Genomic DNA, 57,671 nt, shown 5'->3' with positions numbered 1-57,671 from the left:
TCTTCGCGGGCCTGCGCCAGGCCCTGTCCATCGGCATCATCCTCATGGTGATCAGTGAGATGTTCGCCGCCAGCAACGGGCTCGGCTTCACCATCGTCCAGTTCCAGCGCGGTTTCGCGATCCCGGACATGTGGACCGGCATCCTCGTGCTCGGCCTGCTCGGCTTTGTGCTGTCGGTCCTCTTCCAGCTGGTCGAGCGGCGGGTGCTCGGCTGGTACCACGGTCTGCGCGCCTCGGCCCGGCGGTCGCCGTGAACCTCGTGAAAGGGCGGTCCATGCACGCGCTTCTTGCCGTATCCGGCCTGCGGAAGGTCTACGAGGGGTCGGGGCGGCGGGTGGAGGCGGTCCGCGACCTCACCTTCACCGTCGACGCCGGCGAACTGGTGTGTCTGGTCGGCCCGTCGGGCTGCGGCAAGACGACGCTGCTGAAGTGCATCGGCGGACTGCTCACGCCGACGGGCGGTGAGGTGCGCCTGGAACAGCGGAGGGTGACCGGGCCGCCGCCCGGGATGGCGTTCGTGTTCCAGGAGTACGGGCGCAGCCTCTTCCCTTGGATGCGGGTCGGCGAGAACGTCGAACTTGCGCTCAAACAGAAGGACTTGAGCAGGACACGGCGGCGCGAGCTGGTGCGGGACGCGCTGGAGTCGGTCGGGCTGGCGGATGCCGTCCAGGCCTATCCGTGGCAGCTGTCCGGCGGTATGCAGCAGCGGGTCGCCATCGCCCGGGCGCTGGCCTACGAGCCCCGTGTGCTGCTGATGGACGAGCCGTTCGCGGCGGTGGACGCGCAGACGCGGGCCGATCTGGAGGATCTGGTCTTGGGGCTGTGGCGGGAGCGCGGCATCACGATCCTGTTCGTCACCCATGACATCGACGAGGCCGTGTACCTGGGCGAGCGGGTCCTCGTCCTGTCCGCGTCGCCCACCGTCGTCCAGGAGCAGCTGAAGGTCGATCTGCCCGCCGAGCGCGACCAGTTGCACACCCGGGTGGATCCGCGCTTCGCCGAGCTGCGTACGCATGTGTACGAGCAGATCCAGGCGGCGAAGCGCGGAACGCCTCAGGACGCGGTGCCGGAGACGGTCAGGACAGATACGCCTCCACCTCGCTGAACTGGGCTGCGGGCCATCCCGTGTTGGCGGTGACGTGCAGCCGCAGGTGGCGCAGGTTCGTGCCGCTCGGCAGGGAGACGGTGACGGTGTTGCCGGTGGCCGGGTCGAAGCGGTAGTCCTTCGCCGCGACCACGGTCGAGTACGTCGAGCCGTCCGTGCTGCCCTGCACCGACAGTGTCTGGGTGCGGGCCTGCCAGGCCGGCTGCGGCGGCAGCTTCAGCACCAGCCGGCGGACGGCCTCCGCGGTGCCGAGGTCGACCGTCCAGGACTGCGGGAAGGCGTTGTTGGCGGACTCCCAGTAGCTGTTCGCGTCACCGTCGGCCGCCCTGCCGGGCGTGTGGACGTCCTGCGAGCCGGTGGCCGAGGCCGGGCGGCCCTTGGCGAGGTTGCGGGCCGGGTCGGGGTCGGGGTTGCCCTGGCCGGGCTGCGGCCAGGTCGAGCAGTCGGACCAGGCGCTGCTCCAGCCGGAGTTGCCGCCGCCGTCGGTGAGGGTGAAGGTGCCGGAGCCGGACGGGTAGGGGCAGTTGTAGATGCCCGCGGCGCCTACGCCGGAGGCCGTGACGTTGCGGAAGGTGGCGGCACCCGGGGTCTCGGCCTGGACGACGACCGTGCCCGTGTTGCGCACGGTCGCGCCCTCGACGGTGATGTTCTTGGCCGCGAAGCCACGCCCGCTGCCCGAGACGAACTCGAAGGCGCTGTACGGGCTGTCCGTGATGGTGGTGTCGGTGATCCGGACGTTCGCCTCGATGGCGCTGTCGTAGGAGTCGACGCGCAGGGCGCCCATCGGATGGTTCCAGTTGGGGTTCATCGCGCCCGTGCGGACCAGCATGTTGCCGTCGACGGTGATCGTGCCGGCCAGCGGGTGGAAAGGGTCCAGGAACTTCTGGTTGGAGATCGCGATGCCGCTGCCCAGGGCGTTGGTGTCCGAGATCAGGTTGTCCTTGACGGTGATGTCGGTGCCGCCGTAGATCGCGATGCCGTTGGCGAGGTTCGGCTGCGTGATCGTGTTGCTCTCGAAACTGCTGTCGGTGTCCGGCGCGTACAGCGACCACATGGCGAGCGCGTCGTCGCCCTGGTTGCGCAGGAAGTTGTGCCGGACGCGGACACCGCGGGCGTTGCCGTTGAGGTTGAGTCCGTCGGCGGTCATGTCGAGGAAGCGGTTGTTCTCGACGACGAGGTTGTCGTTGTTGCCCATCAGCCAGAGGCCGACCTTGAGGTGCTGGAGCCACATGCCGGAGACGGAACTCCCCGGCCCCAGCGAGCCGTTGACGAAGTTGTCGGGGTTGGAGTCGACCCGCTCGGTGACCTCGCCGATCACCGCGAAGTCCTTGATGTGGACCTTCCCGGAGGAGCTGGACTGGTCGATGAAGCGGGAGCTGCGCACGATCGAGTGCCAGTGCCCGGCGCCCTGGAGGGTCACGTTCTGCACACCGTTCAGGGACAAGGTCAGCCGGTACTCGCCCGGCGGGATCCACACCACCCCGCCCTGCGCGGCGGCGATGGCCTCGCGGAAGGCCTGGGTCGAGTCGCCCTGGCCGCTGGGGTCGGCGCCCTTGGAGGTGACGGACACCGATCCGGCGGGCTGCCCCGTCGGAGCCGCGGCCTGCTCGAAGTCGGCTACGTCGACGGTCACCTGGGTGCCCGTCGCCTGGAAGGCCACCTTGTCGCCCCCCTGCACGTTCCGGCCGAGCAGCAACCGGGCGTTGTCGTAGAAGTGGTGCGTCTTGGCGCCCGGGATCCAGCCGGTGTCGACGTAGGAGTACTTGGCGGTGACCGCGAGGGTCTTCGCGATCTTCTGGCCGTTGACGTACACGTCCAGGGTGCCGGACTGGCCGTCGGGGACGCTGTAGGCGACGTTCACGGCGTTGGCGGCCCGCGGGACCGTGAACTCGACGCGCTGACCGGCGGTGAGGCGTACGGCCTGGCGTCCGGAGGCCTCGGAGGCGAGGGTGCCCTGGGTGTGGTCGGGGCCGATCCTGGCGCCGGTCGTGGTGGCGGACTCGGCCTCGACCGAGGTGAAGGGCAGGGTGGCGCCGGCGGCCGCGTGGGCGGCGGGAGCCATCGCGGTGAGCAGACCACCGGCGAGGGCGACGACCATGGCGGCCGATGCCGCTACTGTCATGGGCCTGACAGATCTGTGCGTGTACTGCTGCATGTGCTGATCCCTTCGTGGTGGGGGTACGGGGATGAGCGGGCCGCGGTGTCAGGCGCGCAGCCAGACCGCGGTGTCCTTGGGCAGCCGCCCCTCGATGTCCAAAGGGCCGCTGCCGAGCAGGAGTTCGGTGTGGGCGGGCAGGTCGGCGGGCGCGTCGGCGAGGTTCACCACGCAGGTCGCGCCCCGCGCTCGGGTGAAGGCGAGCACGCCGTCCGGTGCGGGCAACCAGGTCAGCGGGCCGTCGCCGAACGCCGGCCGGAGCTCGATCGCACGGCGGTGGAGAGCGAGCATCGAACCGGGATCCGCCGCCTGTCGGTCGGCGGCGTACGCGGCCCAGTCGGCGGGCTGCGGCAGCCACGGCTCCTCGCGTGAGCCGAAGCCCGCGTACGGCGCCTCGGCCGCCCACGGCAACGGCACCCGGCAGCCGTCCCGGCCCGGATCGATGCCACCGGAGCGGGTGTGCATGGGGTCCTGGATGCGGTCGCGGGGGATGTCGGCCTCGGGCAGGCCGAGCTCCTCGCCCTGGTAGACGTAGACGGCTCCGGGCAGGGCGAGCGACAGCAGTGCGGCCGCCCTGGCCCGGAGGGTGCCGAGGGTGAGGTCCGTCGGGGTCCCGAAGGCCTTGGTGGCGAAGTCGAAGCCGGTGTCGGCACGGCCGTATCGGGTGACCGTGCGGGTCACGTCGTGGTTGCACAGCACCCAGGTCGCGGGGGCGCCGACGGGGGCGTGCTCGGCGAGCGTCTCGTCGATGGCTGCGCGCAGCCGCCCGGCGTCCCAGGGGCAGGTCATGAACGAGAAGTTGAAGGCGGTGTGGAGTTCGTCGGGGCGCAGGTAGCGGGCGAAGCGTTCGGTGTCGGGGAGCCAGACCTCGCCGACGAAGATGCCGCCGTACTCGTCCGCGATGGCGCGCCAGGAGCGGTAGACGTCGTGGAGTTCGTCGCGGTCGACGTACGGGTGCGGCACCTCGCCCTCGACGAAGTCCGGCAGGTCCGGGTCCTTGACCAGGAGGGCGGCCGAGTCGATGCGGACGCCGGCGACACCGCGCTCGAACCAGAAGCGCAGGATGTCCTCGTGTTCCTGGCGCACGGCCGGGTGGGACCAGTCGAGGTCGGGCTGCTCGGGGGCGAAGAGATGGAGGTACCAGTCGCCGTCGGGCAACCGGCTCCAGGCGGGGCCGCCGAACTCGGACCGCCAGTCGTTGGGCGGGAGTTCGCCGTGCGGGCCGCGTCCCGGGCGGAAGTGGAACAGCGCGCGCTCCGGGCCGCCGGCGAGGGCCGCACGGAACCACGGGTGCTGGTCGGAGACATGGTTGGGCACGATGTCGACGATGGTGCGGATGCCCAGTTCACGGGCCTCGGCAATGAGCTTCTCCGCCTCGGCGAGGGTGCCGAACGCCGGGTCGACGGCGCGGTAGTCGGCGACGTCGTAGCCGCCGTCCTTCATCGGGGAGACGTACCAGGGCGTGAACCACAGTGCGTCCACGCCGAGTTCGGCGAGGTACGGCAGCCGGGCGCGGACGCCCGTGAGGTCGCCGGTGCCGTCGCCGTCGCCGTCCGCGAAGCTGCGGACGTACACCTGGTAGATGACGGCGGAGCGCCACCACTGTGGGGAGGCGTGACGGGGCTGTGCCACGGTGCGGCCCTTTCTGTCGGAAGGAGGAGGACGTCCTGGGGACCTCAGCCCTTGCTGCTGCCCGCGCCGATCCCGGCGATGATGTGCCGCTGGAAGACCAGGAACATGGCGACCATGGGGATGCTGGCGATCACCATGGAGGCGATGAGCACGGTCAGCGTGATGTTCTGCGACAGCTGGACGAGTGCGACGCTGATCGGCTGCTTGTCGGTGTCGGAGAAGACCATCAGCGGCCAGAGGAAGTCCTGCCAGACGGCCACCAGAGCGAAGATCGAGACGACCCCCAGGACCGGCCGGGACATCGGCAGCACGATCGACCACAGGGTGCGCAGCTTCCCGGCGCCGTCGATCTCGGCGGCCTCCAGGACATCGCGCGGGAGCTGGTCGAAGAACCGCTTCAGCAGATAGAGGTTGAAGGCGTTGGCGACGGCCGGCAGCCAGATGGCCAGGGGGTCGTTGAGCAGGCCGAGGTCCGCCACCGTCAGGTATTTCGGCACGACCAGGGCCTGGGCCGGCACCATCAGCGTGGCGAGGATGCCGCCGAGGACCACCTTGCCGAATACCGGCCGCAGCTTGGACAGCGCATAGGCCGCGGCCGTGCAGAACACCAGCTGGAACACCCAGGCACCGGCGGCCTGGACCACCGTGTTCCACAGATGGGTCGGGAGCCGCATGAGGTCCCAGGCGTCCGTGTATCCGCTGAGGTGCCACTGCTCGGGGACGACGGTGGGCGGCGTGCGCGCCACCTCGTCCGGTGACTTCATCGCGCCCGTCGCCATCCAGTAGACGGGGAAGAGGAAGGCCAGCGCGAACAGCAGCACGGTGCCGGTGAAGACGGACCAGTAGACGGCCTTGCCGCGGGGGCGGGCCAGGGTCGCCGGGGAGACGAGGGTCCGGGTGGTCATGCGCCCTCCCCTTCGGTGCGCGTCAGACGCAGGTATATGGCGGAGAAGGCGCCGAGGAGCACGAGGAGCATGACGCTCAGCGCGCAGGCGCCGCCGAAGTCGTTGTAGAGGAAGGCGTACTTGTAGATCAGGTAGAGGACGGTCACCGTGGCGTTCTCGGGACCGCCGCCCGTGATCACGAACGGTTCGGTGAAGACCTGCATCGTGGCGATGATCTGAAGGAGCATCAGCATCAGGATGACGAAGCGGGTCTGCGGGATCGTGACGTGGCGGATGCGTTGCAGCAGGCTCGCGCCGTCGAGCTCGGCCGCCTCGTACAGCTCCCCCGGGATGGACTGGAGCGCCGCGAGGTAGATCAGGACGGTGCCGCCCATGTTGGCCCAGGTGGCCACGATCACCAGCGAGACGAGCGCGGTGTCGGCGCCGTTGGACCAGTTCGAGGTGGGCAGATGCAGGAAGCGCAGCGCCTCGTTGGCGAGGCCGGTGCCGGGGTCGTAGAACCACTTCCACAGCAGGGCGCTGACCACCGGCGGGATCATCACCGGCAGATAGACGACGACCCGGAAGAACGCCTTGGCGTGCCGCAACTCGTTGAGGACCAGGGCGAGTACGAAGGGGATCGCGAAGCCGATCAGCAGCGCGAGCAGCGTGAAGGTGAGGGTGTTGCGCCAGGCCGCGGCGAACTCCGGGTCGGCGAAGACGCGGGTGAAGTTGGCGGTGCCGACCCATTCGGGGTCGCTGCCGGGCGTGTATTTCTGGAAGGCGATCACGACGGCGCGGATCGCCGGGTACCAGGAGAAGAGGGCGAAGCAGACCAGGCCGCCGAGGAGGAAGCCGTAGGCACGCACCTGGTCGGTGCGGCGGCGCCGCCTCCGGTCCCTTGCCGGGGGCGGCGCCTGCATCGGGCGGACCGCCGCCTTCTCGACGGTCCGGCGCTGAGCCGTCCTGGTCATGGCCCGTCAGCCTCGCGCCAGGATGCCGTCGATCTTCCCTGAGGCGTCCTTCAGGAGCTGGTCGATGTCGGCGTCCTTCTTGGTGAGGACGGCGGAGACGACCCCGTCGAGGACGGAGTAGATCTGCTGGGCGCCGGGCGGCTCGATCTTCATGTCGAGGCTCTGGTTGCCGTCGAGGAACGCCTGGTAGTTCTCCACCGGTACGTTCGCGTTGGCTCCCTTGACCTGCTGGTCCTTGGCGTCGGCGGCACCGGAGAACAGGCGCGGTTCGGGCAGTCCGACGGGGGCGTCGTTCTTCTTGGCGCGGGCGTAGTCGCCGAGGAAGCCGTCTCCGGGGGTGAGGAACATGTGGTCCAGCCACTTCAGTCCGGCGCGGATCTGCTCGGGGCTCGCCTTCTTGTTGAACATGTAGCCGTCGCCGCCGATGAGCGTGCCCTTGCCGCCGGGCATGGGGGCGAGGGCGAGGTCCTTGTAGTCGCCGCCCTTCTCCTTGACCAGGATCGGGATGTTGTCGGGTGCCGAGAGGTACATGCCGAGCTTGCCGGAGCCCATCATCTGCTGGACGTCGTTGATGACGAGGAGCTGCTTGCTGCCCATCGAGTTGTCGGTCCAGCGCATGTCGTGCAGGTTCTGCAGCACGGCGCGGCCCTCGGGGGTGTCGATCGTGGCCTTCCTGCCGTCGGCGCTCACCACGTCCCCGCCGTGGGAGTAGAGCTCGGCGGTGAAGTGCCAGCCCCCTTGGTTCTGGGCGCTGTAGTCGGCGTATCCGACGGTGCCGTTGCCGAGGGCGGCTATCTTCTTGGCCGCGGCGCGCAGCTCCTCCCAGGTCGTGGGGGGCTTCTCGGCGTCGAGACCGGCCTCGGTGAAGAGCTTCTTGTTGTAGATCAGGCCCATCGAGTAGCCGGTGCGCGGGATGCCGTAGACCTTGCCGTCGACGGTGTAGATGTCGCGCAGCTGCTGCTGGATGGTCTCGTAGCTCTTCAACTCCTTGAGGTACGGCGTGAGATCGGCCGCCTGGTTGATGTCGACGACGTGCCTGGCATCCGTGAAGTACGTGTAGAAGACGTCCTCCATCTGCCCGCCGGCGAGCTTGGCGTCGAAGGTCTTCGGGTCCTGGCAGGGGAACGCGTCATGGGCCACGACGTCGATGTCCGGGTTCTGCTTCTCGAAGGACGCGATGTCCTGCTCGAAGAACCGGCGGTCGACCTTGGCGCTCTTGGGCGGCATGCAGTTGACCGTGATGCGGGTCTTTCCGCTCGCCGAGTCGTCGCTCGACCCGCAGGCGGAGACGGCCAGGGCGAGGGAGCAGACGCTCAGCGCGGCAAAGGTACGGCGGAACCCGGTGCTTCTCATCGGTGGACCCCTCTGGGCAGGAGCGGTGGGCGCCGCACACTCAAGCACCGCCGACATCGGTCCGCAAGATGTCGCGTGAGATTTGAAATTTTTTAACAGCTCAATGAATGCCCAGAACTGCGGAGCGGATGTCAGGCGCGAGGCGCCTGCGCCGTCGATCCCCGGACCACCAGTTCCGGCTCGAAGAGCAGCTCCTCCGCCGGTACGGCGCTCCCCGCGATCTGCGCGTTCAGCAGTTCCACGGCCGCCCGCCCCATGGCCTCGATGGGCTGGCGGACGGTGGTGAGGGGAGGCTCCGTGCAGTTCATGAACGCCGAGTCGTCGTAACCGACCACGGAAATCTGTGACGGTACGTCAAGTCCCTTGCGGCGAGCGGCCCTGACCGCACCGAGCGCGAGCGGGTCGCTGGCGCAGATGATGCCGGTGACACCTCGGTCGATCAGCCGGGAGGCGGCGGCGTGACCGCCCTCGATCGAGAAGATGGCCCGGGCCACGTGCTCCTCGGGCAGCTCCCCGGCGACACCCCGCGCGGCGGCCAGTTTGCGCGCCGACGGCACGTGGTCGCCCGGCCCGAGCACCAGCCCGATGCGCTCGTGGCCCAGCGAGGCCAGATGCCGCCAGGCCTGCTCGACGGCCACGGCGTCGTCGCAGGACACGGCCGGGAAGCCCAGGTGCTCGATGGCCGCGTTGACCAGCACGACGGGGATGTTGCGGTCGGCGAGCTCCTTGTAGTGGTCGTGCGGCGCGTCGGCCTGGGCGTACAGCCCGCCGGCGAAGACGACGCCGGAGACTTGCTGTTGCAGCAGCAGCGCGACATAGTCGGCCTCGGAGACCCCGCCCTTGGTCTGCGTGCACAGCACCGGCGTCAGTCCGAGCTGGGCGAGCGCCCCGCCGATCACTTCGGCGAACGCCGGGAAGATCGGGTTCTGCAGCTCGGGGAGGACCAGGCCGACGAGCCGGGCGCGTTCCCCGCGCAGTTGCGTGGGCCGCTCGTAGCCGAGGACGTCCAGAGCCGAGAGCACCGCCTGCCGGGTGGCCTCGGAGACGCCGGGCTTGTCGTTGAGCACCCGGCTGACCGTGGCCTCGCTGACCCCGACCTTCTTCGCCACTTCCGCAAGTCGTCGCGTCATGCACGCAAGAATAGCGCAAATGATGCAAGCTGCTTGCGTTGTGGTGGCTGCTATTTCTTCGCGGCCCACAGTCCGCGAACGTGGCCCAGGTGGCGGGTCATCACCTCGCGCACGGCCTTCTCGTCGCGGGCGATCAGCGCGTCGAGGAGTTCGAGGTGTTCCTCGGCGGAGGCCAGCAGTCGGCCGACCTGGACGAGCGCGGTCAGGCCGTACAGACGGGAGCGCTTGCGGAGGTCGCCGACGACCTCGACAAGGTGGGCGTTGCCGGCGAGGGCGAGCAGGCCGAGGTGGAAGCGGGTGTCGGCCTCGACGTAGGCGATGAGATCACCGGAGACCGCGGCCTGGACGATCTCTTCGGCCGCCGGGCGCAGCGCCTCCAGGGAGACCTTGTCGGCGGTCCTGGCCAGTTCGACCACCGTGGGGATCTCGATGAGCGCCCGGATGTGGGTGTATTCGTCGAGCTGCTTCTCGGAGACCGCGGTGACCCGGAAGCCCTTGTTGGGGACGGTGTCGACCAGGCCCTCCTTGGCCAGGTCCAGCATGGCCTCGCGCACCGGGGTCGCCGAGACGCCGAAGCGGGCGGCGAGCGTGGGCGCCGAGTACACCTCGCCCGGGCGCAGTTCTCCGGCGATCAGCGCGGCCCGCAGGGCGTCGGCGACGCGCTCCCGGTAGCTGCTCTTCTTGCCGCCCAGGGAGGGCAGCGCCGGGCCGGCTCCGGCGGGCGGGGCGCTGGTGCGCTGGGCGGCCATGACTCTCCTAGCTGTGCAATGTCACGCGTTACACGGCACATTATCGTCGACGTTCAGAGCACGAACCCGGCCGGGAACGGGTCCGACGGATCGAGCAGATACTGCGCCGTGCCCGTGATCCACGCCCGGCCGGTGAAGCTCGGCAGGACGGCCGGGCGGCCCGCGACCTCGGTGGTGCCGAGGAGGCGGCCCGTGAAGTGGGTGCCGATGAACGACTCGTTCACGAACTCGGTGTGCAGCGGGAGTTCACCGCGCGCGTGCAGCTGCGCCATGCGCGCGCTGGTGCCCGTGCCGCAGGGTGAGCGGTCGAACCAGCCCGGGTGGATGGCCATCGCGTGCCGGGAGTGGCGGGCGGTCGCGCCGGGAGCGATCAGGTGGACGTGGTGGCAGCCGCGGATGGAGGGGTTCTCGGGGTGGACGGGCTCCTCCTCGGCGTTGATCGCCGCCATGAGGGAGAGACCGGCCTGCAGGATGTCGTCCTTGCGGGAGCGGTCGAAGGGCAGCCCGAACTGCTCCAGCGGCAGGATGGCGTAGAAGTTGCCGCCGTATGCCATGTCGTATGTCACCGTGCGCCCGTCGGCCAGGGTGATCTTGCGGTCGAGGGCGACGGAGAAGGACGGCACGTTCTGGAGGGTGACCGCCTTCGCGGCGCCGTCCTCCACGGCCACCTCGGCGACGACCGGGCCCGCCGGGGTGTCCAGCCGGATCGTGGTGACCGGCTCGACGACCTCGACCATGCCGGTCTCGACGAGCACGGTCGCCACACCGATCGTGCCGTGCCCGCACATCGGCAGATAGCCGGAGACCTCGATATAGATGACGCCCCAGTCGCAGTCGGGGCGGGTGGGCGGCTGGAGGATCGCGCCGCTCATCGCCGAGTGGCCGCGCGGCTCGTTCATCAGGAACTGCTTGACAGCGTCGCGGTGCTCACGGAAGTACAGGCGCCGCTCGTTCATGGTCGCGCCCGGGATCGTGCCGATGCCGCCGGTGATCACTCGGGTGGGCATGCCCTCCGTGTGCGAGTCGACGGCGTGCAGGACGAGTTTGCTGCGCATGATCGGGTCTCCTCCGGCGTGTTACGCGAGCCCTGCCGCGACGGCCTTCTCGGTTGCGGCGCGGATCGCAGCCTCCTGCTCCGGCAGTAGCGGCACCCGCGGTGGACGGCAGCGTCCCCCGTGGCGGCCCACGACGTCCATGGACAGCTTGATCGCCTGCACGAACTCGACCTTGGAGTCCCAGCGCAGCAGCTCGTGCAGCTGCGTGTAGAGCTGCTTGGCGGTGGCGAGGTCGCCGCCGGCGGCCGCGCGGTACAGCTCCACCGTGGACCTCGGCAGCGCGTTCGGGTAGCCGGCGACCCAGCCCTTGGCGCCGGCGATCGCCAGCTCCAGCAGGACGTCGTCGGCGCCGATCAGCAGGTCGAGTTCCGGGGCGAGTTCGGCGAGCCGGTAAGCGCGGCGGACGTCGCCGGAGAACTCCTTGACCGCCTGGATGTAGCCCTCACCGTGCAGCTTCGCGAGCAGTTCGGGTACGAGGTCGACCTTGGTGTCGATGGGGTTGTTGTACGCCACGACCGGGATGCCGGCCTTGGCGACCTCCGCGTAGTGCAACAGCACCGACCGCTCGTCGGCACGGTAGGCGTTGGGCGGCAGCAGCATCACGGACTCGCAGCCCGCGTCACGGGCCTGTTCGGCCCAGCGGCGGGACTCGGCCGAGCCGTAGGCGGCCACACCCGGCATCACCCGCGAGCCGCCGATCGCGGCGACGGCTGTCTCCACGACCTTCGCCCGCTCCTCGGGCGTGAGGACCTGGTACTCCCCGAGGGAGCCGTTCGGTACGACGCCGTCACAGCCGTTCTCGACCAGCCAGGCGCAGTGCTCGGCGTACGTGCCGTGGTCGACACGGAGGTCGTCGTCGAGCGGGAGCGCGGTGGCGACGAGGACTCCGCGCCAGGGACGGTGGTCGGTCATGAGGTTCCTCTCCGAGTGGCGTTGTCGTGTTGCCGGGCGAGTACGCCGAGCGGCACGGGACGGGCGAACGGCCGCCGGGACGGGGTGAGTTCGCATCCGGTGAGCCCGGCGACCGCAGGACCGCACACGCGTCCCTGGCACCAGCCCATTCCGGCCCGGGTCAGCAGTTTCACGGTGCGGACGTCGCCCGCCCCGAGTTCTTCCACGGCCTCGCGCACGGCACCGGCGGTGACCTCCTCGCAGCGGCAGACGAGGGTGTCGTCGGTGACCTGGTCGCTCCAGTGCGCGGGCGGCGGGTAGGCGGCGTCGAGGGCGGCGGCGAGCTTGCGAAGTCCGGTACGGGACTTGGCGGCCGCCGCCCACCGCGCGGGGTCGGGTTCGGTGCCCTTGAGGTGTGCGGCGGCGGAGAGTCCGGCGATGTGGCCCTCGGCGAGGGCGAGGGCAGAGCCGCCGACGCCGGTGGACTCCCCCGCCGCCCACACCCCGGGCACGTCCGTGCGCTGCTCGTCGTCCACGGCGACCGCCGGCCCCTCCAGGCGGCAGCCGAGGGTCTCGGCGAGGTCGGTGTGCGGGAGCATGCCGTGTCCGACGGCGAGGGTGTCGCAGGGCAGGTGCCGCTCGGTTCCGGGCCGGACGCGCCCGTCGGCGTCGAGGGCGGCGACGGTGACCCCGGTGAGCCGGTCGTCGCCGTGGGCGCGGACGACCGTGTGCCGGGCGAGGAGTCGGACGCGGTGGCGCAGGAGGCGGGCCGCGTATCCGGCGCCCTCGGGCAGCTTGGCGGCCAGCGCCCGACCGTGCCGTACGAGGGACTTGGGGTCGGCGGCCTCGACGAGCGCCGCGATCTCGACGCCCGCCGCGGCGAGCCCGGTCGCCACGGGCAGCAGCAGCGGCCCGGTCCCGGCGACGACCGCCGTGCGCCCCGGCGCCACGAGCCCGCCCTTGAGCATCGCCTGCGCGCCGCCGGCGGTGACGACGCCGGGCAGGGTCCAGCCGGGGAAGGGAAGCACCCGCTCGTAGCCGCCGGTGGCGAGGAGTACGGCGCGGGCGTGCACTGCGGCCGGCTCCCGTTGCTCGGGGCCGAGCAGGGCGTGCACGGTGAAGCCCTCGGAGTCCCGTTCCACGCCCCAGACATGATGATCCGTCAGGAATCGCACGTCACTGCGGGCCAGACCGTCCCGCAGCCGCTCCCAGGTGCGCCACTGATGGTGCAGGGCCTGCGCGCGGCGGGCGCGGAGTGCGGGCGCGGGCTGCCGGTAGAACTGCCCGCCCGCCTCCGCCGCCGAGTCGACGAGCGCGACCCGTACGCCCTGCGCGGCGGCCGCCAGCGCCGCGGCGAGGCCTGCCGGGCCCGCGCCGATCACCGCGAGTTCAGTCATCGTGGCCCGTCCCCTCCTGCGTCCGGATCGTGTCGCCCGGGTGCAGCGGCACCAGGCAGGCCCGTTGGTTCGGGCGGTCGTTGACGGTGACCAGGCAGTCGAAGCAGACGCCGATGCCACAGAAGACGCCGCGTGGGCGGCCCTCGCCCCGGGTGGTCCGCCAGGAGGTGATCCCGGCCGCCCAGAGTGCGGCCGCGACCGTCTGCCCGGGCAGTGCCTCGATCTCGCGGCCGTCCAGGCTGACCGTGAAGGCCGGGCCCGGCTGTGCGTCGGCGAGCTCCAGAGGGGTTCTCATGCGGCCTCCTCGGCGAAGCGGTCGGGACGGAACGGCGTCAGGTCCAGGTCGGGGGTCTTCGCGGTCAGGGCCTGTGCGATCAAGTGGCCGGTGCCGGTGGCCAGTCCGATGCCTGCGCCCTCGTGGCCGCAGGCGTGGTGCAGTCCGGGGACCCGCGGGTCGGGGCCGACAGCCGGCAGGTGGTCGGGCATGTACGGGCGGAAACCCAGGTAGGCGCGCATGGCATGGACATCGGCGAGGAACGGGAACAGCCGTGTCGCGCCCGCCGCCAGCGCCCGTACGACGGGCAGCGAGAAGGTCCGGTCGAAGCCGACGCGTTCCCGGCTCGCGCCGATCAGGATCGGGCCCGCCGCCGTGCCCTCGACGACCGGTGAGGTCTGCAGCGCGGCCGAGTCGCTGGCGACGTCGGCCACGTAGTCGGCGGCGTACACCTTGTGGCGGACCAGGCGCGGCAGCGGTTCGGTGACGAGGACGAAGCCGCGTCTCGGGAGGACGGGGAGGTGGGCGCCCGCCAGGGCGGCGAGTTCGCCGCCCCAGGTACCGGCCGCGTTGACGACGGCCGGGGCGTGGATGTCGCCCTTGTCCGTGCGGACTCCCCGTACGGCGCCGTCCGGCGTGCGCAGGACGTCCGTCACGGTCCGGTCTGTGAGCAGACGGGCGCCCGAGGCGCGGACCAGGTGGGCGGCGGCCAGGGCGGGCATGACCTGGCAGTCCTGGGGATAGTGGACGGCGCCCGGCAGGCCGGGGGCCAGGTGGGGTTCGAGGTCGTACAGGCGGTCGCCCGCGACCGGCTCGGCGAGGACTCCGGCGGCCCGCTGCCCGTCGGCGAACCGCTCCAGCGCCGTGAGCCCGGCCGGGGACGAGGCCACGACGACGCCGCCCTTCGCCTCGTACTCGACGGCCGGCCCGAACTCCTGCGCCAGCTCGCCCCACAGACGGCCGGACAGCAGCGCGAGATCGAGCTCGGGGCCCGGCTCCTTGTCGGAGACCAGGAGGTTGCCCTCGCCGGCGCCGGTGGTGCCGCCGGCCACCGGGCCGCGGTCGACGAGGATCACGGCGAGGCCCGCCCGGTCCGCGAACAGTGCGCAGGCCGCGCCCACCATCCCGGCTCCGACGACCACGACGTCGCAGGTCAGTCGCTCGCTCACGTCAGTACTATGTCACACACCACCCTGCGACGGAACAGGGCCGACGACGTCTCCCTGCCGGAATTCGGCTGACGGGGCGCCGCCGGCGACCTGAACGCCGACGGTGCCCCGTTCAGTCCTCGGGGGCGGGCACCACGCGCAGGTGGGCCGCGGCGGCTCGGGCCCCACGAACCCTCGGCCGGTCGCGGCGCACCTCGCGCAGGACCAGCGTCAGCCGGGTGTAGCCCAGCTCCTGAAGGGTCCGAGGCGTCTCGTCGACGACCCGGCAGTCGGTGGCTCCCCAGCGCGGGTCGGGGTGCAGCAGCGGCCTTACGGCTCCGTCCAGTTCGGCCGCCCGCTCGCCGACCGCGCGGATCCAGTGCGGCAGGCCCTGCCGGTAGGCGGCCTCCATGATCGGGTCCTGGGCGATCTCCCGGCGGATGGCCTGCACGCCGTGGTCATGGCCGTGCCGCTCCACGGCGGCCGCGAAGCGGGCCAGCATCGGCAGGCACCAGCTGGACTCGTGTTCACCGAGGACGGTGCTCGCGTCCGGGTGAAAGAGGACGAACCTGAGGAAGTTCTCGTCGGGCATGGCCGTCGGATGCGGGCCCACGCCGCGGAAAAGTGACGCGAAAGCGGTGTTCGCCAGAACGACGTCCCAGCGGTGGTCGACGATGACGGACGGGAAGGGCACGGCTTCGACGAGGGTGGCGTAGTCCCGCAGATACGCCTCGGCCTCGGGCCTCTCGAGGACGGGCCGCGGTACGGACCGCTGCCCACCTGCCTGATATGCCATCGGGAGGTCACCCCTCTTGCCTATGCGGCCTTCACGCGGCGCCTTGATCCTGCTGCCCGGGCCGGAGCGGTGTCAACTATCGTGGCATTCCGTGCCTGTTGACGGCTGAAATTGGCCACAGTTGTGGCGAGACCTGGATGTGAGTTCGAACTACCCGGTAATCTCCGTCCAGTTCACCGCGACCGCTTGTGAGAAGCCTGTGAGAGCTTTAGGAGATCTGTCGGTGACGGATGGCATCGAGGGTCCGGGCGTCATACCGACGGCTGAGCTGCCGGCCGTCGTCGCTCGCGTCACCGCGCTCGCCGACCGGCTCGGCGTACCGCACGCGGAGGTCTTCGACACCGGCCGTCTGTGTGTGGCCTGCGGTGTCCCGGAGCCCGTGGTCAAGGCGCTGCTGAGCGGCCGCCCGGCGGGAGAGCCCGACGTACAGGCACGGTTCCTGCAGCGACTCGACCTTCTGCGCCGCACCCGCGTCAAGCCGAACGGCCGCAGGTACACCCAGCAGGAGATCGCCGACGGCGCGGGCATGTCACGGCAGCAGGCCGGCGCCCTCATCAACGGCGACCGGCGCCCCACCATGGAGCACTGCGACGCGATCCAGCGCTTCTTCCGCGTCCACGCCGGATTCCTCACGGCCGAGGACCCCGAGGCGCTCGCGGGCGCTCTCCAGCGCACCGAGCAGGACCTGCTGCACAAGCTCGCGCAGCGCGAGGCGGCGCAGGCCGCCGAGGACCCGCTGGAGAGACTGCTCCAGGACCACGGGGTGCGCGGCATCGCCTGGCGGGCCGCCCAACTGCCCACCGACCAGCATCGCGACAAGGTCGCGGAGTGGCTGGACATGCTCTTGGAAAGCGTCAAGCGGCCCGAGTCGTGATCCGGAGGGGAAAACCGGGGGGAGAACGGGAGAACTGTGGGCATCGGTAGGGAAATGCGCCGCCTGTGCGGAGAGTTGGTCGCGGAGCTGACGCTCCCCGCACCCTCGCCGCCCGAGAAGCTGTACAGCGCCCTGTGCGGCGCGATGAGCAGACGCCGCGGCCGGCCCGTCCACTTCCGTACGGCCGCCTTCCCGCCCGGCACCGCCAGCGGACTGTGGCTCGACATGGCCGACCAGGACCTCGTCGTGATCGAGGAACGCACCGCGCCCGACCATCAGCTGGTCATCCTCGGCCACGAGCTGTGGCACATGAAGGCCGGGCACTGCAGCCACAGCGTCGAGGGCGCCAGTGTGGCCGCCCGCCTCCTCGACGACAACGCCGATCTGCACTCGACGATCCTGAAGGTCGCCGCCCGCAGCCACTTCGACCAGGCGGAGGAGAAGGAGGCCGAGACCTTCGGACTGCTGCTGGCCAGCAAGTGCCGTACGTGGCTGGCCGTTTCCTCGGTGCGCGGGCAGCGGGACCATCTGGCGGGGCGGATCGAGGCGTCACTGGGCTATCTCGGCCCGCAGGGCTGATCGAGGGAACGTCGGGCCCACGTCCGGGCGGTGGACAAGCCCGATTGTCAGTGGTGGACGGCAAGCTGGTGGTGCGCCCTCATGTGCGGGCGTGACGCGATGACGCCGATCCGGGGAGAGCCGACCGATGCACACCGCCGTACTGACCGACCGCGAGCGCACCGCCGTACAGGCCTACCTGCGGCTGTTGCACACCGTACGAGCCGCGTTCGACGGTCCTCCCGGCTCCCGCCGACCACCCGTCGTCCCGCCCGCCGTCCTCGCCGAGGCGGAACAGGCGCTGGCGGACGCCGGCCTGACGGGCAACGAGGAGGAGTTCTTCCGGCTGCTGCAGAGCTGGTGCCCGGCGGAGCCGTAGCTGATCCCGCGAGCGAGGCCGCGGGGGCTCAGGTGTGCGGCACGCTCACCGCTGTCGCCACCAGCCCCCGCCGGACCGTCCACCGGCCCTCGAACCGGTCGACGGTCCGGTCGCCCACGAGCGGGCCCGGCACGAGGAGCCGGGCGCGGAACCCTCCGCTGTGCTGCTCACCGGCGTCGGCGAAGAAGTCGAGGTCGGCCTCGGTGAAGTCCAGCCACTTCGCGGTGAGCGGGAACCACGCCTTGTAGACGGACTCCTTGGCGCTGAAGAGCAGCCGGTCCCAGTGGATGCCGGGACGGTCGTCGGCCAGGCGGCGCAGCCGGTCCACCTCTGCGGGCAGGGCGACGGCTGGCAGGACGCCCTCCGGGAGCGGCTGGTGAGGTTCGGCGTCGATGCCGAGGGAGGCCAGTTCGGTGGCGCGGGCCAGCGCGGCGGCGCCGTAGCCCTCGCAGTGGGTCATGCTGCCGATCAGTCCGGCCGGCCAGCCCGGGGCGCCGCGCTCGCCGGGCAGGATCGGCTGGGCGGGCACGCCGAGCTTCTCCATGGCGCTGCGCGCGCAGGAGCGTACGACGGCGAACTCCCGGCGGCGCTTGAAGACCGCCTTCGCCACGACCGCCTCCTCCTCGGGGTACAGAACCGTGTGCGCGGGCTCCTCGTCGCCGTACGCCTCGACGGTGGCCACCGAGGCCGGCAGCAGTTCCTCGATCAACGGGCCCGGTCCTCCTTGGGCAGAATCGTGCGCAGCCGTCCCGGCGGGTCCGGTCGCTTGCGCCACTCGCGGGGGTATCCCACCGACACCTCCTCGAAGCGGACGCCCTCGTGCCAGGTGGTCCGCGGGATGTGGAGGTGCCCGTAGACCATCGTCTCGACCCGGAACCTGCGGTGCCAGTCCGCGGTCCGCCGGGTGCCGCACCACATGGCGAACTCGGGGTACCACAGCACGTCCGTGGGATGCCGGTCCAGCGGGTAGTGGTTGACGAGGACGGTGGGCAGGTCCTCGGGCAGTGCGGCGAGCCTGCGCTCGGTCTCGGCGACCCTGGCCTCGCACCAGGCCTCGCGCGACGGGTAGGGGTCGGGGTGCAGCAGGTACTCGTCGTTGCACACGACCCCGGTCCCGTGCGCGTACGCCAGCCCCTCCTCCTTGGTCGTGCAGCCGGAGGGCAGGAAGGAGTAGTCGTACAGCAGGAACAGCGGCGCGACGGCGACCGGGCCGCCGGGGCCGTCCCAGATGGGGTACGGGTCCTCGGGGGTCGTCACGCCGAGCTCGCGGCACAGGTCGACCAGGCGCTCGTAGCGGGCGACGCCGCGCAGGGTGACGGAGTCCTTGGGGTGGGTCCACAGTTCGTGGTTGCCGGGGGCCCAGACGACCTTGCGGAAGCGGCCGGCGAGGGTCTTGAGCGCCCAGCCGATGTCGGCCACGGTCTCGGCCACGTCGCCGGCGACGAGCAGCCAGTCGTCGTCGCTGCCGGGGCGCATCCGCTCGACGAGCGCGCGGTTCTCCTCGTACCCGATGTGCAGGTCACTGATGGCCAGCAGCTGTCCGGCACCGCCGGCCGTCGACGTCACCCCTCGCCCCTTTCGATCACACGAATGACCTTACGAGAACACAGGCCGCGTTCGGGGCACAAGGCCGGATCACGTCGTCGCGTCGCAGGGCGCCGGGCGGGCGGCCGGGGCGGGGTGACCGGGACGGTCAGGAACCGTCCGCAATTCCGTAACACGTACGTTGCACGCGGCACCCCTTGAAAGCCGTATGATCGCCGCAACACCACCGCCATGAACGTCCCTTCGCACGGGGCGGTTTGGTGTCCCTCCAACCACCCTGCCCGGGCACGGGCCTGCTTCGCCCTGCCCGCGAACCCGAAAGGACGGCCCTGCATGGTCTCTCGCGTACGCGTCTGGCTCAACCGCACGTACGCGGAGAACGTGTTCTTCATGGATCAGCTGCGACGAAATCCCAGCGATCGGGCCGTTGAGATCCATGCGACGCACGGGGACGCCGACTCCCCCGTGCTGGCCGCCGCCGACACCGCCGAGCTGGAGCCCGAGGGCCTGTCCCCGGCCGGGTACGTCGAGTACGCCCTCGCCCAGTGCCGGCGCCGCGGCATCGACGTGTTCGTGCCCCGGCTGCACCAGTCGGCGATCGTGGCCCACCGGGCGGACTTCGAGGCGGTCGGTACGGCGCTGCTGGCGCCACCGCCCGAGGCCGTCGCGGTGTTCCACGACAAGGTGATCGCGTACGAGGCCGTGCAGACGGTCGGGGTGCCGGTGCCGCCGTGGTGGCGGGTACGCAACGCCGACGAACTGCTCGCCGCTGTCGAGGAGTTGGAGGCTGCCGGGCACAAGGCCTGCTTCAAGCCGGCGTCCGGTGCGGGCGGCGTGGGCTTCCGCGTCATCACCCGCGCCCCCTTCTCGCTCATGCACCTCAACGGGTTCCCGACGCCGTATGTGCAACTGGATCTGGTGCTGGACGCGTTGCGGCGCAGCGACGAGCCGGTGGACTGGCTGGTGATGCCGCGCCTCGAGCAGCCGGAGGTGTCGGTGGACTGCCTCACCGGTCCGGACAACCGGGTGCGGCTGGCGATCGGCCGGATCAAGAACGGCCGCCGTCGCGGGTTCACCGTGCAGGAGCCGTGGCTGGAGCCGGCGCGGCTGATCGCGGAGGGGTTCGGGCTGCACTATCTGTCCAACATCCAGTTCCGGATGTTCGGGGACACGCCGGTGCTGATGGACGTCAACACGCGGCCGGCCGGCGGACTGCACCAACTGTCGCTGTGCGGCGTCAACGTGCCGTGGCTGGCCGTTCAGCTGGCGCTGGGCGACGACCCGGGCGAGGTGGTTCCGCCGTTCCTCGGGCAGGACTACACGGTGGTGTCCGGGCCGCGGCCGCTGCGCCCGGTGTCCATTCCGCAGCAGCGCTCGGAGATCGAGGAGCCGCTGCTGCCGGCGGTGCCCGCGCCGGCGTCGGTCGACTCCGTCGGTAGCGGTGCGGCTCAGGTTCTGCCGCTCTAGGTCGCCCGCCTCAAGTTGCCCGCCGAACGAACCCGATGACGGAGTTCGAAAAAGTTTTCCCGGCAGGGTGTATCACGGCGCCGACCGCGCGCTCATAAGAGTGAAAGGCAACGGGGGAACCGGGGAACACGGGGGATCCACGGGGGGACGCACCACCACGGGGGAAGTACGGGGGCTTCGGGCCGGCCGGCGCTGTCACGGGGGCAGCGGCCGGGCGGCCCGAAGGCGTTTCTCGGCTCAGAAGCGGCCCGAGCCCCGGTACAGCTCCAACTCCCCGTCCAGCTCCACGGCGAGCACCGTGGCATACGGGTCGAGGTCGGCCGCGGTGGGCGGCTCGATCCACAGCACGCCCGGCGTCTCATGGAGGCCGCCGGTGATGCGGTGGGCCAGTTCCGTGCCGCTGCCGACGACCGTGACCCGGCGTACCGAACCGAGCAGCCCGCGTACGTTGATCTCGGCGCGCGGGGCGTCGAAGAGGATCAGGTACAGGGTGCGGCGGTCCTCGGACAGGGTGCTCGGGCCGTAGTGGTGACCGGCCGGGAGGCCGCGCCCGGTGCCGTGCACCGCCTCCGCGTGCCCCGCGATCCAGTCGCCGAGCCCCTCCAGCCGCTCGGCCTGTTCCGCCGGGATCGTGCCGTCCTCGCGGGGTCCGACGCTCAGGAGCAGGTTGCCGCCCGCGCCGATCGTCTCGGCGAAGTAGCGGATCAGCTGGTCGACCGACTTGTGGTTGTGGTCGTGGTGCTGGTGGCCCCAGGAGTCGTTGATCGTCAGGCACAGCTCCCACGGGCCCTCCGGCGGTACGACCGGGGCCCCCTGTTCCGGGGTCGCGTAGTCGCCCTCGCCGAGCATGCGGGCGTTGAACACGACGTCCGGCACCTCGGAGCGGATCAGCGCGGCGAGCTCGGGGATGCGCCACTGCTCCTCGCTGCGGTCCCACTCTCCGTCGAACCACATCAGGTCCGGCTTGTAGCGGGAGGTCAGCTCGCGGATCTGGCCGTCCCGGTAGGCCAGGAAGCGTTCCCAGGCGTCCAGGTCCTCATGTTCGGCGGCGACTTCGGAGTACCGGTTGTCCTCCAGCTCCGGTGGGCGGCCGGGCTTGCGCGTGGAGGCGTAGTCGGGGTGGCTCCAGTCCGAGTGCGAGTAGTAGAGCCCGACCTTGAGGCCCTGTTCGCGCAGGGCGTCCGCGTAGCCGCCGATCAGGTCGCGGCCCACGTTCAGGTCGCCGTGGGCCGTGTCCCACAGGGCCACGCCGTCGTGGTGGCGGCTGGTCAGGACGGCGTACTTGGCGCCCGCCCGCGCGAAGAGCTTCGCCCAGTCACGCGGGTCGTACCGGGAGGCGGTGAAGCGGTCGAACTGGGACATGTACCGGTCGTACGGGACGATGTCGTCGTAGAACGACCAGGACTCCTGCACGCCGTCGACGGCGTAGATGCCCCAGTGGACGAAGATCCCCAACTTGGCGTCGGTGAACCAGGGTTGCACGGGCACCCCGCTCAGCTCCCTTCCGCGCGCTGCAGGCGGAGCGTGAGGACCTGGAAGGGACGCAGGGCGACGGCGACCCCGCCGTCGCCGGTGACGTCCGCGTCCTGAAGCGGGCGCTCCAGCAGGTCGGTCACCTGGGCGCCCGCGAGCGGGAAACCGGGGCGCAGGACGCCGCTCGCGCGGCCGCCACGGGACTCGTAGAGGCGTACGACGACATCGCCGGACCGGTCGTCGGCCAGCTTGACCGCCTCGACGGTCACGCCGTCCCCGGCCACCGAGACGACGGGCTCGGGCGCGCCGGCCGCATCCGCCACCCGCAGGGGGAGGTTGAGGGCGTAGCCCTCGGCGACGGCGTCCTCGATGCTCGCGCCGGGGAGCAGGGCGTAGGTGAAGCGGTGCAGGCCCTGGTCGGCCTCGGGGTCCGGCACGCGCGGGGCGCGGACCAGGCTGAGGCTGACCCTGGTCGTCGTACCGCCGTCCTCGCGGACCGTGCGGGAGACGTCGTGGCCGTACGTCGAGTCGTTGATGACCGCGACGCCGTAGCCGGGCTCGGCGATGTGCACCCAGCGGTGGCCGGAAACCTCGAAGCGGGCCGCCTCCCAGCTGGTGTTGGTGTGGGTGGGCCGCTGGATGTGGCCGAACTGGATCTCGGCGGAGGAGTGCGGGGCCCGGATGTCCACCGGGAAGCCCGCCTTGAGGATCTTCTCGGCCTCGTGCCAGTCGATCTCGGTCTCGAAGTCGATACGGGGGCTGCCGGCCCGCAGGGTGATCGTCTGGGTGACCTTCGAGCCCTTGCCGAACGACCGCGTGACCCGGATCGCCCCGATCAGGGCGTCCTCCTCGACGACGGTGACCGCGTCCGCGTCCAGCAGATCCGTGTAGCGGTTCCTGTAGTGCTTGTCGATGTCCCAGGCGTCCCAGTAGTTCGGGAGGTCGGTGTGCAGACGCAGCAGGTTGCCCTTGTCGGCGAGGACTTCACGGCCGGCCCGCAGATCCCGCACGGAGGCGAGCGTGCCGTCCTGCGCCACCTCGACACGCACCAGGCCGTTGTCGAGGATCCGGCCCTCGACCTTCACCGGCTGTGCGGGCCCGGCGTCGGCGAGCGGTGCGCTGCCGCTCGCGGGCACCTCGGCGTACGCCGGTGCGCCCTCGGGTGTGCGGACGACCTCGGCCCGGTCGAAGGGGCTGGTGTTGAACACCCGCGTGCCGTCGGCACCGAGCGCCGCCACCGCCTCGGCGGTCAGCGCCTCCAGCTCCTCGGCCACCCGGGCGTATTCGGCCTCCGCCTCGCGGTGCACCCAGGCGATCGACGACCCCGGCAGGATGTCGTGGAACTGGTGCAGCAGCACCGTCTTCCACAGCCGGTCCAGCTTCTCGTACGGGTAGGAGTATCCCGGCGCGTGCAGCGCGGCCGTCGTCGCCCACAACTCGGCCTCACGCAGCCGGTGTTCACTGCGCCGGTTGCCCTGCTTGGTACGGGCCTGGGAGGTGTACGTCGCCCTGTGCAGCTCCAGGTAGAGCTCGCCGACCCACACCGGGGCGTCCGGGTACTCCTCGCGGGCCTTGGCGAAGAACTCGTCGGGGTGTTCCACGACGACCTTCGGGGAGCCCTCCAGGTCCGCCAGCCTGCGCGCCCGCTCCATGATCTCGCGGGTGGGGCCGCCACCGCCGTCGCCCCAGCCGAAGGGCGCGAGCGAGCGCGTGCCGCCGCCCTTCTCCGAGTAGTTGCGGACGGCGCGGTCCATCTCCTCGCCGCTGAAGCGGGCGTTGTAGGTGTCGACGGGCGGGAAGTGCGTGAAGATGCGGGTGCCGTCGATGCCCTCCCACCAGAAGGTGTGGTGGGGGAACTTGTTGGTCTGGTTCCAGGAGATCTTCTGGGTCAGGAACCAGTCGTTGCCGGCGAGCTTGGCGAGCTGCGGGTAGGCGGCGGTGTAGCCGAAGGAGTCCGGCAGCCAGACGCCCTTGGTCTCTACGCCGAAGTGCTCGATGAAGAACCGCTTGCCGTGGATGAGCTGGCGGGCGATGGCCTCGCCGCCGGGCAGGTTGCCGTCGGCCTCGACCCACATGCCGCCGACCGGCGCCCACTGGCCCTTCTTGACGGACTCCTGGATGCGGGCCCAGACGTGCGGATAGTTGTCGCGCACCCACTCGTACTGCTGGGCCTGCGAGCAGGCGAAGATGAAGTCGTCGTACTCGTCGGCCAGGGACGTGACGTTCGAGAAGGTGCGGGACGTCTTGCGCTTGGTCTCGCGGATGGGCCACAGCCACGCGGAGTCGATGTGTGCGTGACCGACGCCGGAGACGGTGTGCGCGCTGGCGTGCGCGGGGCGGGCCAGGACGGGCGCGAGTACCTCGCGCACTGCCGTGGCGCTCCCGGAGATGTCGTCCAGGTCGAGGACGTCCATGGCCCGGTCGAGGGCGTGCATGATCTCGTGGCGGCGCGGCTCGTGCTCGCCGAGGTGGACCATGAGCTCGCGCAGCACCTGGAGGTCGAGGTCCAGGTGCCAGACCTCCTCGTCCAGGACGGCGATGTCGGCGCGCTGGAAGGTGTAAAGGGGCTTGTTGCCGGCCGTGAGGACGTCACCGAGCGGGGTGGGGGCGGCGAAGTCGTTGGCGAGGATGTCCGGGTTGGAGGCGGCCTCGACCAGGTAGTCGATCTCCTCGCCGCCCGAGACGGGGTTGCCGATGGGCACGTACTGGTTGAGCGGGTTGACCGCCTTCAGGGGCCTGCCGTCGGGCAGGTGGACCAGGGCCTCGGCCTGGTTGCCGGGCCAGTCCCCCACGAAGCCGAGGTCGATGACCGCCTCGACGCGCCGCCCGGCCCACTCGGCGGGCACCCGGCCGCGCATCCGGAACCAGGTCGTGCCCCAGGGCGGGCCCCACGGGGTGTCCATCGCGAAGGGCGTGTACCGGGCGGCCGCGGCCTCCTCGAAGGAGACCGGCTCCCCCGGCACGTGCCAGGCCTCGACCTCGAAGGGGACGGTGGCCGAGTAGACCGCGGGCTTGATGCGCTGGTTGTGGACGCGCTCGACGCGTTCCTCGATCCGGCGGCGTTCGTCGTGCATCAGGGTCTCCAGGGAGGGAGAGAACGGAGGTGGGAAGCGAGGGGACCGGGTGGAGGCCGGTGGGGCGAGGGGAGGAAGCGCTTTCTGGGGCGGGCGCTACTTAAGGTACGCGAGGCCGGGATGCACCCCGGCGTAGCCCTCGACCAGTCTGCGGGCGACGCCCACGGAGTCGACCAGCGGGTGCAGCGCGAAGGCCTTCACCGCCGTCGTACGGGAGCCGGACTCGGCGGCGGCGAGCACCTCCCGCTCGACCGCCTTGACCGAGCAGACGAGGCCGGTGGCGTGGTCGGGCAGCGGGGCGACGGCGACCGGGTGGGCGCCGTTGGCGTCGACGAGGCAGGGCACCTCGATGACGGCGTCGGAGTCGAGCACCGACAGGGTGTTCTGGTTGCGGACGTTGAGGATCAGGGTCGTGCGCTCGTCGCGGGCGATGGCCCGCATCAGCGCGAGCGCCACCTTCTCGTACCCGCCGGAGAGGTCGTCGGCGTCGCGCTCGCCGGCGCCGGCCGTCTCCCGGTTCTCGGACATGTAGGTGGCCTCGCGCTCGGCGCGGGTGCGGTCCCAGGCCTGAAGCGCGGAGACGTCCGGGTCGCGCATCTGCTCGTAGAAACCGGCCTGCTGGTCGCGCAGGAAGGCGCCGCGGGTCTTGTCGGCCTGCTGGTAGGCACGGACGGCCTCGCGGTTGAAGTAGTAGTAGTGCAGGTATTCGTTCGGGACGGCGCCCAGCGACCGGAGCCAGTCGACACCGAAGAGCTTGCCCTCCTCGAAGGAGCCGAGCAGGTCGGGGTCGGCGAGCAGGCGCGGCAGTTCGTCGCGGCCGGCGACGCGCAGGCCGCGCACCCAGCCGAGGTGGTTGAGGCCGACGTAGTCGATCCACGCCTCGCCGGGGTTCTTCACGCCGAGCACCCGGGCGATACGGCGGCCGAGGCCGACCGGCGAGTCGCAGATGCCGATGACGCGGTCGCCGAGGTGGCGGGACATGGCCTCGGTGACCAGTCCGGCGGGGTTGGTGAAGTTGATGACCCAGGCGTCCGGCGCCAGGCGGGCCACCCGCCGGGCGATGTCCACGGCGACCGGGACGGTCCGCAGGCCGTAGGCGATGCCGCCCGCGCCGACCGTCTCCTGGCCGAGGACGCCCTCGGCCAGGGCGACCCGCTCGTCGTTCGCCCGGCCTTCGAGGCCGCCGACGCGGATCGCCGAGAAGACGAAGTCGGCGCCACGCAAGGCCTCGTCGAGGTCGGTGGTGGCGCTCACCTCGGGCGCGTCGGGCACCCCGGCGGCCTGCTCGGCGAGCACGCGGGTCACGGCGTCCAGACGGCCGGCGTCCAGGTCGTGCAGCACGACCCGGGTGACCCGGCCCTCCGCGCGGTCCGTCAGGAGCGCCCCGTACACGAGCGGCACGCGGAATCCGCCGCCGCCCAGAATCGTCAGCTTCACGCCTGCACCTTTCCTGCCACGAGCACCTTGACGCCGGCCTCCTCCAGGGCGGAGCGGGTCGCCGTGTTCACGGGAGCGTTCGTCACCACCATGTCCAGGTCCTCGGGACCGCATACCTTCGCCATGCCCGTCCCCGGGAACTTCGCCGCGTCGGCGAGCAGGACGACCTTGTCGCCGGCCCTGATCATGGCTCGCTTGACCGGCACCTCGACGACCGTGGTGTCCATGACCTGCCCGCCGGGCCGCACCCCGCTGGTGCCGAGGAACAGCCAGTCGGCGTGCAGCTGGCGCAGGTTGTCCTCGGTGAGGAAACCGACCAGGGAGCGGTACTCGCGGCGGACCATGCCGCCGAGCAGCACCAGCTCGATGCCCTCGTCGTCGGCGAGCTCCTCGTAGACCACCAGGTTGCTGGTGATCACGGTGAGGCGGCGGCCGTGCAGCTGGCGGGCCAGCCGGAAGGCGGTGGTGCCGATGTCGAGCAGCACCGACTGACCATCTTCGATCATCGCGGCTGCGTGCGCGGCTATGGCGTCCTTCTCGGGCACGCGCATCTCGGCGACCTCGGCGAAGGGCTGGTCGCCCTCCTCCACGACCGCGCCGCCGTGCACCCGCGTGAGCAGGCCGTCCTCCTCGAGTTTGACCAGGTCACGCCGGATCGTGGCGGGGCTCACACCCAGCCGCTCGGAGAGATCGGTCACGGCCGCGGGGCCGCCGGAGCGCAGGGCCCGCAGGATGAGTTGGTGTCGTCGTTCTGCCAGCACGACGTGAACACTACTCGTCATCTTCAATCATCGCCATGCTCATTTCTGCTCGGGTATTGACCAATCCCGCGGAGCGGCGCACGATTCCGCTCACCGAAATGAAGAGTTTTGACGAGCTCTCCCCCACGGGAGTCCCCGGACGAGAGCCCGAGCGAGAGGACTTTTCCGTGGACGACGACCGGCCCGATGTGCTGCTGACCGGGCTGCTCTTCTACGACCTCGTCCTCACGGGGCTCGCAAAGCCGCCGACACCGGGCGAGGAGATCTGGACCGGCGGCATGGGCTGCGGCCCCGGCGGCATCGCCAACCTGGCGGTGGCCGCCGCCCGCTTCGGCCTGCGCACCTCGCTGGCCACGGTGTTCGGCGACGACCTCTACGGCGAGTACTGCCGGGACGTCCTGTGCGACCAGGAGGACATCGACCTCTCGCTCTCCCGCACGGCGGACGGCTGGCCCACCCCCGTCACCGTCTCCCTGGCCTACGGCCACGACCGTGCCCTGGTCACCCACGGCCAGGAACCCCCGTACTCGCAGGACGCGCTGATGGGCGACCCGCCCGAGGCGCGCACCGCCCTCGTGCACATCGAGGCCGAACCCCGCGAGTGGCTCGCGAAGGCCGCCGCGAACGGCACCCGGATCTACGCCGACGTCGGCTGGGACCCGACCCAGCAGTGGTCCACCGCCCTCCTCGACCAGCTCTCCCTGTGCCACGCCTTCCTCCCCAACGAGACCGAGGCGATGGCCTACACCCGCACCGACACCGCCGTCGCGGCCCTCGGCACCCTCAGCGAGCTGGTGCCGGTGGCCGTGGTGACGCGTGGCGGGGACGGCGCCGTCGCCGTCGACCAGACGACCGGCGAGTACGCGGACGTGCCCGCCCTGGACATCGACGTCCTCGACGCGACGGGCGCGGGCGACGTGTTCGGGGCGAGTTTCGTCGCGGCCTCGCTGGGCGGCTGGCCGCTGGCGGAGCGGCTGAGGTTCGCCGTCCTGGCCGCCGGTCTTTCGGTCCGGCGGCCCGGCGGTGCGCTGGCCGCCCCCGGCTGGTACGGCGTCGACCGCTGGTGGCGCTCCCTGACCGATCCCGAACTGAAGCGGGCGTACGGCTTTCTGACGGACCGGCTCCCGGACGATCCGGGACCGCCCGTCGCCTACGCCCCCGTGACCCCTCCCGCACGGCAGAACTGACTTCCCCAAGCGAGCTCCCCCACGTGCTCTCCCCCACGTGCCCCTCTCATGCGAAGTCCCGAAAAGATCCGAAAGGCGGTGGGAGCTGTGCGGCTCTCACGAAGAGGCCTGCTCCGCGCGGGCCTGGCCGGTACGGCCGCCACGGCGCTCGGCGGCCTGGCGTCCGGCTGTGCCGTTCCGACCGGCTCATCCGGCCGGAACATGGTCCTGTGGTACTGGAGCGGCGGGCTGAGCGACACGGTCGTGAAGAACGCCAAGGCGCGTTACGACAGCGCCGTGGACCTCGACGCCATCCAGATCGGCGGCTACTACCGGTCGAAGCTGATCACCACGATGGCGGGCAACGCCCACATCCCCGACATCGCGGGGCTCAAGGGCGAGGACATGGCGTCCTACCTGCCGAACTCCGACCAGTTCGTGGACCTCAGGACGCTCGGCGCCGACAAGCTCAAAAGCCGGTACCTGGACTGGAAATGGCAGCAGGGCGTGGCCCCGGACGGCAGCCTCGTCGGCTTCCCGATCGACGTCGGCCCGGTCGTGCACTACTACCAGCCCGCCGTCTTCGAGAAGGCCGGGCTGGCCCACGAACCCGAGGACGTGTCCCGGGAACTGGACACCTGGGAGAAGTTCTTCGCGGCCGGCGAGCAGTTGAAGAAGCGGATACCCGGGACGTACATCCTGACCGACGTCGGCAGCGTCTTCGAGATGTCGATCGGCCAGAGCACCACCCGGTTCGTCGACGAGGACCGCAACTTCATCGGTGACGGCACCAACGTCCGCACCTGCTGGGAGCGGGCCGTTGAGGCCAAGCGGCGTGGGATCGTCTCGAACATCGTGACGGGCACGCCCGACTCGATCTCGGCGACCGAGAAGGGCAAGCTGCCGAGCCAGCTCAACGCCTCCTGGGCGGCCGGTGACCTCAAGCTCGCCTATCCGAAGACCAAGGGCAACTGGCGGGTGGCGGGCTGTCCCGGCGGTCCCTCGAACGTCGGCGGCTCCTTCCTCGCGATCACGAAGGCGTGCCGGGAGCCCGAGCGGGCCTTCGAGATCATCACCTGGATGCTCGACGCGGACAACCAGGCCCAGGGCTTCGTCGAGGCCGGCCTGTTCCCCTCGACCCCCGCGTCGTACGAGATGAAGAAGCTGCGCGAGCCGGACCCGTTCTTCGGCGACCAGATCACCATGGACGTCTTCGGACCGGCCGCGGAGAAGATCCCGGTCGCCTTCAACAGCCCCTACGACGTCGCCCTCGGGCAGCCGATCAGGGACGAGATCAAGAACGTCGGCGTCCTCGGCAAGGATCCGAAGAAGGCCTGGGAGGACGCCATGAGCAAGTGCCGGCGTATCGCCAAGCACCTGGGGGTGAGCATCTGATGGCCGTCATCGAGCAGACCCCGCCCGCCGTGAACCGGCCGCAGCCCTCCACGGCGCAGCCGAAGAAGGGCCTGCGCAAGCACTGGCACCTCTACGCCGCGATCTCCCCGTTCTACCTCCTCTTCCTCGCCCTCGGCCTGATCCCCGTCGGCTTCTCGCTCTACCTCTCCTTCCACCGCTGGGACGGCCTCGGCTCGATGGAGTGGGCCGGGCTGACGCAGTACCAGTACCTGCTGAGCGACAGCGACTTCTGGCAGTCGATCGGGAACACGATCGTCATCTGGGCGCTGGCCACCTTCCCCATGATCTTCCTGGCGATGGTGACGGCCGTGATGCTCAACTCGGCGGTCCGCTTCAAGAACGCCTACCGGTTCGCGTACTTCCTGCCGAACGTCACGTCCGTCGTCGCGATCGCGATCGTCTTCGGGTCGATCTTCTCCACCAACTTCGGCCTGGTGAACGCCCTGTTGCAGGCCGTGGGCCTGGACCAGGTGGCCTGGCTGAACACCCCGTGGGGCATCAAGGTCGCCATCGCCACGCTGATGACCTGGCAGTGGACCGGCTACAACGCGATCATCTTCCTCGCCGGTCTGCAGACCATCCCGAGCGATCTGTACGAGGCGGCGCGGATCGACGGTGCCGGTCCCGTGCAGACCTTCTTCCGGGTCACCCTGCCGCTGCTGCGGCCGACGCTGCTGTTCGTGCTCGTCGTCTCCACCGTCACCGGTCTGCAGAGCTTCTCCGAACCCCAGGTGCTGCTCCAGACCACGGCCAACGAGTCGACGTTCTCGGGCGGCCCGGACCACGCCGGCCGGACGATGGTCCTCTATTTCTTCCAGCAGACCTTCGACAACAACGACTTCGGGTACGGCGCCGCCGTGGCGTGGGGCATCTTCCTGGTCGTCGTCCTCTTCTCGATCATCAACTGGCGCCTGGTGCAGCGCCGGGGCGAACAGTAGGAAGGCCGCGACATGGCATCCATCAAGGGCTCCGGACGCCGGGGTATCGCGCTGCACACGTCCCTGATCATCGGTGTGCTGCTGTCGGCCTTCCCGTTCTACTGGGCCGTCATCATGTCGACGCACACCTCGTCGGAGATCTTCTCGTACCCGCCGAAGCTGCTGCCGGGCTCGCACTTCCTGGAGAACGTCCGCAGCCTGTTCGACACGATCGACTTCTTCGGATCGATGTGGAACTCGCTGCTGGTCGCGACGGTGGTGACGTTCCTGGTCCTGTTCTTCGACTCGCTCGCGGCCTTCGTCTTCGCCAAGTTCGACTTCCCGGGCAAGAACGTACTGTTCGCGCTGCTGATGCTGATCTTCATGGTGCCGGCCCAGATGTCGGCGATCCCGCAGTTCGTGATCATGGCGAAGATCGGCTGGATCGGCTCGATGACCGCGCTGATCGTGCCGGCCGCGGCCAACGCGTTCGGCATCTTCTGGATGCGCCAGTACATGAGGAGCGCCATCCACGACGAACTGCTCGACGCCTCCAAGCTGGACGGCGCGAACTTCCTGCGCCAGTACTGGCACGTCGCGCTCCCGGTCGTCCGCCCCGGGCTCGCCTTCCTCGGCATCTTCACCTTCATGGGCCAGTGGAACGACTACGCCTGGCCCCTGATCGCCCTGACCAACCCGGACAACGTCACCCTCCAGGTCGCGCTGTCCCAGCTCAACGGCACCCACGGCACCACCGACTACGGCATGGTGATGACCGGCGCGGTCCTAGCCCTCATCCCGCTGCTGATCGTCTTCGCGGTCGGCGCCCGCCAGATCATCGGCGACCTCGCGAAGGGGGCCGTCCGCGGATGAACGATCCGTCGGTCCTCGGCCCCTCGGCCGTCGATCCCCTGATCGCGCTGCGCCCCTGGGAGGCACCCGAGGTGACCTCCTGGGGGCGACTCCCCATGAACGCCGTCGACCGGCGCTCCGGAGTACTCCCCCTCGACGGCGACTGGCGCTTCCAGTTGCTGTCAGCTCCGGACGCGCCGGTCGGCGGTGCCTGGTCCTCGGCACATGTCCCGGGCGTCTGGACCCTCCAGGGCATGGACGACCTGCCCCAGTACACCAACGTCCGCATGCCGTTCGCCGAGTTCCCGCCCCACTCCCCGGCCGCCAACCCGACCGGTGTGTACGAGCGCGAGGTGGACGTCCCCGCAGAGTGGGCCGGGCGCCGGATCGTGCTCCGGGTCGGGGCCGCCGAAAGCGTGCTGCTGGTGCATGTGGACGGACGGCCGGTGGGCATCTCCAAGGACTCGCACCTGGCGGCAGAGTTCGATCTGACGGGACTGGTGCGCCCCGGCTCCCCCGCGACCGTGCGGCTCACGGTCGTCAAGTGGTCCGACGCCTCGCACATCGAGGACCAGGACCAGTGGTGGCACGGCGGGATCACCCGCTCGGTGCTGCTGTACGCGACGGACCCGCTGTATCTCGCGGACGTGACCGTGCGGGCCCACCACAGCGGTGAGCTGCGCGTCGACTGCCAGGTGCGGTGCGCGGGCGGCGCGCTGCCCGCGGGGTGGCACCTCACCGGCGAGCTGGACGGTCAACTCCTCGTACAGGACGGTGAGTTCGACCGCTTCAATGCCGAGGACGAACGGGTCTCCGACTTCCTCGGCGAGGCACGGCTGCAGACCACCGTGCCCGAGGTGCGCACCTGGAACGCGGAGATGCCCGAGCTGTACGACCTGACCATTCGCCTGCACCGCGCCGACGGCACGATCGCCGACACCTCCCGGCACCGGATCGGCTTCCGCGACGTCGAGATCGTCGGCCGGGATCTGCTGGTCAACGGAGAGCGGGTGTTCATCCGGGGCGTGAACCGGCACGACTTCCATCCGCTGACGGGGCGGACGGTGTCGTACGACGACATGCGCGCCGATCTCGTCCTGCTCAAGCGGTTCGGATTCAACGCGATCCGCACCGCCCACTACCCGAACGACCCGGCGCTGTACGACCTCGCCGACGAGCTCGGCTTCTACGTCGTCGACGAGGCGGACATCGAGTCCCACGACCACGCCCACGAGATCGCCGACGACCCGCGCTGTCTGAACGCCTTCGTGGACCGCGTCTCGCGCATGGTGCTGCGCGACAAGAACCACCCGTCGGTCATCATCTGGTCGCTGGGCAACGAGTCGGACTACGGCGCGAACCACGACGCGGCGGCGGGGTGGGTGCGCCGGCACGATCCGACGCGGCCGCTCCAGTACGAGGGGGCGGCCAAGCTCGACTGGGCCGCGACGGACGACGCCTCCGACATCGCCTGCCCCATGTACGCGCCGCTCGAGGACTGCGTCGCCCACGCCCTGTCCGGCCGCCAGACCAGGCCGCTCATCCAGTGCGAGTACTCGCACGCGATGGGCAACAGCAACGGCACGCTGGCCGACCACTGGGCCGCCATCGAGGCCACCCCAGGTCTTCAGGGCGGGTTCATCTGGGAGTTCTGGGACCACGGGATTCTGCAACGCGTGAGCGATGGCAGACCTGCCGGGCGCGCGGGCGCCGGGCTCTATGACAACGGTGTCGCCGCGCCCGGGTACCGCTGGGCGTACGGCGGTGACTTCGGCGAGTCCCTCCACGACGGCGCGTTCATCGCGGACGGCATGGTGTTTCCCGACCGCACGCCCAAGCCCGCGATGTACGAGCACCGGGAGATCGCGGCGCCGGTACGCATCGAGTGCTTCAGGCACGAGGGCATCGTGCTCGGCAACCACCAGCACTTCCGGGGCCTGGACTGGCTGGCCGGCGAGTGGCGGCTGGACCTGGCCGACGGCACGACGCTGACCGGACCGGCCGAGCTGCCGAACCTGCGCCCCGGCGAGACGGCCACCGTGCCGCTGCCCTTCGAGGTGCCGCACGACGGCGGCGAGGCCTGGCTGACGCTGCGCGTGACAGTGACCGAGGACCAGCCGTGGGCGCCGCGCGGCACCGAGGTGTGCGTGCCGCAGATCCGGCTGCGCGGGCCCGCCCTGGCCCCGGACGTGCCGGTGGACCGGCAGGTCGAGGTCGACGGCGAGGGACTCCTCCTCCATCCGCTGCTGACGGCGGCCCCCACGCTCTCCCTGTGGCGGGCGCCCACCGACAACGACGAGCTGGGCGGCATGGCCGGGCGCTGGCGCACCTGGGGGCTCGACGCGCTGGTGCGCAAGGTCGTGTCCGTCCGGCACAACGCGGGCCGGCTGACGGTGGAGGCCGAGTACGCGGGCACCACGGGTGTCGTACGGCACCGGCAGGTGCTCACGCCCGTCGAGGGCGGGGTCCGCGTCGACGAGGAGACCGAGCTGCCGGAGACGTTCGACGACGTGGCACGGGTCGGCACGGTCTTCGAGACGGCCGCGGGGCTCGACCTGCTGGAGTGGTTCGGGCAGGGCCCGTGGGAGTCGTATCCCGACCGCAGCGCGGGCGCGCCCGTCGGCCATCACCGCGTATCTGTCGACGAGTTGTTCACGCCCTATCTGCGTCCGCAGGAGAGCGGCGGCCGGCACGGCGTACGCAGGTTCACGCTGTCCGCGCCGGACGCCACCGGGTTCTCCGTCACGCTGGACGAACCCCGCCAGGTCTCCGTGACCCGCTACCGCGCCGAGGACCTCGCCTCCGCACGGCACCATGACGAGCTGGTCGCGCGGCCCGGCTGCGTGGTGCACATCGACGCCGCGCACCGGGGCCTGGGCACCGCCTCCTGCGGGCCCGACACCTCACCCTCGTATCTCGTCGCACCGGGCATCCATCGCTGGAGCTGGACCCTGCGCGTTCTGTGAACTCCCCCCACGCCCTTCGCTGTCACCCCTCATGGATCCCACGGATCTCACGGATCTTCTTACGGAGCACACGTGTGTACTTCGCATGACCATGCCCAGGGCGAAACCGAGCAGGCCGGAGCCGGAAGACGCGGTTTCCTGCGCGCGACCGCGCTGCTCGGCGCCGCCGCCACGGCAGGGGTCGCGCTGCCGGCCGTGGCCGAGGCGTCCCCGGCCACGGCCGGCTGGCGTCCGAACGCCGACAGCCGCCGCTTCACGCTGGCCGTGATGCCCGACACCCAGTACCTCTTCGACGGGCCGAGCATCAACGCGGCACCCGTCGAGGCCTCCCTGCGCTACCTCCTGGAGCACGGGCGGGAGGAGAACATCGTCTTCCTGTCCCACCTCGGCGACCTCACCGAGAACGGCGCGAAGGACGAATGCGCCGCGATCGGCAAGGCGTTCGAGCTGCTCGACCGCAGGGGCGTCGGCTACAGCGTCCTCGCGGGCAACCACGACGTGAAGTCCTCCACGGACGACCAGCGCGGCCCGACGCCGTACCTGGACGCGTTCGGGCCGCAGCGCTTCAAGGGCAAGCGCACCTTCGGGGGTGCCTCTTCGGACGGCTACAACACCTACCACCTGTTCCGGGCGGCCGGTCGCGAGTGGATGGTGCTCGCCCTGGACTGGCGGCTGTCGGCGAAGGGGTACGCCTGGGCGAAGGACGTGCTCGCCCGGCACCCGAAGACACCCGTCGTCCTCACCACCCACGAACTGGTCGTCCAGGACGACGCGTTGTCGTCGTACGGACAGCAGCTGTGGGACCAGCTGGTCAAGGACCACGACCAGATCTTCCTGACCCTCAACGGGCACTACTGGCCCGCGGGCCGGGTCACCCGCAAGAACGCGGCGGGCAACGACGTCCACCTGCACCTGACGAACTATCAGAACCGCTACTTCGGCGGCGCCGCGATGATCCGCCTCTACCGCTTCGACCTCGACCGGAACGTCATCGACGTCGAGACGGTCTCCCCGTGGATCCTGGGCCGGGCCGCGAAGGGGCTCAACGAGCTGGAGCGGCAGGAGATCGAACTCAGCGGCGACGCCGACCGTTTCTCCGTCGACATCGACTTCACGGACCGCTTCTCCGGCTTCGCCCCGGTGCCCGCCCGTCCGGCGCGCCCCGCGTCGAAGATGCTGATCCGGGACACGGCCGCGTACTGGCGCTTCGAGTCGCCCGTCTCCGGCACCGTCCGCGACCTGTCCGGTCACGGCAACGACCTCACCGTGGTCTCCGTGGGCGGCGGCGAGCTCGGCTGGTCGCCCGACCACCACCCCGACCAGCCCGGCCACGGCAGCCTGGAGTTCCAGGGCTACAAGTCCCCCTTGAAAGGGGCGTACCTGCGCACGGTCGACGGCGCCCCGCTCAACGCGGCCACCTTCAGGAGCGGTTACACCGTCGAGGCCTTCTACCGGGTCCCCGCCGACTGGGACGCCTCGCACCACGCCTGGGCGGGCCTGGTCGGCCGTACCGGCACGGGTGGCGCCGCCGGCAAGACGGAGGGCGACCCCGACGAGCCGCTCGCCACGCTCTCCCTCTCCGACGGGCCCGGCCCGCAGTGGGCGGTCCGCCCGCTCAACCAGCAGGGCATCGCCACCAACTGGGGCGACGAGACCGCGCGCGAGACCTGGTGGCACGTCGCCGTCGTCAACGACGGCAGGCACACCACGCTGTACGTCCAGGGCTGTCCGGTGGCCCGCAACCCGCACGCCACCGCGATCGGCCTCACCTCGGTCGGGCTGCCGTGGCTGCTCGGCGGCTACGAGTACGGCGGCAAGATCGACCAGATCCTGTACGGCCGCCTCGGCGACGTCCGTATCGTCGCGCGGGCGCTGCCCGTCACGTCCTTCATGAACCACTGACGCCCGGCGAGGATGAACATGACCGATCAACAGCTGCCCACCTGGGCGGACCCGTCCGTCACCCCCGCCGACCTCGACCCGCAGGGTGCCTCCCGGCGCGGCCTCCTGCGGCGCGCGGGCCTGTTCGGCGCCGCGTTCGCGCTCGGCGCCGCGGCCGTGCCCGCGGCGGCGTCCGCACGGGGGTGGGGCGGCGACGACCCGCGCCTCGCCTACCTCGTCGGCGACCACCACATCCACACCGTCTACAGCCACGACGCCAAGTACACGTTCTCCCAACTGGCCGCCGCGGGCGCCAAGTACGGGCTCGACTGGATGGTGTTCACCGAGCACTCCAACTTCGGGCACGCCAAGTACGGGGCCGCGCTGGAGCACGAGGAGATCCTCAAGGCGCGTGCCGAGAACCCGCGCCAGCTCATCTTCCAGGGCCTGGAGTGGTACATCCCGGCCGCCGAGCACTGCACGGTCTTCGCAGCGCCCGGCCGGCACGAGGTCGACCTGCTCACACGGTTCGAGAGCGCCTACGACGGCAAGCTGCTCGGCTACGACAAGGGCGGCCCCGCCGACGCGGACACCGCCCGCAACGAGGCCCACGCCGTCAAGGCCATCAAGTGGCTGGCCGAGCAGCGCCGCAAGGGCTACGTCGACGACGTCCTCGTCCTCGCCAACCACCCGCTGCGCCTGGGCATCGACTCCCCGCACGAGATGCGGGGCTGGCGGGACGCGGCCCCCGAGATCATGATCGGCATGGAGGGCGCACCGGGCGCCCAGGGCGCGGCGATCCCCGGCCGGCGCGGAAGTACGTCCATGCGCGGCGAGTACGAGAACAAGCCCTCGGCGCAGTCCTGGCCGGGTTACCCGGCGGAGGCGTTCCTCACGTACGGCGGCTTCGACTGGGCGACCGCGACGGTCGGCGGGCTGTGGGACTCGATGCTGGCGGAGGGCCGCCTGTTCTCGATCACCACGAACTCCGACGCCCACCGCATCGTCTTCGACACCTGGCGCAACGGCGACTGGCCCGCGGGCCAGAACTTCGACAACACCGGCAAGCTGCCCGACCCGGTGAACACCGACACACCGCAGCCGGGCAGCGACTTCTGGCCGGGCCAGTTCAGCCGCACGCACGTCGGCGTGACCCGCTACGGCTACCGCGCCGTGATGGCGGGCCTGCGCGCGGGCCGGGTCTGGCTCGACCACGGGCATCTGCTCGACGGCCTCGACGTCCGCCTCAAGCGGGACTGCGACCACGGCCGCGGCGTCACCCTGGGCGGCCGGCTGCGCGTACGCAAGGGCGAGAAGCTCACACTGAACATCACCGTCACGACGGCCTCCCGGCCCAACCCGCAGGACATCCTGCCGGAGTTGGCGCACGTGGACGTCATCCGCGGCGCGGTGCGCGGCCCGGTGGCCGACCGGGACGCCTGGCAGGCGCCGGACACCAAGGTCGTGACGACGAAGGACGTGAGCGGCCGCAAGGGGACGTACACCCTGCGCATCCCGCTCACCGCCGGGCACGAGTCCTTCTACGTCCGCCTGCGCGGCAGCGACGGCAACCGCCACGGCACGGGCTACCTGGGCGCCTCGGTCGACCCGCACGGCCCGATCCCGCACCCGCCCGGAGACGGTGACCCGTGGGCCGATACGTGGTTCTATTCGAATCCCGTATTCGTCGACGTGGCAGGAGCCTGACAATCTGATGAAGCGTCACTTCCTCACTCCCGTCTGCTTATTGGCCGCCCTGGGGCTCGGCGCGGGCACCGCATCCGCGGCCGGTGACCCGCAATGGGCCGAGTCGGGCACGGCGTACACCGACACGCTGGGCGGCGGGCAGGGTCTCGCCGCCCGGGCGGACGGCTCGCTCCTCTACCGGGGTCTGGCCGACATCCCGCTGAGCCTGCGGATCAAGGGCTGGAACCACGTCGGCGACCCGGACATCGCCCAGGGCCACGTCTTCGACGCCTACCAGGGCCCGGACACGGCTACATCCAAGATGTTCGCGGTGACGACCCCGGCCGGGAAGCGCTACGAGTACGTCCACCAGCTCAACCCGGGTGAGAAGCTCAACAACTCCTTCGCCACGGTCTCGCCCGACGGGCAGTGGCTGGTGTCGGGCGAGTGGGGCGAACAGCGAAGACTCCAGGTCTTCCCCGCTCCCCTGCTCAACCCCGCCACACCACCGACCGGCGGAGACCTCAGGGAGGCCTGGCAGATCAGCCTGGACAAGCCGGTACGCGACATCCAGGGCTGCGACTTCGTGACGGACACCCGCCTGCTGTGCGCCTCGAACGACGCCACGGGCACGTTCTTCCCCGAACCCCGCCCACTCCTCCAGGTGGATCTGCCCCGCAAGGTCGACGGCCAGCCGATAACCGGCGCGGTGAAGTCCCTGCTCGCACTGCCGCAGCGCAGCGTGTGCACGGGGGCGTTCGAGACGGAGGGGGTGGACTACGACGTGAACAGCGGGACGTTTCGGGCGGAGATGATCCCGCCCGGGGTGTGCGCCGTGGCGACGGCCGTGTACTCGTACAAGCAGGTCCCGAGCTGACCCAGAAGTCGTGCGAGGGCCGCGGGGACCGCAGAAACGGTCACCGCGGCCCTCATCTCCCGAACCGAACCGACAAGCCCCCGCCACCTCTTGGCCATTGACCCGCCAGAAGCCGGAAACAACCGCACATCGGGATGATCTGGGGCACGATGGGGAATGGCCGTTGCACGACCACACGGCATGCCGCAGCGGGCGGGGGGCTTCGGAAGGGGGCCGCGCATGCTCAAAGACGTGTATACGGGGGACGGGCGCCGATTAGCCGTTGAGATCTCTGGAGATCTCAACGGTTTTCCGGTGTTCCTGCTTCATGGCACCCCCGGCAGCAGACTCGGCCCGGCGCCTCGGCCCATGCTGCTGTATCACCAGCGAGTTCGGCTCATCACCTACGACCGTCCCGGCTACGGCCCCTCGGACCGGCTGCCGGGACGACGCGTCGAGCACGTCGCCACCGACGTCGCCGCCATCGCCGATGCCCTCGGCGTCGAACGCTTCGCTGTCGTCGGCCGATCCGGAGGCGGGCCGCACGCCCTTGCCTGCGCAGCCCTGTTGTCCGACCGAGTGACCCGGGTGGCGGTACTGGTGAGCCTCGCTCCGCGAGACGCCGACGGCCTGGACTGGTTCGCGGGGATGGCGGCCTCGAACGTCGACGAGTACGCCAAGGCCCTCACCGGCCCCGAGGAGCTCGCAGCCAGTCTGCGTAAACGCTCCGTGGACATTCGAGCCGATCCGCGCCGGCTCCTGGCCCAGTTGCGCTGGGAACTCACCGAATCCGATCTGAGAGTCGTCGCCGACGCCGGTATCCGGGCCATGCTGGTGCGCAACTACCGTGAGGCGCTGAGCGTTTCGGCCGACGGCTGGGTGGACGACGCCCTGTCATTCTGCAGCCCCTGGGGCTTCTCGCTGGACGACATCTCCGTCCCGGTGCTCTTGTGGCACGGAGAACAGGACGTATTCTCCCCGGCCAGCCACACTCGCTGGTTGGCCGAACACATTCCGAGGGGGCGCGCCGTCTTCCACCCCAGGGAAGCGCACTTCGCGTCCTTGCGCGTGCTGCCAAGCATCGTGACCTGGCTGCTGGGCGGCAGGGCCCGGTTGGCGCTCCACAGCTCCTGAGAGGGTGCGGATCACACGGGCAACGGTTCCAGATCTCGGTGGATGCGCTTGCCCTCGCGCACGCTCGCAGTGTGCGGATGATCCTCCCCCAGCAGCCGGGTCAGATCGGCCTGAGCCCTCTCCTTGAGCTGCTCGGCCTCCGGGAGCCGCTCCAGGTCACGTAACGTCACCGACAGATTGGCACGGGCCACGATGGTGTCCGGGTGGTCGGGCTCCAGTGCGGCCTGGAAGCCTGCGACCGCCATTCGCTCCAGTTTCTCGGCCTCGTGCAACTCTCCCAGCTCGGCCTGGATGTTGGCGAGGTTCACAGCGCAGGCCAGCGTGTAGGGGTGGCGGTCGCCGAGCACCTCACGCAGGGTGGCGAAGTTCTGTTCCATGAGCAGGCGCGCCGGAGCCGTTTCCCTGCACCCGCGCAGGAAGATCCCGAGGTTGTTGATCGCGGCAAGGGTGGCCGGATGCCGCTTGCCGGGCGCCACCTCGTACTGGCGCACGGTGTCCTGCGCCAACGCGAGCGCTTCCTCGCGCGCGCCGATGGCATACAGGTCCGTCGCGTAGTTCAGCGTGCAGTCCAGCACGTCGGGGGTGGTCTGGGCGGTGCCTCGCAACCGATAGTGGTCGCGGGTCTGCCGGGTCAGGTCCCGACCCTCCTCGACCCGTCCGGCCTTGCGCAGCGACACCGCCAGACTCTTCGCCGTCCGAAGTGTGTCCGGATGGGACTCTCCGAACCGGCGGACGTACGAGTCGTACCCGGTGTTCAGCAGGGCGATCGAGTCACGGTACTCACCGAGTTCGCGCAGGTCCCGCCCCAGATTGGTGACGCTGCTCAGGGTGGCCGGGTGCTCGGCGCCCAGGTCGTTGCGGCGACGGTCGTAGATCTCCTGGTCCACGTCGCGCGCCTCTGCGTAGCGACCGAGCTGCCGAAGGCACAGAGCGCGGTTGTTCTTGGCGCTGAGGGTACGCGGGTGGTCCTCCCCCAACGTCTCCTGGAAGCCTGTGTGCGCCTCGGTGGCCATCTCCAGAGCGGCGTCGAACCGGCCGACATTGCCGAGGTCGATGGCGAGCGCGCTCGCCGTCATGAGGATGTGCGGATGACCTGCGGGGAGCAGGGTCCGCTGGAGGGTGAGGGTCTCCGAGCCCAGTTGTTCCGCCTCCACGTACTGGCCCATGGTCCGCAGCACGTTGGCGATGTGAAAACGCAGATGCAGAAGCTGGACTTCCAGGTTGGCGACGTAGCGTCGCTCTGCGTCGAGCCGACCCGACGCCCGCCTCTCATGTCCCTCGGACCGGGCGCCCGCCGCGGCCTTCTCCTTCAGTTCTGCGACGAGCCCCCGGCGCTCTGCGAGCTGGCGCTCCCACAGCTCCCGAAGTTCCAGGCCCAGGGAATGGGCCGAGTTCAGGTCTCCACGCCGCCAGAGATAGCGGAGCCGGTCGATGAGTAGCTGCCGAGTCTCGGGCTCGTCGCAGGTACTCGCTTCGGATGCCTCCAGGTGCGGCCAGATCGCCGCGAACTGAGCCTGGTTCAGCGGGTCGTCGATCGGCTCCTCACCCGAAGGCCGGGCGCCGGCCAGGATGCGGTGGACGACGTGCTGGGCATCCAGTTGTTCCTGTGCGGTGAGCTGGGAGCGGATCACGGCCTGCACCAGCCGGTGCACCTGGATCGACTCCGTGGCACGGTCGACCTTGGCCAGCGCGAACCGGCCGATCTCCCGGATCACCTGTCCGAGCACCATCTTTTCCTGCAGCGAGGGGTCCTCGTCGGCGAGGACGCGGATCATCTCGTCGCCGTAGAGCAGTTTGAGAGAAATCGGTTCGGCAGCGAAGAACGCACACAGTTGCAGCAGGCGTACGGCGGCCGGCGACCGCTGTTTGAGCCGCTCGATGGAGACATTCCACGTCGCACCGACCGGCTTCGGATAGTTGGCGGGCTGGCTCAGCGACAGGACACGCTCGGCCTGTTGTTCCAGTTCCGCCAGGTACGTGTCGACGGGGGTTCCGGTCTCCGCCAGCCAGGCACCAGCCTGGTCGAGGGCCAGGGGCAGGTCGCCCACAGCGGCGGCGACCCGGTCCGCGTCCTCGTCCGAGAGGTCCGCGGCCCGACGCCGCAGGTGCTCGACACTCTCCTCACGCAGGAACGGGTCGATCTCCAGCGCTTCGCCGTACTGAAGCCAGGTCTGATTGCGAGACGTGACCAGGACGTGGCCGCTGCCGCCGGGGAAGTGCTGGCTGACCTCCTGTGGCTCGTCGGCGTTGTCGAACACGAGGAGCCAGCGCTGCATGGCACTCGACTGGCGCAGATAGTCGCGCACCTCCTGCGCTACCTGTGCCGCCTCGTCGCCGACCCTCAGTTCGAGCCGGCCGGCGAGCGTCGCCAGCGACGAGACGATGAGCTCGTTCTGCTCCGAGGGGATCCACCACACGAGGTCGTAGTCGGCGGCGAACCGGTGCACATACTCCAGCGCGATCTGCGTCTTGCCGACACCGCCCAGTCCATAGAGGGCGTACACGGTCGACGATCCGGTGGAGCCGCGATCGGCCAGCCCGTCCCTCAGTCGCTCCAACAGCGCGCTGCGGCCGGTGAAAGACGCGTTGCGCGGCGACACGTTCCAGAACTCCGGCGTGTTGCCGGGGAAGCGTGCGTCCGGCGCCACGGCATCGTCGGGCAGGTCGGTCGGCAACGACGGCTTGCCGAGAGCCCGCAGCAGCGCGGAGGCTGCGTTCTTTTCCGTGGTACGGACGAGGTCGACCGAGGACGACTCGCTGAACGCGGGCGCCAGGCGGAAGTCACCGACGCGAACCGCCACCACCTGGCGGCGTCCGGTGGGGTCGCCGCCCGTGGCAGCCTCCCACACCTGACGGGCCCGCCCGGAGCGCTGGTACGCCGCCGAGACCACGACGACGGTGCGGTCGGCCGGCCTCTCCGCGCCGTCGCCCTCACCACCGACGTATCTCGGCATCACGCGGAATCCTGCCCGGGTCAACAGAGCGGCGATCCACTCGGCCCACATCCGGTCCTCGGAGACGTAGCTGAGATGCAGATCGGCCGGGAGGTGCGAACGCGTGCGGGTGAACACCTTGTTGACGCGGCGGCGCTCCTCGTCGTCCATCCGCGGCAGCGAGGTGACGTCACGGTCAGTGATCACGCTGCTGAGCCGTTCGAAGGCCGACAGCAGGGAGGTCGGATTGGCGCCCGCTTCGTCGCCGAAGGTGGCCAGCATCTCTTCGTATCCGTAGTAGGGGCGATACGGGACTTCGACGGAACCCCAGTAAGCGGTGAGTTCGTCATCGGTCATGCCGGCGGGGAACCCGTCGAACTTCGCGCGGGCCAGCGACCGACCCGCGTCCGCCTTTTCCTTCTCCCCCTCGTCGATGCGCATGGGGACGGGCAGGATGCGGATACGGCGCCGGTGGAATCGTTCGTGGATGTCACGGGCGACGAAGGAGGCTCCGTCGATGCTCTGGTCGCTGAGGGTGAAGCAGTCCACCAGGATGTCCGGCAAGTGGGCCGTGCAGATGTCGGCGATGTCGGACAGCCCGGTGCGGCTGTCGATCAGCACGTAGTCGTAGTTCTCGCGCATGTCGTCGCGCAGGGCGTCGAAGAACGCACCGCCGCCGAGGTTGTAGAAGTTGTCCCAGTCGAAGACGCTGACCGTCGCCGAGTAGTCGCGGTTCTGCTGTCCTGCGGACACCAGGTCCAGGGTGCCGGGCCCGGGAAAGGTCCAGTTCAGCGACACGGCGTGACGCTGGATACGTGCATAGTCGCGGTACCAGTCCGGGGGCCGGTCCTCGGTTGAGCCTTCGCCTCCGGCCGCCCACGCATAGTCCTTGAGCAGGTCGATGACACCCGTTGTGGCGCCCAGCGTCGCGGAGTCGAGAAATGGATGGAAGAAGCGGTGCAGGCCGGGCGCCTCCAGGTCCCAGTCCACGGCGAGCACCCGCTTTCCGTTGGCAGCAAGGATCCAGGCGGTGTTGGCGAGAGCCATCGTCCGACCGGTTCCGCCCTTGTACGAATAGAACGTCACGATGCGGCCCTGGTGGCCGTCTCGTTCCTCTTGGCTGCTCATCGCGGAAACTTCCTCCTCAATGTCCCGGCCGTGTCCAACTGGGCGGACCACTCGCTGATGACCCGGCGGCGCCCAGCTTGAAGCGCGGTGTGCTCGCGTCGGGCAGCGATGCGCCGGCGCTGTGGAGGTACGAATTCGCCGCCGCTTCCACGACTTGCGGCAGCAGTGTCCTGAAGGACCGTAGGTCCGGGACGCTCAACGCAGCGGCCCGGCCGCCCCGCCGTTGACGTTCCGCGGCGCGTGGGAGAGCGGTATCCAGGTCGACAGCCAGATCGTGCTGCGCGGCCCGGCCGGCGGGGTCGGCGCTGTTCCACGGCACCACGAGACCGGTCGACGGGCGATGACCGGCGTCCAGCTCGCTCAGCCGCGCGCGGTGTTTGGGGTCGCTCAGCACCCAGCGGTCGAGCAGGAGCACCTCCGGGCAATCGGGCGCCTCGGACGTGTCGTCGAACTCCCGCACCACGACGCGGTATTTCAGGCCCTCGACAATGCTTGCGGCCATGGCGGCCAGAGGTTGGCCGGACTCGGGGTAAAAAGGGTTCCAGTGGAGGGGAGTTGCGCCGTAGTAGTCGGAGCTGCGGCCCTCGGGTAACCGATCCAGAGCACCCGCCGCCACAGTGATACGCAGTGTGCGGCCTGTCGGCGACGGCACGGCGGCCTCGGGCGCGAAAGCGTCGTCCACCGCTTGCAGGTGTCTGTGGTCCCCGGGTTCCACCATGACGTTGTCGCCCACCTCGACGATGCGATGCGCCAGTTGGAACACGGCTCGTTCGTAGTCGGCACGGAACGATCTGACCTTGATCAGCCCGTACAACCCGAAGTTCTGATACCGCTGGCCGAGTTCGGGGTGCGCGTACTGCACACTCCGGACCCGCTGTGGGAGTTGGTTGTCGCGCACGGGTGACCAGAGGGCCGGCACCACCGCGCTGGGCATTCCGCTGCGCCTGTCCCCCTGGTAAGACGCCTGCCGACGGCTGAAAACGGTCCACTCTTTGCCGCACCAGGGACTGATGAAGTAGCGGGGGGAGTACAGAGGCACGAACACTCGGCAAGCGGCCAATGATTCGGCGAGCGAGGTGGGCCAGTCCTGACCGGTCCGCATCGAACCGTCCATGAAGCCGGCCCGGTCCCCCGAGACGGTGGTCATGTTCGTTATGTGGCCGCAGAGGTCACGATAGAGGCGGCGGACCCATAGGTTCGGATCGGAGTCGTCCACGCCGTCCGACGGGGTGTGGGCGTAACTGAGGAAGAAGTAGGGCCCCGCAGCACCCGCCCCCATGGATTCCGTCGACACTACGCGATCCCCCGATCCCGCCTCAGCCCCGCGAAGTGCGGACACTCAGTGTAGGAACCCCGCAGCGTTTTGTGACGGGTCTGCGAGAATGCTGGGTGGACGATTTCCGGCCAGCCATTGGGTGGCGAAGTCCACGGCCTCTTTCAGGGGGAACAGTCGGGCATCGCCACGGCCGACCTGCCCGCGCCGCACGACCGGTTCGGATCTGTCGGCGTCGGGCGCTTCGAACGCCGCCCCCAACGCGCCGAAGTCCCTGTCGTCAAGATCGACGTCCTTGTACGACATCCAGTGCGGCTCGCCCGCCCGCAGGACCACGCAGCGGTACTCCTTGAAAGGGGCACCGTGGACCCGGTACTCGGCCAGGTGGAAGGCACTGCACACTTCATAGCCGACGCCGAGCAACAGCACCTGGGCCCCGGTGCGGTACAGGCGCGCGAGTGGCGAGCGCTCTCCCAGGTGGCATTCCTGGTCGTGATCCGCCATCAACTGGGAGGCACGGGCGCCCAGGGCGGCGAAGGAGGTCTGCGGATGCACACTGCGCACCGCGCCGTCCGCGCATCGCACGGTTTCGGCGAGCTTGCCCATGTCCTCGGAGGGCGTGTTCGCAGGGTCGAAGGCAGGCATGCCCGAGAGATGCGCATGGCGCTGACGCTCCGACATATGTCGAGTGGCTGCCCGATACGTGCGCGAGGTATCGGAGTTGCCGGCCGTGAACGTGGGCACGACCACCGTTCCGGCGGAGCCCAAGACGCCGCCGAGGGCGGCCAGGAGGGTGTGCGGGACGGCGCCCAGCCGCCGCAGAGAAGCATGCACCAGGAGGGTGGCCCCGGGCTGGACGCCCAGCGCTTCGAGACTTGCGGCGAGTGACCGGGCGTCGGTCACAGTGTCCTCCCCATGCCTTCGACGAGCCGGCGCCCAAGCACGGTCAGCGAGGCCGACGCCGACAGTTGTGACCACTGCGCCCGTGTACGTCGGGCCGACTCGGCATGGCTCCGCAGAGCGTCCGTGGCGACACGCGCGTAGGTGTCTGCGAGCAGCTCACCTGCGAGGACGTCCTTCTCGTCGTACAGCTCGCACACATCCAGCAGGACATCCAGGAGCCCCAGCCGGTATCCGCGGACGAGGTCCTCCGCCATGCGCATCGGATCCGGATCGAGGTGGACACCCAGGGCGCTGAATCCCCCTCCGGGGAGCAGGAATCCGGGGTCGGCCGGAGCGGCCAGCGGCGTGACGAGCCGTACCTCGGCCGCCATGGCGGAGGCGGTCGCGGGCAAGGCGTTACGGATGCACGCCCACGCCTGCGGCAGCGCACACTGCCATCGCTCGACGTCCTCCTCCGTCAACCGCTCCGCCGGCGCACCGCCAAAACAGTCTCGGAACGGGTCGATATCGTCCAGGACGATGTCCAGCCCGTCGCCCCGGACCCTGCGCACCGGCTCCCAGTCCGGCGCTCCGGCCGTAATCTGACTGCCCGTCACTACCGTGTGCCCGTGGGCATTTGGAGTGCGCAGACGCCCGAGCATCGGAAGGTAGGCATACCCCTTTGACACGGGTACGGTCACTTCCTCGACGGCCTGTGCGGGCAGCGCCACAGCCGCCACGAGGGAGGCCAGGTGTTCGGTAGGCGCGACACCGGCCAAGCAGCGTGCGGCCCAGGTGCGTGCGTAAGGATGGGACAGGAGCGGTTCAAGGAGCGCGCTGTCGCGACGTCCGAGGTCCGCGGCGATCCGCCAGGACGACCACCACAAGTTCGCTTCGTCCGGCTGGACTTCCCGCTCGATCACGCCGATCAGCCCGCGAGTGACGGACTGCCGTGCCTCCTGGAGCACACGGGTTGCGGTGCCGCCGTCCGTGCCGTCGGCCAAGGCGTCGAAACCGTCGATCGGCCGGTTCGCGCCGGCGCCGGTGCGGGCGTCCAGGGAACGGATCAGCTCCATGAGGTCCTCGCAATAGACTGACGGATTGTCAAAATGCGAGCCGTCACCACGGTAGCGGTGTGCGAAGAGTCCACCTCCGCAGGAGCGCACCACCGGGCAGTCCCGGCACTGCTGACACAGATCGCTCAACCCGTTCTGACGCGCGGCGATGCCGGGATGGTCCGCGACGTCGTCCAGGGTGTGCCGGAAGACGGTCCTGCCGGTGGCGGGTGCCCCGTCGTAAGCGACTTTGAGCGAGTCTGCCTGCTCGTACGTGCCGTCGGTCTCCACCACGACCACGTCGGCCGATTCCAGTCCCATGGCTTCCGTGAGGCTGGGGCCGCCGCCGAGGGTACTGATCACCGAGTCGAACAGGCGCACCGGCATCGGCCGACCCTGCGCGCTCCATCGATCATGAACGGCCAGGAGCCATGCCGCATACGGGGCGGCTGCGCCCTCCGGGCGAAGGGGCGGAGCGTCCCAAGTCGCGTGGGGCAGGAGGAAGTCGATGCGGGGGGCTCGGGTCGCAGCCAGGGAGTCGTACACGGAGAGCGGATCATTTCGTACATCGATGGTGCACAGGACGCCTGCGAAGAGGTGGCGGTAGCGATCCTCGTTGAGGAGAGTGATCGCTCTCTGTACTTTGTCGTAGCTGCTACGGCCATCCGCATAGAGCCGATAGCGGTCATTGGCAGCCCGATCTCCGTCCAAGGAGAGTCCCACCCGGACATCGAACTCGGCGAAGAGATCGAGGTAGCGCTCGCTGAGTTGAACACCGTTGGTGTGGATGCGGAGATCCAAATCGCACACGCCTTGCAGGGCGGTGCGCAGTTGTTCGCAGATACGGCGTAAGCGTTTCGGCCCCGCCAGCAAGGGTTCGCCTCCGTGCAGGATCACCTGAACGGAGGCGAGGGCGTGACTCTTGGCATGCTCGGCCAGCCGCAGCGCCGTCCAGGAGACGACCTCTGCCGAGATCACCCTGGGTCGATCACTCCAGCTCTGATCGGCAGCCTCGTACACATAGCAGTGCTTGCAGGCGAGATCGCACCTGCTGTGCACCTTGAGTACTAACTGACGTAGCGGACTGGGCGAACTGGTCACAATGAAGTAGTTGTTGCCATCAAAGGGACGAGTTGAAAGTCACCCCTGTCTTCGTGGGCGCCTGGACGGACGACAGGGCGCGACGCACTCCTCGGACGCTCTTCGGGTCGTGCGGAGCGTCGAAACGCACCGGGGCCTTGGGGGACCCGGTGACGCCTACCGACTGCACAGACGCGCTTGCAGTGGTTCTTGCTGGAATGGTCACGGCATTCCTTGTCGAAGTCGTACGGCCCCGAAGGGCAGAGGTGAGGGACCACCCCGTCGGTGATTCGACGAAGTGGCGTGTGTCAGCACGCTACGCCAGGGCAAGCCACAGCGCCTACCGGCGGGGCCGAAGTGGGGCCTGTCGAGTGATGGTCACTGGGAACGTGGACACTCGGCATCAGACTAATGCGGGCGCGCCTGGCGCGCCCGCCGAATCAAGAATGAGCCGTTTGCGCGCTCATGCGCCCCCGACTCAGGCGTAGAACCGCGACAGACTCTGGAGAACGGCCGCCGGCTTCGCTCCGCCCTCGATCTCAATCGTCCCGTCCACGGCGACCTGCACCCCACCCGGCACCTCCTCGACCTCCGCCAGCCGCCCGACCAGGCGTATGCGCGAGCCGACCTTCACCGGAGACGGGAAACGCACCTTGTTCAGCCCGTAGTTGACCTTCGTCGTCACCCCCTGGACGTCCAACAGCTCGGTGAACAAAGGGATGAAGAGGGAGAGCGTCAGATATCCGTGTGCGATGGGCGCGCCGAAGGGCCCCTCCGCCGCCCTCTCCGGGTCGACGTGAATCCACTGATGGTCGCCCGTGGCGTCGGCGAAGGTGTTGATGCGTTCCTGGGTGATCTCGATCCACTCGCTGGTGCCGAGGTCGCTGCCGGCCAGCTTCTTCAGTTCGTCGAGGCCGTTCACGGTGATGGTCATGCGGTTCCTTCACTCTTGCCGTACCGGGTACGGACACGGGATTTGAGGAGCTTTCCGGAGGCGGTGCGCGGGAGTTCGGGCGCGAGGACCACCGATTTCGGGATCTTGTACTTGGCGAGCCGGCCGGACAGGGAGGCCAGCACCTCGTCGGGGTCGACCTCGGCGCCCTCGCGGGGCACGACGACCGCGCGCGGTACCTCGCCCCACCTGTCGTCCGGCACCCCGATCACCGCGCACTCGACGATGTCGGGGTGGGCGAGGAGGAGGTCCTCGATCTCGGCGGGGTAGATGTTCTCGCCGCCGGAGATGATCATGTCCTTGATGCGGTCGACGATGAAGACATAGCCGTCCTCGTCGACGCGGGCGGCGTCCCCGCTGCGGAACCAGCCGTCCGCGAAGGACGCGGCCGTCTCCTCGGGCAACCCCCAGTAGCCGGGCATGACATGGGGGCCGCGGACCACGACCTCGCCGGTCTCGCCGACGTCGACGGGCGCGAGGTCCGGCCCTACGACGCGTACGTCGCTGAAGAAGTGCGGCACGCCCGCCGAACCGGCCTTGGTGACCGCGTGTTCGGCGTCCAGGAACAGGGTTCCGGGCGCGGCCTCCGTCATGCCGTAGCCCTGGAGGAAGGTCAGGCCGCGTTCCTGGTACGCGGCGATGAGCGGGGTCGGTACGGGGGAGCCGCCGCACGTCAGGATGCGCAGGGACGACAGGTCCGCCGCGGGCCAGCGCGGGTGCCTGGCCACCTGGTCGAACATGGTCGGCACGCCGAACATGAAGGTGATCCGGTGCCGTTCGATCAGGTCGAAGGTGGCGTCCGGGTCGAAGGCATCGACCAGGACGCAGGTGCCGCCCTTGAGGAGCACGGGCAGGGTCAGCATGTTCAGGCCCGCCGTGTGGAACAACGGGGCACAGACCAGGGCGCGTTCGTCGGCGATCAGGTCGGTGTCGACGAGGACGTTGAGCGCGTTCCACGTGATGTTGCCGTGGGTGAGCATCGCACCCTTGGGGCGGCCGGTGGTCCCCGAGGTGTACATGATGATGCAGGTGTCGTCGGGGGTGACGGGGGCGTCGATCGGTTCCTCTGACGCCGGCGCCAGCGCCGCCTCGTATTCCGGGCCCAGTTCGACGTAGGTACGGACGTCGGTGCTGCCGGGGAGTCCTGCGACCAGAGCGGTGTGTGACGGGCCGTAGAACAGGGCCTTGGCGCCGGAGTCGGCGAGTTGGTACGCGATCTCGGGGCCCGCCAGCCGGGTGTTGAGGGGGACGAAGACCGCGCCCAGCGTGCCCGCGGCGAAAAGGGTCTCCAGATAGGAGGGGTGGTTCGGGCCGAGGTAGGCGATGCGGTCGCCGCGGCGGATGCCGCGGTCGCGCAGCGCGTGGGCGAGGCGGGTCGTACGCGTGTGCAGGGTGCGGTAGTCCGTGGACGTCCCGCCGTGGATCAGGGCGGTGCGGTGCGGGGTCTTGCGGGCCCGGCGTGCGGGCCATGACCCCAGTCCCTCGTTGCGCATGTCACGCCCCTTACGGTTTCGTCAGCCCGAGCAGCCGGGCGGCGTTCTCCTTGAGGATCCTCGGCCTGACCTCGTCCTTGATCGACAGCTTCGCGAAGTCGGCGAGCCAGCGGTCGGGGGTGAGGACGGGGAAGTCGGAGCCGAAGAGCACCTTGTCCTTGAGCAGGGTGTTCGCGTACTGCACCAGCTGCGGCGGGAAGTACTTCGGCGACCAGCCGGACAGGTCGATGTGCACGCCCGGCTTGTGCGTGGCGACGGCGAGGGCCTCGTCCTGCCAGGGGAAGGACGGGTGGGCGAGGATGATCTTCAGGTGGGGGAAGTCGGCCGCCACGTCGTCCACATGGAGGGGGTTGGAGTATTTGAGGCGGATGCCGCCGCCTCCCGGGACTCCCGCGCCGATGCCCGTCTGGCCCGTGTGGAACAGGGCTGTCGTCCCTGTCTCCTCGATCACCTCGTAGAGGCCGTATGCCACCGAGCGGTCGTTGGGGAAGAAACCCTGGATGCTGGGGTGGAACTTGAAGCCCTTCACCCCGTACTCCTCGACCAGGCGGCGGGCCTGCTTGACGCCCGCCTTGCCGCGGAAGGGGTCGATGGACGCGAAGGGGATGAGGACGTCGGCGTTGGCGGCGGCCGCCTCGGCGACCTCCTCGTTCGGGACCGGTGGCGTGCCCGTCGCGGACTCGGCGTCCACCGTGAAGATCACGGCGGCCATCCTCCGCTCGCGGTAGTAGGCGGCCGTCTCCTCCAGAGTCGGCTTCCGCTTGCCCTCGACCTTGAAGTAGGCCGAGGAGGCGTCGTGCAGGTCGTCGGCCAGGGAGGAGTGGCCCTTGGAGGAGACCTCCGCGTGGGTGTGGACGTCGATCGCGACCAGCTCGTCGAGGTTCATGGAGGGGGTCATCACGCCTCCGGGAACTTGGGCGCCGGAATGCCGACCGACTGGAGCTCGGCGCCGACCGAGGAGGACCAGACGTCGGCCAGGGTGTCGGGAGTCCAGCCGCCGTCCGCGAACGCCGCCGCGATCTCCTGCGGATGCGACCAGAGTGCCACCTTGTCCCCGCCGATGCCGATGGCCTGGCCCGTGATGGAGCGGGCGGCCTCGGAGGCGAGGAACGGGACGAGGGCGGCACAGTCCTCGGGGCTGCCGAAGCCCTCGCCCTTGCGCAGGAAGCCGGGCAGCGGCTCGCCGTTCTTCATCGCCTCCACGTACGGGGCGAACGCGGGGATCGTCTCGGTCATGGCGGTCGCGGCGACCGGCACGATCGCGTTGACGGTGATGTGCGCGCGGCCCAGCTCCATCGACCAGGTACGGGCCATGGCGGCGATGCCGGCCTTGGCGGCGGCGTAGTTCGTCTGCCCGAAGTTGCCGCGCTGCCCGGCCGGGGAGCCGACCAGGATCAGGGTGCCGCCCTCGCCCTGCTCGCGCATGCGGACGGCGGCGGCGCGGGCGCAGGTGAAGGTGCCCTTGAGGTGGGTGGTGAGCACCGCGTCGAAGTCGTCGTCGGTCATCTTCCACAGGACCTTGTCGCGCAGGATGCCCGCGTTGGTCACCAGGACGTCGAGCCGTCCGAACTCCTCGACCGCGCGGTTCACCAGCCGCTCGGCGGCCTCGGTCGTGCCGACCGGTACGACCTCGGCGACGGCAGTGCCGCCCGCTTCGGCGATGGACTTCACGGCGGCCTCGGCAACGGCCTCGTCGACGTCGTTGACGACCACGGAGGCTCCGTGGGCGGCCAGGGCGTGGGCGTAGGCCAGGCCCAGGCCCCGGCCGCTGCCGGTGACGACGGCGGCCTTGCCGGTGAGATCGATGCTGGGCACGGGCGGGTCCCTTCAGGTGGGGTGCGACTTCGATGTCGAAGGCGGTGCGAGATCGAAGGTAGGAACAATAGTTGTCGACGTCAATAGTTGTTGGTGACCCGTCCTTGCGTCATGCTGGGGGCAGCACATACGCACGCCCCTCACCGGGGGCCTCGACCAGGGAGCCCGCCATCGCCAGCCGGCCGACCACGAACCCCGCACCGATCGACGCCGACGAGCCGTGGATGCGCGGACTGCACGCCGACACGGGCTATCTGCTGTACCGCCTCGGCCTGCGCTCCGGTCAGCTCTTCAACGCCTCCCTCCAGGAGTCGGGCCTGCGCCTGCGCCACTACGCGGTCCTGCGGTTCCTCGCCACCACGCCGGGGGCGCTGCAGCGCGAGCTGAGCTCGTCGCTCGGCTACGACCCGAGCGCGATCGTCGGCCTGGTCGACGACCTGGAGAAGCTGGGCTTCGCCGAGCGGCGCCCTTCCCCCGACGACCGCCGCAGCCGGATCATCGTGCTGACCGAGGGCGGCCGGGCCTTCCTCCGCGACACCGACGAGGCCGGACAGCGCGTCACCAACGAGCTGCTCCAGCCCCTCGACCCCGCCGAGCGCGAGCAGCTGCACGCGTTGCTGCAGAGGGTCACCGAGTCCGGCCTGGGGTGACGGGTTTGATGGGGTGATGGGGTGATGGGGTTGATGGGGGTGCCGATGTCCGCTGACGCCGAGCCGACCGCGCCGGCCAGAGGGACGCGTTCCGCGCCCGACCGCCTGCTGTCCGTGCTCGGGGCCTTCGACCTCGAGCATCCGGCGCTGTGCCTGACGGACATCAGCCGGCGGGCCGGGCTGAGCCTGACCACCGCGCACCGGCTCGTGACCGCGCTCAGCGAGTGGGGCGCCCTGGAGCGCGACGAGTCCGGCCTCTACCACGTCGGCCTGCGGCTGTGGGAGCTCGCGGCACTCGCGCCGCGCGGGCCGGCGCTGCGGCAGATCGCTTTGCCGTACCTGGAGGACCTGTACGAAGCGACGCACGAGAACGTGCAGTTGGCGGTCCAGGACGGGCCCGAGGTCGTCTACATCGAGTGGCTGTCGGGACGCTCCGCGGTCGGCGTCCACATCCGCGTCGGGGCCCGCTGGCCGCTGCACGCCACCGGGGTCGGCCTCGCGCTGCTCGCGCACAGCGACCCGGAGCTCCAGGACGAGTACCTCGCCGGACCGCTCACCGCCTTCACGCCGTACACCATCACCGACCCCGCCCGTCTGCGCCGCATGCTGGCCGACGTGCGCCGCACCGGGGTGGCCGTGAGCAGCCGCCAGGTCACCGACGACGCCCTGTCGGTCGCCGCTCCGATCCGCAGCCCGGGCGGCTCGATCGCCGCCGCCGTGTCCGTGGTCGTACCGCATGCCGACGCGCAGGTTCCGGTACTGGTGCCGGCCGTACGGCTGGCGGCGCGGGGGATCTCGCGGGCGTTGGGGTGGCAGCCCGAGGCGGGAGCGTAGGGAGGCGCGCGGCGAGGCGGCGGCGGATATCCCTCTCGTCGGTGAGGACGAGGCGTGAGGGCGCTCGCGATACTGGAAGGGCCCTTGCCCCGAGGAGCCGCCTGTGTCCGCTCGTTCCTGGATCTCTCCCCTGGCCGAACGTCTGCGCACGACCAACCCGTATGTCGTCGACTCGGCGCTCGCCACGCTGGTGCTGTTCGCCGTCTCGCTGCAGTGGATCTTCCCCGGCGAGAGCGACCACCGGCTGACCTGGCAGGGCTGGCTGATCGGCGCTGCCACGGCGGTGCCGTTGGTGTGGCGGCGGCGGGCGCCGTTCGTGACCGCGTGCGTCGTCTCGGTGGCCACGCCGGCGCAGGCCGTCTATCACGCGCCGCCGCCGGACGTGATGTACGGCGGCATGGTCGTCCTCTACACGATGGCCGCCCTGGCCAGGCCCTGGCAGCGTCGGCTGATGCTGGCGGGTTGGCTGATCGGGGTCTCGGTCACCATCCTGCACAAGGCGGACCCCCAGCCGTTCGAGTACGCGTTCCAGCTGCTCAGCGTGGTCTGCGCGTACGGTTTCGGCGTGCTCGCGCGGGTGCAGCGTGCCTACACCGCCGAGCTGGAGGACCGGGCTCGGCGCCTGGAGCGGGAGCGTGCCGCCGACACCGCGCGGGCCATCGCGCAGGAGCGCTCCCGGATCGCCCGGGACATGCACGACGTCCTCGCCCACGCGGTGAGCCTGATGGTGGTGCAGGCCGAGGCCGGGCCGGTCGTCGTGCGCAGCGATCCGGCGCGTGCGGAGGCCGCGTTCGACGCGATCGCCGGCGCCGGGCGGGACGCGATGGCGCAGCTGCGCAGAATCCTCGGCGTACTCAAGGAGCCGCAGGGCAACGGCGGTCCGTGGCGGTTGCCGCAGCCGGGCGTGGCCGAGCTGCCGGGCCTGGTCGGCCAGGTCGGCGAGTCCACCGGTCTGCGCGTGCAGCTGCGCACGTCCGGTGTGCCCCGCCCGCTGCCCACGGACACCGAGGTCGCTGTCTTCCGCGTGGTCCAGGAGGCCCTCACCAACACGGTCAAGCACGCGCAGGCCACCTCCGCTACCGTCGAACTCGACTGGGCGGAGGACGAATTGACCTTGACGATCGCTGACGACGGACGCGGGCCGACGGACGGCCACGGCGGGCACGGTCTGATCGGCATCCGCGAGCGGGCCGCCGCCTGCGGGGGCAGCGCACAGGCCGGGGGCGGACCCGACGGCGGCTTCCGGGTGGTCGTACGGCTGCCCGCCTCCGTCGACCGGGAGGCGGCCCTGGGATGAGCATCCGGGTGGTCGTCGCCGACGACCAGGAACTGGTCCGCGCCGGGTTCAGCATGATCCTTGAGGCCCAGCCGGACATCGAGGTGGTCGCCGAGGCCGGGGACGGCGCCGAGGCGGTCGCCGCGGTGCAGCGGCACACGCCCGACGTGCTGCTGCTCGACATCCGGATGCCGGTCATGGACGGCCTGGACGCGGCCCGGCGGGTGTGCGGGCAGTCGAGCTGCAAGGTGGTCATGCTGACCACGTTCGACCTGGACGAGTACGTGTACGAGGCCCTGTCCGCGGGTGCCAGCGGCTTCCTGCTGAAGGACGTGCGGCGCGACGACCTCGTGCACGCCGTACGGGTCGTCGCCGCCGGGGACTCGCTGCTCGCGCCGACCGTGACCAGGCGACTGGTCGCGGACATCGTGCGGCGCCGGCGTGCGGAGGCCGCCGCGGAGAACACCCCGCGGCGTCTGGACGACGTCCTGACGGGGCGTGAGGTGGAGACCCTGCGGCTACTGGCCCGCGGGCTGTCCAACGCGGAGATCGCCACGGCCCTGTTCGTCAGCGAGCACACCGTGAAGACCCACGTCAGCAATGTGCTGAGCAAGCTGGGTCTCAGGGACCGGGTGCAGGCGGTGATCTGCGCCTACGAGATGGGCCTCGTGACTCCCGGATCCCCCTAGCGAGGGAGTCGGGGGCGCCTCTCCCCCGTACGACGGAGGCCCGTAAACCGCTCCCTCCGGCGATCCGCCCACCACCCGCCCGGCACGAGTCTGGGAGCGATGGCAACCGACTTCCTGCCGGGAGGGACCGTGCTCTCCACGCTCGCCCGGGCGGCGACCCGCCGTCCGCTCACCGTCATCGCTCTCTGGGTGCTCTTCCTGCTGCTCGGCTTCGGCCTCGGGACGGGCGTCTTCAGCCGGCTCTCGGACAACGTGGCCGACATCCCGGGCACCGAGTCGGAGGCCGCCGCCGCGTACCTCGACCGTGCCGATCCCACCGGCGAGTCGATCACCGCCGTCGTCGAGGGCGCCGCCGTGTCCGACCCCGCGCTGCGGGCCCAGGTCGAGCGAGCCGTCGCCGACGTGCGGTCCCTGGCCGGGGTGGCCGCCGTACCCGATCCGTACGCCACCCGCGGTCTGACCGCCGAGGACGGGCGGGCCCTGATCATCCCCGTCGCCCTCGAAGGCGGTCTCGACGACGCCGCAGAGGAAGCGGCCGTCGATGCTGCGGCCGACCGGATCAGGCAGATCGACGCGCCCGAAGTCCATGTCAGCGGCGGCCCACTGCTGGGCACCCAGATCGGCGAACGGGCCCAGGAGGACGTCCGGAACGCGGAGTTGATCTCGCTGCCGGTCGTTCTCGCCCTGCTGCTGGTGGTGTTCGGCGGGCTGCGCTCGGCCGTGCTGCCCCTGGTGATCGCGGTCAGCGGGATCGCGGGGGCGTTCCTGGCGCTGTTCCTCTTCAGCGAGGTCACCGACATCTCGGTGTACGCGATCCAGGTGACCACGATGCTGGGGCTGGGGCTCGCCGTGGACTACGCCCTGCTGATGCTGGTCCGCTTCCGCGAGGAGCGGCGCACCACCGAGGACGTGGTCGAGGCCGTGCACCGCACGGTCGCCGCGGCGGGCCGCACCGTGCTCTTCTCCGGGCTGACGGTCGCGGTCAGCCTGACCGGGCTGCTGGTGTTCCCGAGCGTCTTCCTGCGCAGCATGGGCCTGGCCGTGGCCGCGGTGGTGGTCGTCGACATGCTGGCCGCGCTCACGCTGCTGCCGGCGCTGCTCGCCAGGTTCGGGGGGAAGATCGCCCCGGCGAAGGAGCGGCCGGACGGCGAGGAGGGCCGGCTCTTCGCACGCCTGGCCCGCTTCTCGGCCCGTCGCCGCGTCGCCGTGGTGGCCACGCTCGTCCCGGTCCTGCTGGTCCTGGCACTGCCCGTCACCGGCATGTCGATCAACCTCGGCGATGCCAAACAGCTGCCGTCCAGCACCGAGGCACGGCAGTTGTACGACACCGTGGACGCGCACTTCCCGCCGGGCACCGGCGTCTCCCCGATCACCGTCGTGCTGAAACCGGGCACGGACGCCCGACGGCCGACCGCATCCGCGCCCTGTCCCCGACAGCCCGGTCCGGTGAACTGCCGGGCGGCGCAAGGGTCGTCCGCATCCAGCCGCCGGGCAGTGTCGACGGCAAGGAGGCCACCGACCTGGTCGAGCGGATACGGGAGGTGCGCGCCGACGAGCCGGTCGAGGTCACCGGCCCGGCCGCCCGCCTGGTCGACTTCCGGGAGATGCTCGCCGAACGGGCACCCT

Annotated in this window: 46 protein-coding genes and 1 pseudogene (2 of these 47 running past the window's edge); 20 read left to right on the top strand and 27 right to left on the bottom strand. The window is 70.3% G+C overall.

The annotated features are described in order from the left end of the window. Together ACZ7M7_RS13515 and ACZ7M7_RS13510 are read left to right on the top strand one after the other, a co-directional pair. Window positions 1–254 carry the 3' end of an ABC transporter permease gene (locus ACZ7M7_RS13515; RefSeq protein ID WP_472115886.1) on the top strand. 526 nt of this gene lie to the left of the window's left edge, so the window shows 254 of its 780 coding nt (coding positions 527–780); its start codon lies off the left edge, out of view; it ends in the stop codon at window positions 252–254. 20 nt (window positions 255–274) lie between these two features. After that, window positions 275–1,105, top strand: coding sequence for an ABC transporter ATP-binding protein (locus ACZ7M7_RS13510; protein WP_472115883.1), 831 nt, complete (start codon window positions 275–277; stop codon window positions 1,103–1,105). On the opposite strand, the gene ACZ7M7_RS13505 is transcribed toward ACZ7M7_RS13510, so the two are convergent. The 13 genes from ACZ7M7_RS13505 to ACZ7M7_RS13445 all read right to left on the bottom strand — a co-directional run bounded on the left by ACZ7M7_RS13505 (window position 1,077) and on the right by ACZ7M7_RS13445 (window position 15,543). After that, a complete protein-coding gene (locus ACZ7M7_RS13505) occupies window positions 1,077–3,227 on the bottom strand; it encodes a discoidin domain-containing protein (RefSeq protein WP_472115880.1) in 2,151 nt (716 codons plus the stop codon). The two genes, ACZ7M7_RS13510 and ACZ7M7_RS13505, sit on opposite strands and share 29 nt — an antisense overlap. 81 nt (window positions 3,228–3,308) lie before the next feature. After that, window positions 3,309–4,892 (bottom strand): glycoside hydrolase family 13 protein, encoded by a 1,584-nt coding sequence (locus tag ACZ7M7_RS13500; RefSeq protein WP_472115877.1) that lies wholly within the window; start codon window positions 4,890–4,892, stop codon window positions 3,309–3,311. Between the two features lie 44 nt (window positions 4,893–4,936). Then, the gene (locus ACZ7M7_RS13495) at window positions 4,937–5,797 is read right to left on the bottom strand and encodes a carbohydrate ABC transporter permease (RefSeq protein WP_472115874.1); all 861 of its coding nucleotides are present in this window, start codon (window positions 5,795–5,797) and stop codon (window positions 4,937–4,939) included. Continuing rightward, a complete protein-coding gene (locus ACZ7M7_RS13490) occupies window positions 5,794–6,750 on the bottom strand; it encodes a carbohydrate ABC transporter permease (protein WP_472115871.1) in 957 nt (318 codons plus the stop codon). The genes ACZ7M7_RS13495 and ACZ7M7_RS13490 overlap by 4 nt, the downstream gene beginning before the upstream one ends. A 6-nt stretch (window positions 6,751–6,756) precedes the next feature. Beyond that, on the bottom strand, window positions 6,757–8,103 hold the full coding sequence (locus ACZ7M7_RS13485) for an ABC transporter substrate-binding protein (protein WP_472115869.1): 1,347 nt from the start codon (window positions 8,101–8,103) through the stop codon (window positions 6,757–6,759). 131 nt (window positions 8,104–8,234) lie between these two features. Beyond that, window positions 8,235–9,233 (bottom strand): LacI family DNA-binding transcriptional regulator, encoded by a 999-nt coding sequence (locus ACZ7M7_RS13480; protein WP_383600686.1) that lies wholly within the window; start codon window positions 9,231–9,233, stop codon window positions 8,235–8,237. 50 nt (window positions 9,234–9,283) lie between these two features. Beyond that, entirely contained in the window at window positions 9,284–9,982 is a 699-nt protein-coding gene (locus ACZ7M7_RS13475) for a GntR family transcriptional regulator (protein WP_472115866.1), read from the bottom strand. Window positions 9,983–10,035: 53 nt separating this feature from the next. Further along, window positions 10,036–11,037: a proline racemase family protein gene (locus ACZ7M7_RS13470; RefSeq protein WP_472115863.1), complete on the bottom strand. Its 1,002-nt coding sequence runs from the start codon at window positions 11,035–11,037 to the stop codon at window positions 10,036–10,038. 21 nt (window positions 11,038–11,058) lie between these two features. Next, the gene (locus tag ACZ7M7_RS13465) at window positions 11,059–11,949 is read right to left on the bottom strand and encodes a dihydrodipicolinate synthase family protein (protein WP_472115861.1); all 891 of its coding nucleotides are present in this window, start codon (window positions 11,947–11,949) and stop codon (window positions 11,059–11,061) included. Next, complete coding sequence (locus ACZ7M7_RS13460) at window positions 11,946–13,325, bottom strand: FAD/NAD(P)-dependent oxidoreductase (protein WP_472115858.1); 1,380 nt, start codon at window positions 13,323–13,325, stop codon at window positions 11,946–11,948. The genes ACZ7M7_RS13465 and ACZ7M7_RS13460 overlap by 4 nt, the downstream gene beginning before the upstream one ends. Then, window positions 13,318–13,620: a (2Fe-2S)-binding protein gene (locus tag ACZ7M7_RS13455; protein ID WP_383600700.1), complete on the bottom strand. Its 303-nt coding sequence runs from the start codon at window positions 13,618–13,620 to the stop codon at window positions 13,318–13,320. Before ACZ7M7_RS13455 ends, ACZ7M7_RS13460 begins: the two co-directional genes overlap by 8 nt. After that, entirely contained in the window at window positions 13,617–14,768 is a 1,152-nt protein-coding gene (locus ACZ7M7_RS13450) for an NAD(P)/FAD-dependent oxidoreductase (protein WP_472115855.1), read from the bottom strand. The genes ACZ7M7_RS13455 and ACZ7M7_RS13450 overlap by 4 nt, the downstream gene beginning before the upstream one ends. Window positions 14,769–14,880: 112 nt before the next feature. Beyond that, entirely contained in the window at window positions 14,881–15,543 is a 663-nt protein-coding gene (locus ACZ7M7_RS13445) for an MmyB family transcriptional regulator (RefSeq protein ID WP_383622177.1), read from the bottom strand. Window positions 15,544–15,766: 223 nt separating this feature from the next. On the opposite strand from ACZ7M7_RS13445, the gene ACZ7M7_RS13440 reads away from it, so the two are divergent. The 3 genes from ACZ7M7_RS13440 (at window position 15,767) to ACZ7M7_RS13430 (ending at window position 17,354) form a co-directional block, all read left to right on the top strand. Then, window positions 15,767–16,417, top strand: coding sequence for a helix-turn-helix domain-containing protein (locus ACZ7M7_RS13440; RefSeq protein ID WP_383600708.1), 651 nt, complete (start codon window positions 15,767–15,769; stop codon window positions 16,415–16,417). A gap of 54 nt (window positions 16,418–16,471) precedes the next feature. Beyond that, window positions 16,472–16,996 (top strand): toxin-antitoxin system, toxin component, encoded by a 525-nt coding sequence (locus tag ACZ7M7_RS13435; protein WP_383601203.1) that lies wholly within the window; start codon window positions 16,472–16,474, stop codon window positions 16,994–16,996. Between the two features lie 127 nt (window positions 16,997–17,123). After that, a complete protein-coding gene (locus ACZ7M7_RS13430) occupies window positions 17,124–17,354 on the top strand; it encodes a hypothetical protein (RefSeq protein WP_369274664.1) in 231 nt (76 codons plus the stop codon). A gap of 28 nt (window positions 17,355–17,382) precedes the next feature. Here the strand turns inward: ACZ7M7_RS13430 and ACZ7M7_RS13425 are convergent, their stop codons facing one another. Both ACZ7M7_RS13425 and ACZ7M7_RS13420 read right to left on the bottom strand, forming a co-directional pair. Further along, window positions 17,383–18,063: a 4'-phosphopantetheinyl transferase family protein gene (locus tag ACZ7M7_RS13425; protein WP_383622179.1), complete on the bottom strand. Its 681-nt coding sequence runs from the start codon at window positions 18,061–18,063 to the stop codon at window positions 17,383–17,385. After that, window positions 18,060–18,920, bottom strand: a complete 861-nt coding sequence (locus ACZ7M7_RS13420) for a metallophosphoesterase family protein (RefSeq protein ID WP_472115851.1) — start codon at window positions 18,918–18,920, stop codon at window positions 18,060–18,062. Before ACZ7M7_RS13420 ends, ACZ7M7_RS13425 begins: the two co-directional genes overlap by 4 nt. 312 nt (window positions 18,921–19,232) lie before the next feature. Here ACZ7M7_RS13420 and ACZ7M7_RS13415 point away from each other — a divergent pair, with 312 nt between their 5' ends. Next, window positions 19,233–20,366: an ATP-grasp domain-containing protein gene (locus ACZ7M7_RS13415; protein WP_472115848.1), complete on the top strand. Its 1,134-nt coding sequence runs from the start codon at window positions 19,233–19,235 to the stop codon at window positions 20,364–20,366. A 237-nt stretch (window positions 20,367–20,603) separates the two neighbouring features. On the opposite strand, the gene ACZ7M7_RS13410 is transcribed toward ACZ7M7_RS13415, so the two are convergent. The 4 genes from ACZ7M7_RS13410 to ACZ7M7_RS13395 all read right to left on the bottom strand — a co-directional run bounded on the left by ACZ7M7_RS13410 (window position 20,604) and on the right by ACZ7M7_RS13395 (window position 27,111). Next, window positions 20,604–21,854 carry an alpha-L-fucosidase gene (locus ACZ7M7_RS13410; protein WP_383622184.1) on the bottom strand — a complete coding sequence of 417 codons (1,251 nt, stop codon included), beginning with the start codon at window positions 21,852–21,854 and terminating at the stop codon, window positions 20,604–20,606. 5 nt (window positions 21,855–21,859) lie between these two features. Then, entirely contained in the window at window positions 21,860–24,913 is a 3,054-nt protein-coding gene (locus ACZ7M7_RS13405; RefSeq protein WP_472115845.1) for an alpha-mannosidase, read from the bottom strand. Between the two features lie 96 nt (window positions 24,914–25,009). After that, window positions 25,010–26,350: a 6-phospho-beta-glucosidase gene (locus ACZ7M7_RS13400; RefSeq protein WP_472115843.1), complete on the bottom strand. Its 1,341-nt coding sequence runs from the start codon at window positions 26,348–26,350 to the stop codon at window positions 25,010–25,012. Next, window positions 26,347–27,111, bottom strand: a complete 765-nt coding sequence (locus ACZ7M7_RS13395) for a DeoR/GlpR family DNA-binding transcription regulator (RefSeq protein WP_369274655.1) — start codon at window positions 27,109–27,111, stop codon at window positions 26,347–26,349. Before ACZ7M7_RS13395 ends, ACZ7M7_RS13400 begins: the two co-directional genes overlap by 4 nt. A gap of 167 nt (window positions 27,112–27,278) precedes the next feature. Between ACZ7M7_RS13395 and ACZ7M7_RS13390 the strand changes: the two genes are divergently transcribed. The 9 genes from ACZ7M7_RS13390 (at window position 27,279) to ACZ7M7_RS13350 (ending at window position 39,985) form a co-directional block, all read left to right on the top strand. After that, the gene (locus ACZ7M7_RS13390; protein WP_472115840.1) at window positions 27,279–28,298 is read left to right on the top strand and encodes a carbohydrate kinase family protein; all 1,020 of its coding nucleotides are present in this window, start codon (window positions 27,279–27,281) and stop codon (window positions 28,296–28,298) included. 87 nt (window positions 28,299–28,385) lie between these two features. Beyond that, entirely contained in the window at window positions 28,386–29,672 is a 1,287-nt protein-coding gene (locus tag ACZ7M7_RS13385; protein ID WP_472115837.1) for an extracellular solute-binding protein, read from the top strand. Continuing rightward, entirely contained in the window at window positions 29,672–30,631 is a 960-nt protein-coding gene (locus ACZ7M7_RS13380) for a carbohydrate ABC transporter permease (RefSeq protein WP_472115834.1), read from the top strand. Before ACZ7M7_RS13385 ends, ACZ7M7_RS13380 begins: the two co-directional genes overlap by 1 nt. 12 nt (window positions 30,632–30,643) lie before the next feature. Continuing rightward, entirely contained in the window at window positions 30,644–31,483 is an 840-nt protein-coding gene (locus tag ACZ7M7_RS13375; protein ID WP_472115831.1) for a carbohydrate ABC transporter permease, read from the top strand. Beyond that, window positions 31,480–34,428, top strand: a complete 2,949-nt coding sequence (locus ACZ7M7_RS13370) for a glycoside hydrolase family 2 TIM barrel-domain containing protein (RefSeq protein WP_472115828.1) — start codon at window positions 31,480–31,482, stop codon at window positions 34,426–34,428. The genes ACZ7M7_RS13375 and ACZ7M7_RS13370 overlap by 4 nt, the downstream gene beginning before the upstream one ends. Before the next feature lie 72 nt (window positions 34,429–34,500). After that, on the top strand, window positions 34,501–36,330 hold the full coding sequence (locus ACZ7M7_RS13365; RefSeq protein WP_472115825.1) for a LamG-like jellyroll fold domain-containing protein: 1,830 nt from the start codon (window positions 34,501–34,503) through the stop codon (window positions 36,328–36,330). Window positions 36,331–36,348: 18 nt separating this feature from the next. Further along, window positions 36,349–38,016: a PHP domain-containing protein gene (locus ACZ7M7_RS13360; protein ID WP_472115822.1), complete on the top strand. Its 1,668-nt coding sequence runs from the start codon at window positions 36,349–36,351 to the stop codon at window positions 38,014–38,016. A gap of 7 nt (window positions 38,017–38,023) precedes the next feature. Beyond that, on the top strand, window positions 38,024–38,872 hold the full coding sequence (locus ACZ7M7_RS13355; protein WP_472115819.1) for a hypothetical protein: 849 nt from the start codon (window positions 38,024–38,026) through the stop codon (window positions 38,870–38,872). A gap of 219 nt (window positions 38,873–39,091) precedes the next feature. Further along, window positions 39,092–39,985 carry an alpha/beta fold hydrolase gene (locus ACZ7M7_RS13350; protein WP_427843937.1) on the top strand — a complete coding sequence of 298 codons (894 nt, stop codon included), beginning with the start codon at window positions 39,092–39,094 and terminating at the stop codon, window positions 39,983–39,985. Between the two features lie 11 nt (window positions 39,986–39,996). On the opposite strand, the gene fxsT is transcribed toward ACZ7M7_RS13350, so the two are convergent. The 8 genes from fxsT to ACZ7M7_RS13310 all read right to left on the bottom strand — a co-directional run bounded on the left by fxsT (window position 39,997) and on the right by ACZ7M7_RS13310 (window position 52,596). Then, window positions 39,997–44,046, bottom strand: a complete 4,050-nt coding sequence (gene fxsT, locus ACZ7M7_RS13345) for an FxSxx-COOH system tetratricopeptide repeat protein (protein ID WP_472115816.1) — start codon at window positions 44,044–44,046, stop codon at window positions 39,997–39,999. 16 nt (window positions 44,047–44,062) lie between these two features. After that, window positions 44,063–45,325, bottom strand: coding sequence for a TIR-like protein FxsC (locus tag ACZ7M7_RS13340; protein WP_472116651.1), 1,263 nt, complete (start codon window positions 45,323–45,325; stop codon window positions 44,063–44,065). A 60-nt stretch (window positions 45,326–45,385) separates the two neighbouring features. Further along, a complete protein-coding gene (locus ACZ7M7_RS13335) occupies window positions 45,386–46,222 on the bottom strand; it encodes an AAC(3) family N-acetyltransferase (protein WP_472115813.1) in 837 nt (278 codons plus the stop codon). Further along, window positions 46,219–48,357, bottom strand: coding sequence for an FxsB family cyclophane-forming radical SAM/SPASM peptide maturase (locus tag ACZ7M7_RS13330; RefSeq protein ID WP_472115810.1), 2,139 nt, complete (start codon window positions 48,355–48,357; stop codon window positions 46,219–46,221). The genes ACZ7M7_RS13335 and ACZ7M7_RS13330 overlap by 4 nt, the downstream gene beginning before the upstream one ends. Window positions 48,358–48,814: 457 nt before the next feature. Continuing rightward, the gene (locus ACZ7M7_RS13325; protein WP_472115807.1) at window positions 48,815–49,270 is read right to left on the bottom strand and encodes a MaoC family dehydratase; all 456 of its coding nucleotides are present in this window, start codon (window positions 49,268–49,270) and stop codon (window positions 48,815–48,817) included. Continuing rightward, complete coding sequence (locus ACZ7M7_RS13320; protein ID WP_472115804.1) at window positions 49,267–50,781, bottom strand: acyl-CoA synthetase; 1,515 nt, start codon at window positions 50,779–50,781, stop codon at window positions 49,267–49,269. The genes ACZ7M7_RS13325 and ACZ7M7_RS13320 overlap by 4 nt, the downstream gene beginning before the upstream one ends. A gap of 10 nt (window positions 50,782–50,791) precedes the next feature. Next, window positions 50,792–51,667 carry an amidohydrolase family protein gene (locus ACZ7M7_RS13315; protein ID WP_472116647.1) on the bottom strand — a complete coding sequence of 292 codons (876 nt, stop codon included), beginning with the start codon at window positions 51,665–51,667 and terminating at the stop codon, window positions 50,792–50,794. An 11-nt stretch (window positions 51,668–51,678) separates the two neighbouring features. Continuing rightward, window positions 51,679–52,596, bottom strand: coding sequence for an SDR family NAD(P)-dependent oxidoreductase (locus ACZ7M7_RS13310; RefSeq protein ID WP_472115801.1), 918 nt, complete (start codon window positions 52,594–52,596; stop codon window positions 51,679–51,681). Between the two features lie 224 nt (window positions 52,597–52,820). On the opposite strand from ACZ7M7_RS13310, the gene ACZ7M7_RS13305 reads away from it, so the two are divergent. The 5 genes and pseudogenes from ACZ7M7_RS13305 to ACZ7M7_RS13285 all read left to right on the top strand — a co-directional run. Continuing rightward, window positions 52,821–53,246 carry a MarR family winged helix-turn-helix transcriptional regulator gene (locus tag ACZ7M7_RS13305; RefSeq protein WP_383601208.1) on the top strand — a complete coding sequence of 142 codons (426 nt, stop codon included), beginning with the start codon at window positions 52,821–52,823 and terminating at the stop codon, window positions 53,244–53,246. A 45-nt stretch (window positions 53,247–53,291) separates the two neighbouring features. After that, the gene (locus tag ACZ7M7_RS13300) at window positions 53,292–54,080 is read left to right on the top strand and encodes an IclR family transcriptional regulator (RefSeq protein ID WP_472115798.1); all 789 of its coding nucleotides are present in this window, start codon (window positions 53,292–53,294) and stop codon (window positions 54,078–54,080) included. 103 nt (window positions 54,081–54,183) lie between these two features. After that, window positions 54,184–55,377, top strand: coding sequence for a sensor histidine kinase (locus tag ACZ7M7_RS13295; protein ID WP_383622236.1), 1,194 nt, complete (start codon window positions 54,184–54,186; stop codon window positions 55,375–55,377). Beyond that, on the top strand, window positions 55,374–56,045 hold the full coding sequence (locus tag ACZ7M7_RS13290; protein ID WP_383600775.1) for a response regulator: 672 nt from the start codon (window positions 55,374–55,376) through the stop codon (window positions 56,043–56,045). Before ACZ7M7_RS13295 ends, ACZ7M7_RS13290 begins: the two co-directional genes overlap by 4 nt. Before the next feature lie 129 nt (window positions 56,046–56,174). Beyond that, window positions 56,175–57,671, top strand: a pseudogene (locus ACZ7M7_RS13285) (MMPL family transporter) (it continues 608 nt past the right edge of the window).

Source organism: Streptomyces sp. NPDC111606, from assembly GCF_055656945.1.
The sequence above is the reverse complement of the archived record's forward strand: the minus strand, read 5'-3'. Positions and strand labels throughout refer to the sequence as shown.

Excerpts from the sequence above, each read along its gene's own strand:
- ACZ7M7_RS13460 (WP_472115858.1), bottom strand. The coding sequence starts at position 13,325 with ATGACTGAACTCGCGGTGATCGGCGCGGGCCCGGCAGGCCTCGCCGCG.
- ACZ7M7_RS13350 (WP_427843937.1), top strand. The coding sequence starts at position 39,092 with ATGCTCAAAGACGTGTATACGGGGGACGGGCGCCGATTAGCCGTTGAG.
- ACZ7M7_RS13430 (WP_369274664.1), top strand. The coding sequence starts at position 17,124 with ATGCACACCGCCGTACTGACCGACCGCGAGCGCACCGCCGTACAGGCC.
- ACZ7M7_RS13480 (WP_383600686.1), bottom strand. The coding sequence starts at position 9,233 with ATGACGCGACGACTTGCGGAAGTGGCGAAGAAGGTCGGGGTCAGCGAG.
- ACZ7M7_RS13435 (WP_383601203.1), top strand. The coding sequence starts at position 16,472 with ATGCGCCGCCTGTGCGGAGAGTTGGTCGCGGAGCTGACGCTCCCCGCA.
- ACZ7M7_RS13355 (WP_472115819.1), top strand. The coding sequence starts at position 38,024 with ATGAAGCGTCACTTCCTCACTCCCGTCTGCTTATTGGCCGCCCTGGGG.
- ACZ7M7_RS13305 (WP_383601208.1), top strand. The coding sequence starts at position 52,821 with ATGCGCGGACTGCACGCCGACACGGGCTATCTGCTGTACCGCCTCGGC.
- ACZ7M7_RS13325 (WP_472115807.1), bottom strand. The coding sequence starts at position 49,270 with ATGACCATCACCGTGAACGGCCTCGACGAACTGAAGAAGCTGGCCGGC.
- ACZ7M7_RS13445 (WP_383622177.1), bottom strand. The coding sequence starts at position 15,543 with ATGGCATATCAGGCAGGTGGGCAGCGGTCCGTACCGCGGCCCGTCCTC.
- ACZ7M7_RS13475 (WP_472115866.1), bottom strand. The coding sequence starts at position 9,982 with ATGGCCGCCCAGCGCACCAGCGCCCCGCCCGCCGGAGCCGGCCCGGCG.
- ACZ7M7_RS13380 (WP_472115834.1), top strand. The coding sequence starts at position 29,672 with ATGGCCGTCATCGAGCAGACCCCGCCCGCCGTGAACCGGCCGCAGCCC.
- fxsT (WP_472115816.1), bottom strand. The coding sequence starts at position 44,046 with ATGAGCAGCCAAGAGGAACGAGACGGCCACCAGGGCCGCATCGTGACG.
- ACZ7M7_RS13370 (WP_472115828.1), top strand. The coding sequence starts at position 31,480 with ATGAACGATCCGTCGGTCCTCGGCCCCTCGGCCGTCGATCCCCTGATC.
- ACZ7M7_RS13510 (WP_472115883.1), top strand. The coding sequence starts at position 275 with ATGCACGCGCTTCTTGCCGTATCCGGCCTGCGGAAGGTCTACGAGGGG.
- ACZ7M7_RS13320 (WP_472115804.1), bottom strand. The coding sequence starts at position 50,781 with ATGCGCAACGAGGGACTGGGGTCATGGCCCGCACGCCGGGCCCGCAAG.
- ACZ7M7_RS13455 (WP_383600700.1), bottom strand. The coding sequence starts at position 13,620 with ATGAGAACCCCTCTGGAGCTCGCCGACGCACAGCCGGGCCCGGCCTTC.
- ACZ7M7_RS13465 (WP_472115861.1), bottom strand. The coding sequence starts at position 11,949 with ATGACCGACCACCGTCCCTGGCGCGGAGTCCTCGTCGCCACCGCGCTC.
- ACZ7M7_RS13315 (WP_472116647.1), bottom strand. The coding sequence starts at position 51,667 with ATGAACCTCGACGAGCTGGTCGCGATCGACGTCCACACCCACGCGGAG.
- ACZ7M7_RS13375 (WP_472115831.1), top strand. The coding sequence starts at position 30,644 with ATGGCATCCATCAAGGGCTCCGGACGCCGGGGTATCGCGCTGCACACG.
- ACZ7M7_RS13405 (WP_472115845.1), bottom strand. The coding sequence starts at position 24,913 with ATGCACGACGAACGCCGCCGGATCGAGGAACGCGTCGAGCGCGTCCAC.
- ACZ7M7_RS13495 (WP_472115874.1), bottom strand. The coding sequence starts at position 5,797 with ATGACCACCCGGACCCTCGTCTCCCCGGCGACCCTGGCCCGCCCCCGC.
- ACZ7M7_RS13485 (WP_472115869.1), bottom strand. The coding sequence starts at position 8,103 with ATGAGAAGCACCGGGTTCCGCCGTACCTTTGCCGCGCTGAGCGTCTGC.
- ACZ7M7_RS13300 (WP_472115798.1), top strand. The coding sequence starts at position 53,292 with ATGTCCGCTGACGCCGAGCCGACCGCGCCGGCCAGAGGGACGCGTTCC.
- ACZ7M7_RS13470 (WP_472115863.1), bottom strand. The coding sequence starts at position 11,037 with ATGCGCAGCAAACTCGTCCTGCACGCCGTCGACTCGCACACGGAGGGC.
- ACZ7M7_RS13415 (WP_472115848.1), top strand. The coding sequence starts at position 19,233 with ATGGTCTCTCGCGTACGCGTCTGGCTCAACCGCACGTACGCGGAGAAC.
- ACZ7M7_RS13340 (WP_472116651.1), bottom strand. The coding sequence starts at position 45,325 with ATGGGGGCGGGTGCTGCGGGGCCCTACTTCTTCCTCAGTTACGCCCAC.
- ACZ7M7_RS13360 (WP_472115822.1), top strand. The coding sequence starts at position 36,349 with ATGACCGATCAACAGCTGCCCACCTGGGCGGACCCGTCCGTCACCCCC.
- ACZ7M7_RS13290 (WP_383600775.1), top strand. The coding sequence starts at position 55,374 with ATGAGCATCCGGGTGGTCGTCGCCGACGACCAGGAACTGGTCCGCGCC.
- ACZ7M7_RS13505 (WP_472115880.1), bottom strand. The coding sequence starts at position 3,227 with ATGACAGTAGCGGCATCGGCCGCCATGGTCGTCGCCCTCGCCGGTGGT.
- ACZ7M7_RS13490 (WP_472115871.1), bottom strand. The coding sequence starts at position 6,750 with ATGACCAGGACGGCTCAGCGCCGGACCGTCGAGAAGGCGGCGGTCCGC.